General features: G+C 70.2%; 56 protein-coding genes (2 of these 56 only partly in view). 14 read left to right on the top strand and 42 right to left on the bottom strand.

What is annotated here, in order from left to right:
• The 5 genes in view from ACIREI_RS33745 to ACIREI_RS33725 are tightly spaced (at most 5 nt apart) and all read right to left on the bottom strand, a layout consistent with a single transcriptional unit that may run on beyond the window.
• Nucleotides 1-18, bottom strand: partial view of a glycosyltransferase family 2 protein gene (locus ACIREI_RS33745; RefSeq protein WP_403341496.1) — the 5' portion only. The gene continues 855 nt to the left of window position 1, outside the view; 18 of the gene's 873 nt are visible here — the first part of the coding sequence; its start codon is at nucleotides 16-18; its stop codon lies beyond the left edge, outside the window.
• 5 nt (nucleotides 19-23) lie between these two features.
• Nucleotides 24-803: a CDP-alcohol phosphatidyltransferase family protein gene (locus ACIREI_RS33740; RefSeq protein WP_403341091.1), complete on the bottom strand. Its 780-nt coding sequence runs from the start codon at nucleotides 801-803 to the stop codon at nucleotides 24-26.
• Nucleotides 781-1842 (bottom strand): iron-containing alcohol dehydrogenase family protein, encoded by a 1062-nt coding sequence (locus ACIREI_RS33735; protein ID WP_403341088.1) that lies wholly within the window; start codon nucleotides 1840-1842, stop codon nucleotides 781-783. The genes ACIREI_RS33740 and ACIREI_RS33735 overlap by 23 nt, the downstream gene beginning before the upstream one ends.
• The gene (locus ACIREI_RS33730; protein WP_403341085.1) at nucleotides 1830-2582 is read right to left on the bottom strand and encodes a sugar phosphate nucleotidyltransferase; all 753 of its coding nucleotides are present in this window, start codon (nucleotides 2580-2582) and stop codon (nucleotides 1830-1832) included. Before ACIREI_RS33730 ends, ACIREI_RS33735 begins: the two co-directional genes overlap by 13 nt.
• Nucleotides 2579-4372 carry a DUF5941 domain-containing protein gene (locus ACIREI_RS33725; RefSeq protein ID WP_403341082.1) on the bottom strand — a complete coding sequence of 598 codons (1794 nt, stop codon included), beginning with the start codon at nucleotides 4370-4372 and terminating at the stop codon, nucleotides 2579-2581. Before ACIREI_RS33725 ends, ACIREI_RS33730 begins: the two co-directional genes overlap by 4 nt.
• A gap of 279 nt (nucleotides 4373-4651) precedes the next feature.
• Between ACIREI_RS33725 and galE the strand changes: the two genes are divergently transcribed.
• The 3 genes from galE (at nucleotide 4652) to idi (ending at nucleotide 7515) form a co-directional block, all read left to right on the top strand.
• Nucleotides 4652-5635, top strand: a complete 984-nt coding sequence (gene galE, locus ACIREI_RS33720; RefSeq protein ID WP_403341079.1) for a UDP-glucose 4-epimerase GalE — start codon at nucleotides 4652-4654, stop codon at nucleotides 5633-5635.
• Between the two features lie 157 nt (nucleotides 5636-5792).
• A complete protein-coding gene (locus tag ACIREI_RS33715; RefSeq protein WP_403341076.1) occupies nucleotides 5793-6734 on the top strand; it encodes a cation diffusion facilitator family transporter in 942 nt (313 codons plus the stop codon).
• A gap of 187 nt (nucleotides 6735-6921) precedes the next feature.
• Nucleotides 6922-7515 carry an isopentenyl-diphosphate Delta-isomerase gene (idi, locus tag ACIREI_RS33710; protein WP_128436812.1) on the top strand — a complete coding sequence of 198 codons (594 nt, stop codon included), beginning with the start codon at nucleotides 6922-6924 and terminating at the stop codon, nucleotides 7513-7515.
• A gap of 18 nt (nucleotides 7516-7533) precedes the next feature.
• On the opposite strand, the gene ACIREI_RS33705 is transcribed toward idi, so the two are convergent.
• Nucleotides 7534-8043: an ATP-binding protein gene (locus ACIREI_RS33705; protein ID WP_403341493.1), complete on the bottom strand. Its 510-nt coding sequence runs from the start codon at nucleotides 8041-8043 to the stop codon at nucleotides 7534-7536.
• Between the two features lie 248 nt (nucleotides 8044-8291).
• Between ACIREI_RS33705 and ACIREI_RS33700 the strand changes: the two genes are divergently transcribed.
• Nucleotides 8292-9041, top strand: a complete 750-nt coding sequence (locus ACIREI_RS33700) for an enoyl-CoA hydratase/isomerase family protein (RefSeq protein ID WP_403341073.1) — start codon at nucleotides 8292-8294, stop codon at nucleotides 9039-9041.
• Here the strand turns inward: ACIREI_RS33700 and ACIREI_RS33695 are convergent.
• Together ACIREI_RS33695 and ACIREI_RS33690 are read right to left on the bottom strand one after the other, a co-directional pair.
• Nucleotides 9028-9663 (bottom strand): DJ-1/PfpI family protein, encoded by a 636-nt coding sequence (locus ACIREI_RS33695; protein WP_403341070.1) that lies wholly within the window; start codon nucleotides 9661-9663, stop codon nucleotides 9028-9030. The genes ACIREI_RS33700 and ACIREI_RS33695 overlap by 14 nt on opposite strands.
• Nucleotides 9664-9695: 32 nt before the next feature.
• Nucleotides 9696-10655 carry a GlxA family transcriptional regulator gene (locus ACIREI_RS33690; RefSeq protein ID WP_403341067.1) on the bottom strand — a complete coding sequence of 320 codons (960 nt, stop codon included), beginning with the start codon at nucleotides 10653-10655 and terminating at the stop codon, nucleotides 9696-9698.
• Nucleotides 10656-10770: 115 nt separating this feature from the next.
• Here ACIREI_RS33690 and ACIREI_RS33685 point away from each other — a divergent pair, with 115 nt between their 5' ends.
• From ACIREI_RS33685 to ACIREI_RS33670, 4 genes are all read left to right on the top strand, one after another.
• Nucleotides 10771-11640, top strand: a complete 870-nt coding sequence (locus tag ACIREI_RS33685) for a hypothetical protein (protein WP_403341065.1) — start codon at nucleotides 10771-10773, stop codon at nucleotides 11638-11640.
• Between the two features lie 148 nt (nucleotides 11641-11788).
• Nucleotides 11789-11920 carry an LPFR motif small protein gene (locus ACIREI_RS33680; protein WP_252100478.1) on the top strand — a complete coding sequence of 44 codons (132 nt, stop codon included), beginning with the start codon at nucleotides 11789-11791 and terminating at the stop codon, nucleotides 11918-11920.
• A 104-nt stretch (nucleotides 11921-12024) separates the two neighbouring features.
• A complete protein-coding gene (locus ACIREI_RS33675; RefSeq protein WP_403341062.1) occupies nucleotides 12025-14394 on the top strand; it encodes a Tex family protein in 2370 nt (789 codons plus the stop codon).
• Nucleotides 14395-14683: 289 nt separating this feature from the next.
• Entirely contained in the window at nucleotides 14684-15865 is a 1182-nt protein-coding gene (locus tag ACIREI_RS33670) for a serine hydrolase domain-containing protein (protein WP_403341059.1), read from the top strand.
• A 26-nt stretch (nucleotides 15866-15891) separates the two neighbouring features.
• On the opposite strand, the gene ACIREI_RS33665 is transcribed toward ACIREI_RS33670, so the two are convergent.
• Both ACIREI_RS33665 and ACIREI_RS33660 read right to left on the bottom strand, forming a co-directional pair.
• Nucleotides 15892-17532, bottom strand: coding sequence for an ABC-F family ATP-binding cassette domain-containing protein (locus ACIREI_RS33665; protein ID WP_403341056.1), 1641 nt, complete (start codon nucleotides 17530-17532; stop codon nucleotides 15892-15894).
• A 123-nt stretch (nucleotides 17533-17655) separates the two neighbouring features.
• Nucleotides 17656-18678, bottom strand: a complete 1023-nt coding sequence (locus ACIREI_RS33660; RefSeq protein ID WP_403341053.1) for an oxidoreductase — start codon at nucleotides 18676-18678, stop codon at nucleotides 17656-17658.
• A 66-nt stretch (nucleotides 18679-18744) separates the two neighbouring features.
• Between ACIREI_RS33660 and ACIREI_RS33655 the strand changes: the two genes are divergently transcribed.
• Nucleotides 18745-19695, top strand: a complete 951-nt coding sequence (locus tag ACIREI_RS33655; protein ID WP_403341050.1) for an FAD-dependent oxidoreductase — start codon at nucleotides 18745-18747, stop codon at nucleotides 19693-19695.
• A 13-nt stretch (nucleotides 19696-19708) separates the two neighbouring features.
• Here ACIREI_RS33655 and ACIREI_RS33650 read toward each other — a convergent pair whose 3' ends face one another.
• The 3 genes from ACIREI_RS33650 to ACIREI_RS33640 form a co-directional block, all read right to left on the bottom strand.
• Nucleotides 19709-21412, bottom strand: a complete 1704-nt coding sequence (locus ACIREI_RS33650; RefSeq protein WP_403341047.1) for a BCCT family transporter — start codon at nucleotides 21410-21412, stop codon at nucleotides 19709-19711.
• Between the two features lie 88 nt (nucleotides 21413-21500).
• Nucleotides 21501-22760, bottom strand: a complete 1260-nt coding sequence (locus ACIREI_RS33645) for a M14 family metallocarboxypeptidase (RefSeq protein ID WP_403341044.1) — start codon at nucleotides 22758-22760, stop codon at nucleotides 21501-21503.
• The gene (locus ACIREI_RS33640; RefSeq protein WP_403341042.1) at nucleotides 22757-24715 is read right to left on the bottom strand and encodes a Xaa-Pro dipeptidyl-peptidase; all 1959 of its coding nucleotides are present in this window, start codon (nucleotides 24713-24715) and stop codon (nucleotides 22757-22759) included. Before ACIREI_RS33640 ends, ACIREI_RS33645 begins: the two co-directional genes overlap by 4 nt.
• Nucleotides 24716-24923: 208 nt before the next feature.
• On the opposite strand from ACIREI_RS33640, the gene ACIREI_RS33635 reads away from it, so the two are divergent.
• The gene (locus ACIREI_RS33635; protein ID WP_403341039.1) at nucleotides 24924-26459 is read left to right on the top strand and encodes a M1 family metallopeptidase; all 1536 of its coding nucleotides are present in this window, start codon (nucleotides 24924-24926) and stop codon (nucleotides 26457-26459) included.
• A gap of 57 nt (nucleotides 26460-26516) precedes the next feature.
• On the opposite strand, the gene ACIREI_RS33630 is transcribed toward ACIREI_RS33635, so the two are convergent.
• Together ACIREI_RS33630 and ACIREI_RS33625 are read right to left on the bottom strand one after the other, a co-directional pair.
• Nucleotides 26517-27428, bottom strand: a complete 912-nt coding sequence (locus tag ACIREI_RS33630; RefSeq protein WP_403341037.1) for an adenosine kinase — start codon at nucleotides 27426-27428, stop codon at nucleotides 26517-26519.
• Nucleotides 27425-27913 (bottom strand): macro domain-containing protein, encoded by a 489-nt coding sequence (locus tag ACIREI_RS33625; protein ID WP_403341034.1) that lies wholly within the window; start codon nucleotides 27911-27913, stop codon nucleotides 27425-27427. Before ACIREI_RS33625 ends, ACIREI_RS33630 begins: the two co-directional genes overlap by 4 nt.
• Before the next feature lie 648 nt (nucleotides 27914-28561).
• Between ACIREI_RS33625 and ACIREI_RS33620 the strand changes: the two genes are divergently transcribed.
• The gene (locus ACIREI_RS33620) at nucleotides 28562-28780 is read left to right on the top strand and encodes a helix-turn-helix domain-containing protein (RefSeq protein ID WP_403341031.1); all 219 of its coding nucleotides are present in this window, start codon (nucleotides 28562-28564) and stop codon (nucleotides 28778-28780) included.
• A gap of 405 nt (nucleotides 28781-29185) precedes the next feature.
• Here ACIREI_RS33620 and ACIREI_RS33615 read toward each other — a convergent pair whose 3' ends face one another.
• The 4 genes from ACIREI_RS33615 to ACIREI_RS33600 form a co-directional block, all read right to left on the bottom strand.
• Complete coding sequence (locus ACIREI_RS33615) at nucleotides 29186-29731, bottom strand: DUF6415 family natural product biosynthesis protein (protein ID WP_403341028.1); 546 nt, start codon at nucleotides 29729-29731, stop codon at nucleotides 29186-29188.
• A 1-nt stretch (nucleotide 29732) separates the two neighbouring features.
• Nucleotides 29733-29927, bottom strand: a complete 195-nt coding sequence (locus ACIREI_RS33610; protein WP_403341026.1) for a hypothetical protein — start codon at nucleotides 29925-29927, stop codon at nucleotides 29733-29735.
• Nucleotides 29928-30031: 104 nt separating this feature from the next.
• A complete protein-coding gene (locus ACIREI_RS33605; RefSeq protein WP_403341023.1) occupies nucleotides 30032-31213 on the bottom strand; it encodes a helix-turn-helix domain-containing protein in 1182 nt (393 codons plus the stop codon).
• 109 nt (nucleotides 31214-31322) lie between these two features.
• The gene (locus tag ACIREI_RS33600) at nucleotides 31323-31964 is read right to left on the bottom strand and encodes an HAD family hydrolase (protein WP_403341020.1); all 642 of its coding nucleotides are present in this window, start codon (nucleotides 31962-31964) and stop codon (nucleotides 31323-31325) included.
• Between the two features lie 56 nt (nucleotides 31965-32020).
• Between ACIREI_RS33600 and ACIREI_RS33595 the strand changes: the two genes are divergently transcribed.
• Nucleotides 32021-32200, top strand: coding sequence for a hypothetical protein (locus ACIREI_RS33595; protein WP_403341017.1), 180 nt, complete (start codon nucleotides 32021-32023; stop codon nucleotides 32198-32200).
• 159 nt (nucleotides 32201-32359) lie between these two features.
• Here the strand turns inward: ACIREI_RS33595 and ACIREI_RS33590 are convergent, their stop codons facing one another.
• Both ACIREI_RS33590 and ACIREI_RS33585 read right to left on the bottom strand, forming a co-directional pair.
• Complete coding sequence (locus ACIREI_RS33590) at nucleotides 32360-33004, bottom strand: collagen-like protein (RefSeq protein WP_403341015.1); 645 nt, start codon at nucleotides 33002-33004, stop codon at nucleotides 32360-32362.
• A complete protein-coding gene (locus ACIREI_RS33585; protein WP_403341012.1) occupies nucleotides 33001-33351 on the bottom strand; it encodes a hypothetical protein in 351 nt (116 codons plus the stop codon). Before ACIREI_RS33585 ends, ACIREI_RS33590 begins: the two co-directional genes overlap by 4 nt.
• Nucleotides 33352-33490: 139 nt before the next feature.
• Here ACIREI_RS33585 and ACIREI_RS33580 point away from each other — a divergent pair, with 139 nt between their 5' ends.
• Nucleotides 33491-33739 carry a winged helix-turn-helix transcriptional regulator gene (locus ACIREI_RS33580; RefSeq protein ID WP_403341009.1) on the top strand — a complete coding sequence of 83 codons (249 nt, stop codon included), beginning with the start codon at nucleotides 33491-33493 and terminating at the stop codon, nucleotides 33737-33739.
• A gap of 10 nt (nucleotides 33740-33749) precedes the next feature.
• Nucleotides 33750-34142 (top strand): WhiB family transcriptional regulator, encoded by a 393-nt coding sequence (locus ACIREI_RS33575; protein ID WP_403341006.1) that lies wholly within the window; start codon nucleotides 33750-33752, stop codon nucleotides 34140-34142.
• Here the strand turns inward: ACIREI_RS33575 and ACIREI_RS33570 are convergent.
• The 21 genes from ACIREI_RS33570 to ACIREI_RS33470 all read right to left on the bottom strand — a co-directional run.
• Nucleotides 34114-35160 (bottom strand): glycosyltransferase, encoded by a 1047-nt coding sequence (locus ACIREI_RS33570; RefSeq protein ID WP_403341003.1) that lies wholly within the window; start codon nucleotides 35158-35160, stop codon nucleotides 34114-34116. The genes ACIREI_RS33575 and ACIREI_RS33570 overlap by 29 nt on opposite strands.
• Nucleotides 35157-35363 carry a hypothetical protein gene (locus ACIREI_RS33565; protein WP_403341001.1) on the bottom strand — a complete coding sequence of 69 codons (207 nt, stop codon included), beginning with the start codon at nucleotides 35361-35363 and terminating at the stop codon, nucleotides 35157-35159. The genes ACIREI_RS33570 and ACIREI_RS33565 overlap by 4 nt, the downstream gene beginning before the upstream one ends.
• Nucleotides 35360-35695 carry a hypothetical protein gene (locus tag ACIREI_RS33560; protein ID WP_403340999.1) on the bottom strand — a complete coding sequence of 112 codons (336 nt, stop codon included), beginning with the start codon at nucleotides 35693-35695 and terminating at the stop codon, nucleotides 35360-35362. The genes ACIREI_RS33565 and ACIREI_RS33560 overlap by 4 nt, the downstream gene beginning before the upstream one ends.
• A 15-nt stretch (nucleotides 35696-35710) precedes the next feature.
• Nucleotides 35711-36577, bottom strand: a complete 867-nt coding sequence (locus ACIREI_RS33555) for an N-acetylmuramoyl-L-alanine amidase (protein ID WP_403340996.1) — start codon at nucleotides 36575-36577, stop codon at nucleotides 35711-35713.
• A 13-nt stretch (nucleotides 36578-36590) separates the two neighbouring features.
• Complete coding sequence (locus ACIREI_RS33550; protein WP_403340993.1) at nucleotides 36591-37124, bottom strand: hypothetical protein; 534 nt, start codon at nucleotides 37122-37124, stop codon at nucleotides 36591-36593.
• An 11-nt stretch (nucleotides 37125-37135) separates the two neighbouring features.
• A complete protein-coding gene (locus tag ACIREI_RS33545) occupies nucleotides 37136-37657 on the bottom strand; it encodes a hypothetical protein (protein WP_403340990.1) in 522 nt (173 codons plus the stop codon).
• A gap of 17 nt (nucleotides 37658-37674) precedes the next feature.
• Nucleotides 37675-38058, bottom strand: coding sequence for a hypothetical protein (locus ACIREI_RS33540; RefSeq protein WP_403340987.1), 384 nt, complete (start codon nucleotides 38056-38058; stop codon nucleotides 37675-37677).
• Nucleotides 38059-38100: 42 nt separating this feature from the next.
• A complete protein-coding gene (locus ACIREI_RS33535) occupies nucleotides 38101-38997 on the bottom strand; it encodes a hypothetical protein (protein ID WP_403340984.1) in 897 nt (298 codons plus the stop codon).
• Between the two features lie 4 nt (nucleotides 38998-39001).
• Entirely contained in the window at nucleotides 39002-40858 is a 1857-nt protein-coding gene (locus ACIREI_RS33530; RefSeq protein ID WP_403340982.1) for a glycoside hydrolase family 55 protein, read from the bottom strand.
• Nucleotides 40859-40860: 2 nt separating this feature from the next.
• Nucleotides 40861-42807 (bottom strand): hypothetical protein, encoded by a 1947-nt coding sequence (locus tag ACIREI_RS33525; RefSeq protein ID WP_403340980.1) that lies wholly within the window; start codon nucleotides 42805-42807, stop codon nucleotides 40861-40863.
• Entirely contained in the window at nucleotides 42807-47096 is a 4290-nt protein-coding gene (locus ACIREI_RS33520) for a hypothetical protein (RefSeq protein WP_403340976.1), read from the bottom strand. Before ACIREI_RS33520 ends, ACIREI_RS33525 begins: the two co-directional genes overlap by 1 nt.
• Nucleotides 47089-47304, bottom strand: coding sequence for a hypothetical protein (locus ACIREI_RS33515; protein WP_403340974.1), 216 nt, complete (start codon nucleotides 47302-47304; stop codon nucleotides 47089-47091). Before ACIREI_RS33515 ends, ACIREI_RS33520 begins: the two co-directional genes overlap by 8 nt.
• 17 nt (nucleotides 47305-47321) lie before the next feature.
• The gene (locus ACIREI_RS33510; RefSeq protein WP_403340971.1) at nucleotides 47322-47813 is read right to left on the bottom strand and encodes a hypothetical protein; all 492 of its coding nucleotides are present in this window, start codon (nucleotides 47811-47813) and stop codon (nucleotides 47322-47324) included.
• A 42-nt stretch (nucleotides 47814-47855) separates the two neighbouring features.
• Complete coding sequence (locus ACIREI_RS33505) at nucleotides 47856-48245, bottom strand: hypothetical protein (RefSeq protein ID WP_403340968.1); 390 nt, start codon at nucleotides 48243-48245, stop codon at nucleotides 47856-47858.
• 2 nt (nucleotides 48246-48247) lie between these two features.
• Nucleotides 48248-48745, bottom strand: coding sequence for a hypothetical protein (locus tag ACIREI_RS33500; protein ID WP_403340966.1), 498 nt, complete (start codon nucleotides 48743-48745; stop codon nucleotides 48248-48250).
• Nucleotides 48742-49572, bottom strand: coding sequence for a hypothetical protein (locus tag ACIREI_RS33495; RefSeq protein ID WP_403340963.1), 831 nt, complete (start codon nucleotides 49570-49572; stop codon nucleotides 48742-48744). The genes ACIREI_RS33500 and ACIREI_RS33495 overlap by 4 nt, the downstream gene beginning before the upstream one ends.
• A gap of 13 nt (nucleotides 49573-49585) precedes the next feature.
• The gene (locus tag ACIREI_RS33490) at nucleotides 49586-50269 is read right to left on the bottom strand and encodes a hypothetical protein (protein WP_403340960.1); all 684 of its coding nucleotides are present in this window, start codon (nucleotides 50267-50269) and stop codon (nucleotides 49586-49588) included.
• A gap of 65 nt (nucleotides 50270-50334) precedes the next feature.
• The gene (locus ACIREI_RS33485; protein ID WP_403340957.1) at nucleotides 50335-51012 is read right to left on the bottom strand and encodes a hypothetical protein; all 678 of its coding nucleotides are present in this window, start codon (nucleotides 51010-51012) and stop codon (nucleotides 50335-50337) included.
• 10 nt (nucleotides 51013-51022) lie between these two features.
• Complete coding sequence (locus ACIREI_RS33480) at nucleotides 51023-51901, bottom strand: hypothetical protein (protein WP_403340955.1); 879 nt, start codon at nucleotides 51899-51901, stop codon at nucleotides 51023-51025.
• A gap of 42 nt (nucleotides 51902-51943) precedes the next feature.
• Nucleotides 51944-53704 carry a major capsid protein gene (locus tag ACIREI_RS33475; protein ID WP_403340952.1) on the bottom strand — a complete coding sequence of 587 codons (1761 nt, stop codon included), beginning with the start codon at nucleotides 53702-53704 and terminating at the stop codon, nucleotides 51944-51946.
• Nucleotides 53705-53897: 193 nt separating this feature from the next.
• Nucleotides 53898-55294 carry the 3' end of a hypothetical protein gene (locus ACIREI_RS33470; protein ID WP_403340949.1) on the bottom strand. It continues 1513 nt past the right edge of the window, so 1397 of the gene's 2910 nt are visible here — the last part of the coding sequence; its start codon lies beyond the right edge, outside the window; it ends in the stop codon at nucleotides 53898-53900.

Here is a 55294-nt window from a genome sequence, read left to right as displayed (position 1 = left end):
CACCGCGCCGACCTTCATGCCGCTCACTTCAGCCTGCTCGAAGCGAGGATGGACACGAGGTGCAGCAGGGTCTGCAGCAGCGCGATGCCGGCCAGCACCGCGACGCCCAGCCGGGAGAAGAACAGGTCACCGCGGGCCTGGTCGGCGATCGCCAGCACCAGGATCAGCAGGGACGCCTCGATGCCGAGGATCAGGCGGTGGAACTTGAGGGCGGCGGCGGCCTTGCGGGCCAGTGCCATGCCGGAGGAGCGCATCTCGGAGGCGGCCTCCTTGACCGGTGCCAGCCCGTTCTGGTGCCGGGCGACGCCGACGAGGTCGGTCTCCGCCTTGATCAGGATGGCGCCGAGCGCGGCCAGCGTGCCGAGGAACGCCCACAGCCAGTCGATACGGCCGCTGCCCCACAGGTCGGCGGCGCGCAGGCCGAAGCCGACGAGCACCGCGGCATCGGTGAGGTAGGCGCCGACGCGGTCCATGTAGACCCCGCCGAGCGAGTACTGCTTCCTCCAGCGCGCGATCTCGCCGTCGACGCAGTCCAGCAGCAGGTACAGCTGGACCATGACCACGCCGAGCACCGCCCCCGGGATCCCCGGCACCAGGAGTGCCGGGGCCGCGAGGACACCACAGACGGTCATCAGGTACGTGAGCTGGTTGGGCGTGACCCTGGTGTTCACCAGGTAGCGGTCGACCCGCAGGGACACCTCACGCATGTAGAGGCGTCCCATCCAGTGCTCACCGCTGCGCCGGTCCTTCACCCCCGGGGGGTGAACGACGGGGCGGAGTTCAGCTACCGATGGCCTTGACATAGTCGGCGTAGATGTCCTTGATCTGGTCGGTGGTCAGGTCGAGGTGTTCGAGGATCGTGTAGCGGCCGGGCCGGGTCTGCGGAGCGAACTCCACGGCACGGACGAACTCGTCGTCCGTGAAGCCGATCTCCTCCGGAAGCACCGGCAGCCCGTGCCGCCGCAGCACCTCGGCCATGTAGGCCGACTCCTCGTGGGCTCCGCGCAGGTACATCGCGAAGGCCGCGCCCAGTCCGCACTGCTCGCCGTGGGCGGCCGCGCGCTTGGGGAAGAGCAGGTCGAAGGCGTGGTTGATCTCGTGGCACGCCCCGGAGGACGGGCGGGAGTCGCCCGACACCGACATGGCGATACCGCTGAGCACCAGCGCTTCGGCGAGTACCTGGAGGAAGTCGGTGTCTCCTATGCCGCCGGGGTGCCTGAGCACCGCCTCGCCCGCCTGGCGGGCGATCGCGGCGGCGAGGCCGTCGATCTTCTCGCCGTTGACGCGGTTGGCGAGCTCCCAGTCGGCGATCGCGGAGATGTTGGAGATCGCGTCACCGATCCCGGCGCGCACGAAACGGGCGGGGGCCTCGTGGATGACGTCCAGGTCGATGACGACCGCGATCGGGTTCGGCACGCCGTACGAGCCGCGGCCGGCGTCGTTGTCGAGGGTGGCGACCGGCGAGCACAGGCCGTCGTGCGCGAGGTTCGTCGGTACGGCGACCAGGGGCAGGCCGACGCGGGCCGCGGCGAACTTGGCGCAGTCGATGATCTTGCCGCCGCCGAGCCCGACGACCGCGTCGTAGTGGCCGGCCTTTATGTCGCCGGCCAGCCGGACCGCGTCGTCGAGGGTGCCGCCGCCGACCTCGTACCAGCTGGCGCCGGGCAGGGCCGGAGCGAGTCGCTCCCTGAGCCGGGCGCCGGAGCCGTTGCTGACCGCGACGGCCAGCTTGCCGGAGTGCGAGATGCGCTCGTCGGCGAGCACACAGCCCAGGTCGTCGAGGGCACCCGGCCGGATGTCCACGACGACCGGCGAGGGAATGAGCCGGGTCAGTACTGGCACGCGATCTCCCGTCCGCGGGCGAGATCGTCGTGATTGTCGATCTCCACCCACTTGACGTCGCCGATCGGCGCCACGTCGATGCGGAAGCCGCGGTTCACGAGCTCCTGGTAGCCGTGCTCGTAGAACTGCTGCGGGTCGGTCTCCCACACGGTCTTCAGGGCGTCGGCCAGCTCGGGGGCGGCGTCGCCCTCGATGAGGGTGACGCCGATGTACTCGCCGGTGGCCTCGGCGGGGTCCATCAGCTTGGTGATCTTCGTCATGCCCTTCTCGGGGTCGACGACGACCTTCATCTCCTCGTCGGCCAGGTCCTTGACCGTGTCCAGGGCGAGGATGATCTTCTTGCCGTCACCGCGGGCGGCGAGCAGCGTCTTCTCGACGGAGACCGGGTGGACGGTGTCGCCGTTGGCGAGGATCACGCCGTCCTTGAGGGCGTCACGGCCGCACCACAGGGAGTAGGCGTTGTTCCACTCCTCGGCCTTGTCGTTGTCGATGAGGGTGAGCTTGAGGCCGTACTTCGCCTCCAGCGCTTCCTTGCGCGCGTACACGGCCTCCTTGCGGTAGCCGACGATGATCGCGACCTCGGTCAGACCGATCTCGGCGAAGTTGCCGAGGGTGAGGTCGAGAACCGTTGGTTCGCCCTCTATGCCCGCGGGCCCCACCGGCACCAGAGCCTTGGGAAGGCTGTCGGTGTAGGGGCGCAGACGCCGTCCGGCGCCGGCCGCCAGCACGAGGCCGATCATGCGGGTTCTCCTTCATCGTGTACGGCGGGCGCCCCGGAGGACACCCAGAAGCGGATGCTCTCGACGAGCACCACCAGGGCCACGACCACGGCGAGAGCCGTGAGCGCGACCGTGAACTGCGAGGCGGAGAGCACCGCGGCGAGGACGGTGACGAGCAGCGTCCGTCCTTCGTGCCCCCCGATGGCGCGCACCAGCCAGGCCGGGGGCGCTCCGGCGTTGCCGCGGATGCGGTACACCGTGTCGTAGTGATGGTAGGCGACGGCCGCCACCAGGCCGAAAGCCGCAGGAAGGGCTCCGTTCACCTCTGATTTGGCGGCGAGGATGAGGACGGTGCCGTACTCGGCGGCCCGGAACAGCGGCGGGACCATCCAGTCGAGGGAGCCCTTGAGGGGCCGGGAGACGGCCTCGGCGGACAGCAGGACGTAGACGACAGCGCACACGACGACCGGCCAGCCGGGGCCGTCGATCCACGCCGCGAGCGGGGGCAGCACGGCACCGACGACGGCCCACAGGACCACCGGGATGCGCAGCCCGGTCGGCAGCACGCGTGCGAGGGGCTGCGCGAGCGGGCCCGAGTCGGCGAGATCCGCGAGCGCCTTCGCCGCCCGGTCGGTCCGCCGCGCCTTCCGGGTCAGCGAGCGCAGCACGCGTCCCGCCGTGGTGTACGTCGCCGCGAAGGCGCACCCGATGAGCAGCGCGTAGAAGGTGATGCGCGGAGTGGTGACCGCCGTCAGCACCGCGATCATCGCCCAGCGCTCGCCGATCGGCAGGACGATCATCCGGCGCACCCACACCGTCCAGCCGACGCTGTCGAGCTTGTCGGAGAGGGCGGCCGTGGGGCTGGTGTTGGCGGTGGCGTCGTGGTTGGCCTCGTTGAAGGAGAAGTCGACGACGTGCCGGCAGGTCTGCAGGACCATGGCGCCCAGGGCGAGCGCCCAGACGTCGTCGCCGCCGCGGGCCGCGCCGAGGGCGAGGCCGGCGTAGTAGGCGTACTCCTTGGCCCGGTCGAAGGTGGCGTCCAGCCAGGCGCCGAGCGTGGAGTACTGCAGGGAGTAGCGGGCGAGCTGGCCGTCGGTGCAGTCCAGCACGAACGAGAAGATCAGCAGGAGGCCGGCGGCGATGAACCCGCCCCGGGTGCCGGTGGCCGCGCAGCCCGCCGCGACGAGCGCGGTGATCAGGGAGGCGGTGGTGACCTGGTTGGGGGTCAGGCCCCGGCGGGCGCACCAGCGGGCGAGGTAGCGGGAGTACGGGCTGATGCAGAAGGTGGTGAAGAACCCGTCGCGGGACTTCACGGCCGACTTCAGGCGTACGGCCTCGTCGTCGACGTTCGCGACGGCCTGCCGTGCCTCGTTGCGGGCCTGCGGGTCGGCCGGGACGGCGGCGATCAGGCTGCCGAGCTCCGGGCGGTGGACGTCGGTGCCTTCGACGTCGAGGGCGGTGACGATGCGGTCGGCGAGGCTGTCGACGGCCACCGCAGTGCCGCCGCCCGCGGAATTCTCCCGGGCCACGGCCCGGGTCAGGGCCTGGCGGCCGGCGGGCTGGGCCGTGACGGCGCCCGGGATCGCGGCGAGCGGGAAGCGGGGGTCGGTCAGGCCGAGGCGCAGCGCGTGCAGGTGGCCGACGAAGCGGGCGTCGACGACGGCGACCCGCTGGTCACCGGGCACCTGGGCGAGGAGCGTCTCGGCGTCGGCCGGGTCGGCGGCGACCCGGACGTCGTAGCCGAGGGACCGCAGATCGCCCTCGATCGACGATCCGGGGACCGGCTGACCGGTGAGGATGGCGGTCGACAACCGAAACTCACTCCCTGGGTGCCGGCGTGTCCGCGCCGGTCATGTACGTGGGTGGCGGCGCCCGTTGGCGGTGGCCGGGCGGCGTGTCGGCAGAGGCTATCGGATGATGGGAAGCCTGCGTTCACCGGCCGTTTGGCGAAGCGATCAACGTGGTTCGCCCAGAGCCCTGCCGCGATCATCATCAGGGATCGCGGGGGCCGCCCACAAACTCGTGCTCACAGACCGGGGCATCGAGGACATTGTGTGCCTCGCCTGTTCCTCCACATAGGGTGGGCGACCATGACATGGCTGATCACAGGCGGAGCCGGCTACATCGGAGCACATGTGGCGCGGGCCATGACCCATGCCGGGGAGCGTGTCCTCGTACTGGACGATCTCTCGGCCGGGTTTCCCCAGCGGCTCCCGTCGGACGTCGCGCTCGTCGAGGGCTCCTCGCTCGACGGCGACCTGCTGAAGCGGGTACTGGCCGAGCACGCGGTGACGGGTGTGGTGCATCTCGCCGCGCGCAAGCAGGTCGGGGAGTCCGTGGCGCAGCCGACGCGCTACTACCGGGAGAACGTGGGCGGTCTCGCCACGCTCCTGGAGGCGGTCGCCGAGGCAGGGGTAAAACGATTCGTCTTCTCGTCGTCCGCCGCCGTCTACGGCAACCCCGATGTGGATCTCATCACGGAGGACACCGCGTGCGCGCCGGTGAACCCGTACGGCGAGACCAAGCTCGCCGGTGAGTGGCTGGTGCGGGCGACGGGCCGGGCGCACGGCATCGCGACCGTATGCCTGCGCTATTTCAACGTCGCGGGCGCCGCCTCGCCCGAGCTGGCGGACACGGGCGTCTTCAACATCGTCCCCATGGTCTTCGACCGGCTCACCCGCGACGAGGCCCCGCGGATCTTCGGCGACGACTATCCGACGCCCGACGGCACCTGTGTCCGCGACTACATCCATGTCGCCGACCTCGCCGAGGCACACCTGGCGGCGGTCCGGCGGCTCACCGCCACGGACGTGAGCGGCGATCTGACGGTCAACATCGGTCGCGGCGAGGGCGTCTCCGTGCGCGAGCTGATCACCGTCATCGGTGAGGTCACCGGCGACGCGCGCCCCGCCGTCGTGGAGGCCCGGCGCCCCGGGGACGCGCCGCGCGCCGTCGCCTCGGCCGCGCTGGCCGCCGAGGAACTCGACTGGAGGGCTCGGCGCGGGGTACGCGAGATGGTCGAGTCGGCGTGGCAGGGGTGGCTGCTGCATCACGGCGGCCCGTCGAGGGGCTGATCGTGCAGGGCCCTGACCTGCGGATCGTTTCCGCAGGTCAGGGCACATGACAACGGTGTTCAGTGCCGCGTTGCCCGATACCCCCCACCCGTAGTTCACTGTGATCCCGGACGGAAGTTCCGATCGTCGGACGGACCACAGAAGGGCGGCTTTTCTCATGGGGGCTGGGCACGATCACGGGCATGCGCACGCGCACGCGCCCACGACCGGCACGGCGGCGGCCGCCTATCGCGGAAGGCTGCGCGTCGCGCTGTCGATCACGCTCGGCGTCATGGTGGTCGAGATCGTCGGCGGTGTGCTCGCGGACTCGCTGGCCCTGATCGCGGACGCGGCGCACATGGCGACCGACGCGCTCGGCCTCGGCATGGCCCTGCTCGCCATCCACTTCGCGAACCGCCCGCCGAGCGACAAGCGCACCTTCGGCTACGCCCGTTCGGAGATCCTCGCCGCCCTCGCCAACTGCCTGCTGCTCCTCGGCGTCGGCGGCTATGTGCTGTACGAGGCGATCCAACGGTTCTTCACGCCCGCGGCCACCGAGGGCGGCCTGATGATCGTCTTCGGCGCCATCGGCCTGGTCGCGAACATGATCTCCCTGACGCTGCTGATGCGCGGCCAGAAGGAGAGCCTGAACGTGCGCGGCGCCTTCCTGGAGGTGGCCGCGGACGCGCTGGGCTCGCTGGCGGTGCTGATCTCGGCGGCGGTGATCCTGGCCACCGGCTGGCAGACCGCCGACCCGATCGCCTCGCTCGTCATCGGCCTGATGATCGTGCCGCGCACCTTCAAGCTGCTGCGCGAGACCCTCGACGTCCTGCTGGAGTCGGCGCCCAAGGACGTCGACATGGCGGAGGTACGGGCCCACATACTCGCCCTGGACGGTGTCGAGGACGTCCACGACCTGCACGCCTGGACGATCACGTCCGGCATGCCGGTGCTGTCGGCCCATGTGGTGGTGCGCTCCGACGTACTGAACGCGATCGGCCACGAGAAGATGCTGCACGAGCTCCAGGGCTGCCTCGGCGACCACTTCGACGTGGAGCACTGCACCTTCCAGCTGGAGCCGGTCGGGCACGCGGAGCACGAGGCCCGGCTCTGCCACTGAAACAGACGCACGGTCCGATAAAACGCCAGTACGGACGGAATGCAGCGATCCGGTGGTCGGTCGCGTCCTCATGCTCACAGCGTCCCCGCAGACGGTTCCGGGCTCGCCGCGCCGGGCACGATCAACTGCCGGGAGTGCCGGATTCGTACGGCACACTTGGGGCGCAAGACCGATGCGAAGGATGGGTATGCCGATCACACCTGCGACCGCGACGCACAGTCCGTCGAACGGCGCCGCAGACGCGATTTTGCTGGAACTGGTCGACGAGAACGGTGTGACGATCGGCACCGCGGAGAAGCTCGCCGCCCATCAGCCGCCGGGGCAGCTGCACCGCGCCTTCTCCGTGTTCCTCTTCGACGAGCGCGGTCGGCTGCTGCTCCAGCAGCGGGCGCTCGGCAAGTACCACTCCCCCGGCGTGTGGTCCAACACCTGCTGCGGTCACCCCTACCCGGGCGAGGCACCCTTCGCCGCCGCGGCCCGGCGCACGCACGAGGAGCTCGGCGTCTCGCCGTCGCTGCTCGCGGAGGCGGGCACGGTCCGCTACAACCACCCGGACCCGGACTCGGGGCTCGTGGAGCAGGAGTACAACCACCTCTTCGTCGGCCTGGTGCAGTCCCCGCTGCGGCCGGATGCGGAGGAGGTCGGCGCGACGGCCTTCGTGACCTCCGCGGAACTGGCGGAGCGCCACGCCAAGGACACCTTCTCGTCCTGGTTCATGACGGTGCTCGACGCGGCCCGCCCCGCGATCAGAGAGCTGACGGGCCCTTCGGCCGACTGGTGACGAGGCGGGGGCAGCCCCTCAGGGCACGCGCAGGGGTTTGAGCGGGACGGCGGCCCAGATCACCTTGCCGCCGCTCGCCGTGTGCTCGACGTCGCACACGCCGCCCGCCTCCCGCGTGACCTCGCGCACCAGGAGCAGCCCGCGGCCGCCGGTCCGGCCGTGGTCGGCCTCCAGGGCGGTCGGGCGGTAGGGGTGGTTGTCCTCGACGGACACCCGCAGCCACTCGGCGCCGACGGCGACCTCCACGGCGAGCATCGGCGACAGCAGCGCCGCGTGCCGTACGGCGTTCGTGACCAGCTCCGAAACGATCAGCAGCACTCCCTGGGCCAGGTCGTCCGGGACCGGCACGCCCTGCCGGTACAGCAGATCCCGTACGGCATGCCGGGCCTGCGGGACCGAGGCGTCGACGGCGGGAGCGGTGAACCGCCAGACGCCCTCGTACGGCAGTGGATTCGGCGGCTGCTGACCGAGGGGCTCGGCCGCGCCGCCTGCTGGGCGTGGGCCGGACCCGCGCCCGTGGTTCTCCATCGTCCGGTCGCCACCCTCGCGCTCGATTGTCACCACACGTCGAGTGTTGGTAACGCGCAGGTCCGGACCGTGGAACTGAACACAAGTCAGCAGGTATCGAACGTTTCTGACCGTTGGCGTATGACACCGTCAGATGTGGGACCGCTCCTGTCCCGCTCGTGCCGACTTGGCGAACTATTCGGGTTGTACGGGTTTGGCGGGCACCCTTCTTGATCGGCCGTTCGGTGCGGGCGGATAGCATCCGGGCCATGGAGCCCCAGCTGCTGCACAGCGTCGCCGACTCGGTCGCCACCGTCGTCATCCACCATCCGGCCAAGCGCAACGCGATGACGGCAGCGATGTGGCGCGCGCTGCCGCCGCTGCTCGGCACGCTGGCCACCGATCCGGCCGTACGGGCGCTGGTGCTGACCGGTGAGGGCGGGACGTTCTGCGCGGGCGCCGACATCTCGACGCTCCAGGGATCCCCGCAGGAGGCGCAGGGGCTGGCGGTGGCCGCCGAGGAGGCGCTGGCCGCCTTCCCGAAGCCGACGCTGGCCGCGGTCCGGGGGCACTGTGTGGGTGGCGGTTCGCAGCTGGCTGCGGCGTGTGATCTGCGGTTCGCCGAGGAGGGGTCGCTGTTCGGGGTGACGCCGGCGAAGCTCGGGATCGTGTATCCGGCTTCCTCCACGCGGCGGTTGGTGTCGCTGGTGGGGCCCGCGACCACCAAGTACCTGTTGTTCTCGGGCGAGTTGATCGACGCGGAGCGGGCGCTGCGTACGGGGTTCGTGGACGAGGTTCTGCCGGAGGGCGAACTCGGCAAGCGGGTCGTGGAGTTCACCCGGGTCCTGGCGTCGCGTTCGCAGCTGACGCAGGCCGCGGCGAAGGAGTTCGCGGACGGGCGCGCCGACCGGGACGGTCACTGGGCGGAGCAGGCGCACGCGAGCGGCGACACCGCGGAGGGCGTCGCCGCGTTCCTGGAGCGCAGGCAGCCGCGCTTCACCTGGACTACGTCAGGCTGAAGCGGCTGTTCGTGCGGAACTCCTCGACGAGGTGGGCGGGCGCCTTCTGCGGGGAGCCGGCGTCGTAGGGCGGCTGCGGGTCGTACTCGATCAACAGCTGTGTCGCCTGGGCGTGTTCGTCGCCGGTGATCTTCCCGGCCAGGGTCAGGCCCATGTCGATACCGGCGGAGACCCCGGCCGCGGTGATGTACTTGCCGTCGGGCACCACCCGCTCGCCCGTGGGCTCGGCGCCGTACTGCGGCAGGAAGTCCAGGGCGAGCCAGTGGGAGGTGGCGCGGCGGCCCTCCAGGAGGCCGGCGGCGGCGAGCAGCAGGGAGCCCGTGCAGACGGACGTGGTCCAGGTGCTGGTGGCGTCGGCGGCCCTGAGCCACTCCAAGAAGGCCTTGTTCTCGATCTCGACGGGGGTCCCGGACCCGCCCGGCACCACGACGACATCGGGGTGCGGCACGTCGGCCAGGGCCTTGTCGGCCGTGATCGCGAGGAATCCCGTGTCGGCGCGCACGGGCCCCGCCTGCGCGGCGACGAAGTCGATCTGCGCGCCGGGGAGGCGGCTCAACACCTCGTAGGGCCCCACGATGTCGAGCGCGGTGAAACGGTCGTAGAGGACCAAGGCGATCTGCATGTGTATCCCTTTCCTGGGGGCTTGATCCGGTTTCACCGGACGGTGGCGGGGCGGAACCTGCGGCGGTACTCGGCCGGGGCCGTCCCGAGGCTCTTGACGAAGGCGCGCCGCATGGCCTCGGGCGTGCCGTAGCCGCAGGCGCGGGAGATCTCCTCGACGCCGTCGCCCGTGTCCTCCAGGAGGCGGCGGGCGTGTTCGAGGCGGACCCGGTCGACGTACCGGCCGGGGGTCGTACCGGTCTCGCTCTGGAAGGCGCGGGCGAAGTGACGCGGGGAGAGGCTCGCCCGGGCGGCCAGCGCCTCGACCGTCAGATCGGCGTCGGGGTGCTCGGCGATCCAGCGCTGGACCTCCCTGAGGGGCTCGCGCTGTGCGGTCTGGGCGGCGAGCTGAGCGCTGAACTGGGCCTGGTTTCCGGGCCGGCGCAGGAAGACGACCAGGTGGCGGGCGAGCGCGAGGGCCACGTCGCGGCCCATGTCCTCCTCGACCAGGGCCAGGGCGAGGTCGATGCCCGAGGTGACGCCCGCGGAGGTGGCGACATGCCCGTCGCGTATGTAGATCGGGTCCGGGTCGACCTCGACGGCCGGGTGGTCGCGGGCGAGCTTGTCGCAGTACGCCCAGTGGGTCGTGGCACGGCGCCCGTCCAGCAGGCCCGCCCCGGCGAGCAGAAGCGCGCCGGTACAGACGGAGACCAGACGCTCGGCACGCGGGCCGTACTCGCGCAGCCAGTCGGTGAGGCCCGGTCGAGGGCTGCGCGTGCCTTCGCCGCCCGGGACGACGAGGGTGTGCGGGTCGGGGGCTTCGGCGAGGGAGTCGTCCGGTACGACGGTCAGGCCGCTGGAGGCGCGGACGGGACCGCCGTCCAGGGAGGCCGTACGGATGCGATACGTGCCCGGTGCGCTCTTCTCGGCCCCGGTGAAGACCTCCAACGGTCCGGTGACGTCGAGGCTCTGCACGCCGTCGAAGAGTACGAAGAGAACGGTTCGCCGCGTCATGCCGTCGATTCTTCGCGGGGCCGGGAATGGCCACAAGGACGCGTTCCCCACCTTTTCTGCCATGGTCCTTCACGCCTCGCCATGGACGTACCAAGCGGTTGGTAACCTCCGGGTCATGACTACTGCCGCCCTCGAGCCCCGCGCCGGCCGCCGCTGCCACAACGTGCTCAACTCCCTGCACGCGACCTCGTACTTCGCTCCCGAGCTGGGCAAGGAACTGGCCGCACTCGGGGTCACGCATCCCAGGGCCGTGAACTTCGCGGTACGGGCCGCGGCGCTTGGTCCGGTCGGCGCGGGTGCGGTGACGGCGGCGTTCTACAACTACCGGCACGAGCTGGTCGCCCGGCACGTCCCCGCGGTCTGGGCGATCGCCTCACCCGAGGACGTGCTGGCGGCACGCGCGCGTGCGGTCGACGCCCTGCTGCGGCGGCTGCTCGGCGAGGAGGCGGTGGCGTCCGCGGAGATGGCCGAGGCCGCGCGCCTCGCGCTCCGGGCGGCCGAGGCCTGTTCGCGCAGCGCACGGCCGCTGTACTCGGCGCACGCGGATCTGCCGGTCCCCGAGGAGCCGCACCTGGCGTACTTCCACGCCGCCACGCTGCTGCGCGAGCACCGCGGTGACGGGCATCTCGCCGTACTGATGTCCGTGGGCCTCGACGGTCTTGAGGCGGTGGTGACCCACACCGCGACCGGCAAGGGCATGTCGCCGAAGTGGGTGTTCTCCACCCGTGGCTGGTCCCAGGAGGACTGGGACGCGGCCTGCGGCCGACTGCGCGAGCGGGGTCTGCTGGCGGACTCGGGCGACCTCACGCCGGAGGGCGTCGCCCTGCGTGAGGAGATCGAGGCCGCAACGGACCGTCTGGACCGGGCGCCGTACGAGCACCTCGGCGCGGAGGGGGTCGCACGGCTGACGGAGCTCGGTGCGGGCTTCGCGCGGGCCGCGGTGGCGGCGGGGGCGTTCCCGGCGGATCTGCTCGGCAGGGGCTGAGGCGTTCCAGGCGGCCCGGGCACGGACGGGACTCCTTGAGGGGCCTCCTTGGGGGACTTCTTGATCGGGTCCGCGCTGCATGGCGGGCCCGAGTCGCGGTACCCGGCCCTCGACCGGCCGTCGTGGCCGGAGAGGAAAGGGGAAACAAGTGTTCCGTGCAATCGCAGACGTGTTGCGGCAGATCGGCGGTGCGATCGCCACCGTCGTGACGCTGCCGTTCCGTGCCCTGGCCCGGCTCTTCGGCGGTGCGTCGAGCAGTACGCGAAGCCGCAGGGCCTGACTCCCGCCCCGCCACGACCGGCCGGGGTACCGCCCTGATCCCCGGTTGTCGGTGCCACCTGCCACAATTGCCGCGCAACCTCAGTCAGAAGGCGGGACGGGATCGTGACGACACCCCTCGTAGGGTCCATCGAAGGCAGGATCGCCGCGGAGCTCGGCGTACGAGAGCGGCAGGTGAAGGCTGCCGTGGAGCTGCTCGACGGCGGTTCGACGGTGCCTTTCATCGCCCGCTACCGCAAGGAAGCGACCGAGATGCTCGACGACGCGCAGCTGCGCACGATCGAGGAGCGGCTGCGCTACCTGCGGGAGCTGGAGGAGCGGCGGACGGCGATTCTGGACTCGGTGCGCGAGCAGGGCAAGCTGACCGAGGAGCTGGAGGCACAGATCCGCGGTGCCGAGACCAAGGCGCGGCTCGAGGACATCTATCTGCCGTTCAAGCCCAAGCGCAGGACCAAGGCGCAGATCGCGCGTGAGGCCGGGCTGGAGCCCCTCGCCGAGGGACTGCTCGGCGACCCGACGGTCGACCCCGTCGCCGCCGCCGCGGCCTTCGTCGACGCCGACAAGGGCGTGGCCGATCCGCAGGCGGCCCTGGAGGGCGCCCGGGCGATCCTCACCGAGCGGTTCTCGGAGGACGCCGACCTGATCGGCGAGCTGCGTGAGCGCATGTGGGTGCGCGGGCGGCTGGCGGCCAAGGTGCGCGACGGCAAGGAGGAGGCGGGCGCGAAGTTCGCCGACTACTTCGACTTCGCCGAGCCGTTCACCGAGCTGCCCTCGCACCGCATCCTGGCGATGCTGCGCGGCGAGAAGGAGGAGGTCCTCGACCTCGTCCTGGAGCCGGAGGAGCCTACGGAGGGTCCCTCGTCGTACGAGGGGATCGTCGCCGCCAAGTTCCAGATCGCCGACCGTGGGCGCCCCGCCGACAAGTGGCTGAAGGACACGGTCCGTTGGGCCTGGCGGACCCGGATCCTCGTCCATCTCGGCATCGACCTGCGGCTGCGGCTGCGCACGGCCGCCGAGGACGAGGCGGTGGGCGTCTTCGCGGCCAACCTCCGCGACCTGCTGCTCGCCGCCCCGGCCGGCACGCGCGCGACGCTGGGCCTGGACCCCGGCTTCCGTACGGGTGTGAAGGTCGCGGTGGTCGACGCGACCGGCAAGGTCGTCGCGACGGACGTCATCTACCCGCACGTCCCGGCGAACAGATGGGACGAGGCGATCGCGAAGCTGGCGCGGCTGGCGAAGGAGCACGCGGTCGAGCTGGTCGCGATCGGCAACGGCACGGCCTCCCGCGAGACCGACAAGCTCGCCGGTGAACTCATCACCAAGCACCCCGAGTTGAAGCTCACCAAGGTGATGGTGTCGGAGGCGGGCGCCTCGGTGTACTCGGCCTCGGCGTTCGCCTCGCAGGAGCTGCCCGACATGGACGTGTCGCTGCGCGGCGCGGTGTCGATCGCCCGCCGTCTGCAGGATCCGCTGGCCGAGCTGGTGAAGATCGACCCGAAGTCGATCGGCGTCGGCCAGTACCAGCACGACCTGTCCGAGGTGAAGCTGTCGCGCTCGCTGGACGCGGTGGTGGAGGACTGTGTGAACGGCGTGGGCGTGGACGTCAACACGGCGTCGGCCCCGCTGCTCGCCAGGGTCTCCGGCATCACTTCCGGACTGGCGGAGAACATCGTGGCGCACCGGGACGCGAACGGCCCCTTCAAGTCGCGCACCCAGCTGAAGGGCGTGGCGCGGCTCGGCCCGAAGGCGTACGAGCAGTGCGCGGGCTTCCTGCGCATCCGCGGCGGCGACGACCCGCTGGACGCCTCCAGCGTGCACCCCGAGGCGTACCCCGTCGTCCGGCGCATGGTGAAGACCTCCGGCCAGGAGGTGGCCTCGCTCATCGGCAACACGGGCGTGCTGCGGTCGCTGAAGCCGACCGACTTCGTGGACGAGACGTTCGGTCTGCCGACCGTGACGGACATCCTCAAGGAGCTGGAGAAGCCCGGTCGCGACCCGCGGCCCGCCTTCAAGACGGCCACCTTCAAGGAGGGCGTCGAGAAGATCTCCGACCTGTCGTCCGGGATGGTCCTGGAGGGCGTCGTGACGAACGTGGCGGCCTTCGGGGCGTTCATCGACGTCGGTGTCCACCAGGACGGTCTCGCGCATGTCTCCGCGCTGTCGAAGACGTTCGTCAAGGACCCGCGGGACGTGGTGAAGCCCGGTGACATCGTCAAGGTGAAGGTCCTCGACGTCGACATCCCGCGCAAGCGGATCTCCCTGACGCTGCGGCTCGACGACGAGGCGGCCCCGCAGGGGCAGCAGCAGGGCGGCGGCGAGCGCCGGCAGCGGGGCGGGCGGCCGCCTCAGCAGCGGCAGGGACGCGGCGGCGGTGGCGGCGGTGGCTCGCGCCAGGCGCCGCCCCCGGCCAACAGCGCGATGGCCGACGCGCTGCGCCGCGCGGGTCTGGTCGACCCGAAGAAGGGCAAGCGCTGAATCGACACGCGGGCCCGGACTCTCCGGTACGACACGGAGGGTCCGGGCAGGTTCACTCCTGGGGCAACGATTGCGGGCCCGCGGCCGAGCGGTCGGTACGGCTGCCGTACTTCCGGGGCCGTACTGGGGCACTGCCGGATCCGTTGCGTCTCCGGCGGCAGCAGCGGCCCGGGGAAGCCGCAGAGCGCGGCCTGTTGGGCCAAGTGCAGTAGCACGAGCGGCTGCCCGGATCCGGGCGGGCGAAGCTGAACGCCCGGATCCGCATGCCCGCCGCCGCTCAGGAGCGCCGATGCCCACCCCACCACGCCGCCGTACCCCGTTCGGGCCCCGTATCGGGGCGGTCTGCGTCTTCGCCGCCTGTCTGGCGCTGCTGTCCCCGGTGGGCGCGGAAGCCGCCGCACGGCCCGGACCGCACCCCGACCACACCCTTCAGCAGCAGCTGGAGGAGCTGGTCCGCGCGCCGGGCGGCCCACCCGGCGTCATCGCCGTCCTCCACGACGGCAGGCGCGGCCGGGTCCTCCGGGCCGGCGTCGCCGACCTGGAGAGCCGCCGAAGGCCCGACCCGTACGACCACATGCGGATCGCCAGTGCGGCCAAGGCGTTCAGCGGCGCGGTGGCGCTGTCCCTCGTCGACCGTCGCTACCTGCGTCTGGACGACACCCTGCGCGAGCGGCTGCCCCGGCTGCCGCGCGCCTGGGGGTCCGTGACGCTGCGCCAGCTGCTGAACCACACCAGCGGACTGCCCGACTTCGCGCAGGCCCCGGCGTTCCAGGCGACCCTCAGAGCCAACCCCCGCCACCGCTTCGACTCCCGCAGGCTGCTCGACTACGTCGCCGACCGGCCGCTGCTCTTCCGGCCCGGCTCCCGGTACCAGTACTCCAACTCCGACAACATCGCCGTCGCCCTGATGGCGGAGGCGGCGACCGGTGTCCGGTACGAGCGGCTGCTGGAGCAGTTGGTGTACCGACCGCTGGGCCTGACCCGTACGAGCCTGCCGCAGGGCTACCGGATGCCGAGGCCCTATCTGCACGGCTACGACGTGAGCCCGCCCGCGCCGCCGGAGGACGTCAGCGAAGTGCTGAGCATGTCCGCGGTCTGGGCGTCGGGCGGCATCGTGTCGACGCCCGTCGACATGACCCGCTTCATCCGCGGCTACGCCGGCGGCCGGCTGTACGGCCGTGCTGTCGTGAGGGAGCAGAGGCGCTGGATTCCGGGGGCGGCGTCCGAGCCCGCCGGGCCCGGGCGCAACGCCGCGGGACTCGCCATCTTCCGGTACACGACCCGGTGTGGCGTGGTGCTCGGGCACACCGGCAACACCCTCGGTTACACGCAGCTGATCGCCGCCACCCCGGACGGGCGCCGGTCGCTGACCTTCTCCGTCACGACCCAGATCAACCAGGCCCTGAAGCCCGCTCTGCTGCAGAGAATGCGCGTCGTGCAGGAGAACTTCGTCTGTGCACTGCTGCGCTGACCGGCGGCGGAGACCGCGGGCGCGCCCTAGCGTTCGGTCACCTTGCCGTCGGCGACCTCAAGACGGCGGGTGACGTGGACCGCGTCGAGCATGCGCCGGTCGTGGGTGACCAGGAGCAGCGTGCCCTCGTAGGCGTCCAGGGCGGACTCCAGTTGCTCGATGGCCGGCAGGTCGAGGTGGTTGGTGGGCTCGTCCAGGACCAGGAGGTTGACGCCCTTGCCCTGCAGGAGGGCGAGGGCGGCGCGGGTGCGCTCGCCCGGGGAGAGGGTGGCGGCGGAGCGCAGGACGTGGTCGGCCTTCAGACCGAACTTGGCCAGGAGGGTGCGGACTTCCGCGGGTTCCGTGTCGGGAACCGCCGCGCAGAAGGCGTCCAGCAGGGACTCCTCGCCGTGGAAGAGCTTGCGGGCCTGGTCGACCTCGCCGATCAGGACTCCTGAGCCGAGCGTGGCCTGTCCCGCGGTCAGGGGGACGCGGCCCAGCAGGGCGCCCAGCAGGGTCGACTTGCCCGCGCCGTTGGCGCCGGTGACCGCCACGCGGTCGGCCCAGTCGATCTGCAGGGAGACCGGGCCGAGGGTGAAGTCGCCGCGTCGTACCTCGGCGTCCCGCAGGGCCGCGACGACCGCGCCGGAGCGCGGGGCCGAGGCGATCTCCATGCGCAGTTCCCACTCCTTGCGCGGCTCCTCGACGACCTCCAGGCGCTCGATCATGCGCTGGGTCTGGCGGGCCTTGGCGGCCTGCTTCTCGCTGGCCTCGCTGCGGAACTTGCGGCCGATCTTGTCGTTGTCGTTGCTCGCCTTGCGGCGGGCGTTCTTGACGCCCTTGTCCATCCAGGAGCGCTGCATCTGCGCCCGGTCCTGGAGGGCGGCGCGCTTGTCGGCGTACTCCTCGTAGTCGTCGCGGGCGTGCCGGCGGGCCACGTCGCGTTCCTCCAGGTAGGCCTCGTAGCCGCCGCCGTAGAGGTTGATCTGCCGCTGGGCGAGGTCGAGTTCGAGGACCTTGGTGACGGTGCGGGTGAGGAACTCGCGGTCGTGGCTGACGACCACCGTGCCGGCGCGCAGGCCGCCGACGAAGCGTTCCAGGCGCTCCAGGCCGTCGAGGTCGAGGTCGTTGGTCGGCTCGTCGAGGAGGAAGACGTCATAGCGCGACAGCAGCAGCGAGGCCAGTCCGGCGCGGGCCGCCTGCCCGCCCGACAGGGACGTCATCGGCTGGTCCAGGTCCACGGCCAGGCCCAGCGAGTCGGCGACCTCCTCGGCCCGCTCGTCGAGGTCGGCGCCGCCCAGGTCCAGCCAGCGCTCCAGGCTCGTCGCGTACGCGTCGTCCGCGCCGGGCGCTTCGTCGACCAGGGCCTGCGTCGCCTCGTCCATCGCCCGCTGGGCCTCGGCGACTCCGGTGCGCCGGGCCAGGAACTCCCGCACGGTCTCGCCCGGGCGCCGCTCGGGCTCCTGCGGGAGGTGACCGACGGTCGCGGTCGGCGGGGACAGCCGCAGCTCGCCCTCCTCCGGCGCCAGCAGCCCGGCGAGCAGGCGCAGCAGCGTGGACTTGCCCGCGCCGTTGGCCCCGACCAGGCCGATCACATCTCCGGGCGCGACGACGAGGTCGAGCCCGCTGAACAGCGAGCGGTCGCCGTGGCCGGCGGCGAGGTTCTTGGCGACGAGGGTGGCGGTCACAGGGAGCGATCCTAATGGCCACGCCGCCTTGCACGCGTCGGCGTTTTACCGGCGCGCAATATCGCCACCGCAGACACGCGACGGCATATCGCGGCACCCCGCGGGGCGGCACCTGGCTGAGCGCTACCGCGCAACCGACTCAACCAGCACACCCCCCGACGTCCGCGCCACCAAGAACGACTCCCCCTTCACCGCCTTCGCATCCAGCGCGATGCGATGCCGACCAGCTTCCAGGATGCCGTCGAACACCTCGTGGACGTGGGTGCGGTACAGCCGGTCGAGGCGGTACGCGGTGAGGCGGACCCGGCAGGGTGAGGTGACCTCGACGCCCGCCTCGCCGTCGGTGGCCACCAGGCGGGTCAGGCGGCGCTGTTCGGCCGGGCTGCGGTCCAGGGCGTGTTCGATCTGCGCGACCAGCAGCGGCACGATCGGCGCGAGCCCGTCGACGTACGCCACGTCGACTCCCGCGTCCGCGAAGGCGCGGCGTACGGCGGCGCGCTGCTCCGCGCCGATCGCCCGGCCGAAGGCGACGGCGCCGTAGGCGCGCAGCTCGTCGGCGGGGACGCCGCCGACGTCATGGGTGATGTCGGCGCCGACGCCGATGGTGCGCAGGGCGGCGGCGAGCTTGGCCAGGAGGGCGACGCGGGCGCCGATGAGGAGCACCCGGCGGCGCGGCGCCTCGGAGTCGCCGTCGAGCAGGGAGCCGAGCGCCGCGCGGTATTCGGCGCCGTGGAAGCGGAAGGGTCCGATGCCGTGGTAGCCGTTGAGCTCCAGGTCGGCGTGTTCGTCGGTCTGCCAGGCGAAGTCCCGCCAGACGTAGTCCTCGCCGTCCTGGTCGATGAGCGCGGTGACGGCGCCGCAGGCGAGGTCCTCGCAGTCCGGGCAGCCGTAGATCACATACCGGCCGCCTGGAAGCGGGGCGTCCGCCTCCAGGAGCAGGCTGCGGACCTGGGCGGTGAAGATGGCGGGCGGGACGTCGGAGGCGAGCGGGGAGACGGCGTCGAGGTCGGAGAGCTGGAACAGCAGCGGGCGTCCGTCGACGATGAAGTCCACGAAGTCCCGGTGCACCTGGTAGTCACCGTTGGCGAGGACTCCACCGGCACGCATCGCCGGTGCCAGGCCGAAGGTCGCGTACTCGGCAGACATGGTGTGAGTATCCCCACGGAAGGACCGATATGAGCGCGGCATGACATATTCCGCTAACGTCCCGGCATGGGGAGCGAACAGGTGGACGATGTCGTGGTGGTCGGCGGCGGTGTCATCGGGCTGACCACGGCCCTCGTCCTGGCCGAACGCGGCGCACGTGTGCGTGTCTGGACGCGGGACCCCGTCGAGGCGACCACCTCGGCGGTTGCGGGGGCGCTTTGGTGGCCGTACCGGATCGAGCCGCGCGCGCTCGCGCGGGCGTGGGCCTTGCGCTCCCTGGATGTGTACGAGGAGCTCGCGGCGCGGAGCGAGCTGACCGGCGTACGCATGGTCGAAGGGGTACTGGGCGAGGCGAGCCTGGACGAGGCGGACGCGTGGGCCACGGCCCGGCTGCCGGGGCTGCGCGCGACGACGGCCGAGGAGTACGCCGGTTCGGGGCTGTGGGCGCGGCTGCCGGTGATCGACATGGCGACTTTTCTGCCGTGGCTGCGGGACCGGTTCCTGAAGGCGGGCGGCGCGATCGAGACGCGGTCGGTGTCCGGCTTCGCGGAGGTCGAGGCGCCGGTCGTGGTCAACTGCACGGGGCTCGGCGCCCGCGAGCTGGTGCCGGACACGTCCGTGCGTCCCGTGCGCGGACAGCTGGTCGTCGTGGAGAACCCAGGTATCCGCACCTGGCTGACCTCGACCGACGCCGACGGGGAGATGGCGTACTTCTTCCCGCAGCCCGGGCGGCTCCTCCTGGGCGGTACCGCGGTCGAGGACGACTGGTCACCGGAGCCGGATCCGGGGGTGGCCGAGGCGATCGTACGGCGGTGTGCGGCGCTGCGGCCGGAGCTGGCGGGGGTGCGGGTGCTGGGGCACCGGGTGGGGCTGCGGCCGGTGCGGGACGCCGTACGGCTGGAGCGTGAACCGCTGCCGGACGGGCGGGTGCTGGTGCACAACTACGGGCATGGCGGGGCGGGTGTGACGGTGGCGTGGGGGTGCGCTCAGGAGGCGGCCGGGCTCGCCTCCTCCTGAGCGCGCGCACCGGTCAGCCGTGGTCGTGTCCCAGGGGGTCGCCCTCGGTGTCCGTGCCGGCGCCCGGGCCGACCCTGATCTCGAAGTCGCCGTCGTACCTCTTGTGGCCCTCGATCACGGCGAGTTCGACGGCCTCGGAGCCCATCTCGCCGCGCACGATGACCGGGTCCTTGCGCAGATCGCGCATGAGGGCGACGCACATGCCGATCATCACGAGGACGAAGGGCGCGGCGGCCAGGATCGTGAGGTTCTGCAGGCCGGTGAGCGCGTCGCCCTGGCCGCTGCCGACGAGCAGCATGATGGCGGCGACGGCACCGGTGACCACGCCCCAGAACACGACGACGAAGCGGCCGGGTTCGAGAGCGCCCTTCTGGGAGAGCGTGCCCATCACGATGGAGGCGGCGTCGGCTCCCGAGACGAAGAAGATGCCGACCAGGATCATCACGAGCAGGCTGGTGACGGTGGCGATGGGGAACTCCTGGAGGAGGCCGAAGAGTTGACCCTCGGGGGTGTCCTCGCCGCCGAGCCCGCCCCCCTCCTTCAGCTTCATCCCCGTGCCGCCGAAGATCGCGAACCAGACGAGGCTGACGGTGCTGGGCACGAGGATGACGCCGCCGACGAACTGCCGGATGGTACGGCCGCGGCTGATCCGGGCGATGAACATGCCGACGAAGGGCGTCCAGGAGATCCACCAGGCCCAGTAGAAGACGGTCCAGCTGCCCAGCCAGTCCGCGACGCCCTCGCCGCCGCTGGCCTCGGTGCGGCCGGCGAGCTGGGGCAGGTCGCCGAGGTAGGCGAAGATCGACGTGGGCAGCAGGTCGAGCACGATGATCGTGGGGCCCGCGATGAACACGAAGAGCGCGAGGATCAGGGCCAGCACCATGTTGGTGTTGGACAGCCACTGGATGCCCCGCTCGATGCCGGAGACGGCCGAGAGCACGAAGGCCAGGGTCAGCACGGCGATGATCGAGACGAGCAGGCCGGTGCCCACGTCGTCCATCCAGTCCAGCTCCTGGAAGCCGGAGCCGATCTGGAGCGCGCCGAGGCCGAGTGAGGCCGCGGAGCCGAAGACCGTGGCGATGATCGCGAGGATGTCGATCACCCGTCCCCCGACGCCGTTCGCGTGCTTCTCCCCGATCAGCGGGGTGAAGACCGCGCTGATGGTCTGGCGCCGGCGTTTGCGGAAGGTGCTGTAGGCGATGCCGAGACCGACCACCGCGTAGATCGCCCAGGGGTGCAGCGTCCAGTGGAAGAGGGTGGTGGCCATCGCCGTCTCCATGCGTTCGCCGGAGTTGGCGGGGTTCGTGCCCGGAGGCGGGGCCGTGTAGTGCGAGAGCGGTTCGCTCACGCCGTAGAACATCAGGCCGATGCCCATGCCGGCGCTGAACATCATCGCCACCCAGGACACCGTCTTGAACTCGGGTTCCTCGCCCTCGGCGCCCAGGTGGATACGGCCGTAGCGGCTGATCGCGAGCCACAGCGCGAAGACGACGAAACACGAGGCGGCGAGCATGAAAGCCCAGCCGCCGTTGTGGAGCAGGCCGTTCAGCATCTTCGTGGACACGCTCTCCAGCGAGTCCGTGGCCGCCCAGCCCCAGATCACGAAGGCCACGGTGATGGCCGCGGTGACGCCGAACACCACTCGGTCCGTGCTGGGGTGGCCGGAAACGTCCGTGGGACCCTCCCGGCCACCTCTCTTCTTGAGATCCTCAGTCATCTGCGGCACCTTCCCCGGTGAACGGTGGATACGCCGGTTCCACGTCGTCTCCCAGGACCTACCACAGATCCCGTCGATCTCGGCCGTTTCAGCAGTCGGTGTCGGGCTCACCTGCCGTGAGGTGATAGGGGGCCCGCTCGTCGAGGAGCAGCGGGACGAGGGCGCGCAGGGACTGGCGCAGCGGGACGTAGGTGCCGCGGGTCTTCACTCCGTGCAGCGCCAGTTCGTCCTTGACCTGCGTGTACTGGTCGGTCGTGAGCCGGTACCCGCAGGGCGGGTCCTGGATCACCTCGGCAGGCTCGGGCGGGTCGTTGTCGGCGCCGCCGAGGTAGGCGGGTCCGGTGTCGGCGTAGCCGGCGAGCCGGGCCGTGTCGGTCGCCGCCTCGATCCGGCCACGGCGGGCGTCGGCGAACTCGAACAGGCCGTCCAGCGCCACGAGTTGGGAGCTCACCCGGCGCCGGTTGTTCAGCGCCTCATCGGCCTTCTCCTCCTCGGTGAGCGGGTCGACGCGGCTCTCGATGAGCAGGCCCACCGAGTGCTTGATGCCGGACATGTTCCGCAGGATGCGTTCCTGGCCGTCGCCGGCGACCTGCCGGATCGGCTCGCCCGTGACCGGGTCGGTCCAGATGCCGTAGGTGCCGGTCGAGTAGCCGGCGCCCGTGGCGGCAGGGCGTACGTACGACTGGGACAGGGCTTGGGCCTCGTCGTGGACGTGCCCGTCCGTGTTGAGGTTGCGCGGCCACAGGTCGAACAGGTCCTTGTCGTAGTACGGGGGTGTGGCGCCGTACTCGTGCAGGTCGTAGACCACGTCGGGGCGCTGGTCACGGATGACGGCGGCCATGGCGCGGCCCTCGGCGGTCTGCAGGGCGATGTGGTCGCGGTTGATGTCCACGCCGTCGCTGTTGCCGCGGGTGTCGGCGACCCGGCCGTCGGGGTTGGCGGTGGGCACGACCAGGAGGGTGGTGCGCTCCAGGAAGCGCCGGGTCTGCCGGTCCTTCGCGTACGCCAGGTCGCGGACGGTGGACAGACAGGCCTCGCGGCCGGACGGTTCGTCGCCGTGCTGGCTGCAGATGAGCAGCACCTTGTTCGGGGTGGGGCCGGTGCCGATGCGGACCAGTTGGAGCGGGCGGCCCTGTTTGGTCGTACCGATGCGGGCGATGGAGACCCGGTCGGCGGCCTTGTCGACGGCGGTGAGGAAGGCCTGCTCCTCGGATTCCCCGGTCCATCTGGCGCCGTTCGACTGCTCGAAGCCGGTGCGGGGCGGGGTGTCGGCGGCGTGGGCCGGTACGGCGACGAGGGATGCGGCGAGGGCCGTCGCGACGAGGGTGACGGTTCGGATGCGGGTCACTGGCCTCCCTCCGGGATGCGGTGGGTGCTGCGGGGTGCGGTGGTCACGCCGTCGAGCGGCGCGGTCTCGGGAGCTGCGGACACGGAGCCCGCCGTGGCACGGGCGAACGCGGGTGCGCCGCCGACCAGCGGGACGCGGGCCTTCGTACGGGAGAGGTCGAGCGTGAGGGTCGGCGTGGTCGACGGAGGATCGATCAGGTCCTTGTCCGTGCCCGCGATGATCAGGGCGAGGCGGTGGCCCGCCGGGACCACGTGGTCGGTGGCTGCCAGGTCGAGGGTGATGGTGTAAGGCTTGCCCGGCGTCAGCGGTACGCCCTGCAGATCGGAGGCGTAGTTCCCCAGGTCGGCCCAGCCCCGGCTGACGACCGTGTAGTCGACGTCGGCGGTCTTGGCCTTCGTCTCCTTGAAGCAGGCGCTGTCGCCGGTGGTGCTGACGCCCCAGCAGGTGCGGTCGGTGAGCGTGGTGATGCCCTCGCCGCTGGTCGCGTAGTCGCGGATGGTGTCGGGGCCCAGGTCGACCAGGACGGCGGAGAGGTGGGCCGTCGAGGTGGTCGGGGTCGCGGTGACGGTGACCTCGGAGGAGCCGGACAGGCGCAGGTCGCGGGTGAGCGGCTTGGTCACGAAGCCCGCCTTGTCGGGGGTGGGCGTGTCGATGTGTGCGGCCCAGTCGGTCTCGCTGTGCCGCGGGTCGTCGGTGAAGGTCTCGGTGCCGTTGCCCTTGCCGAGGCCGAGGGTGCCGACGCCGGCCTGGGTGCCCTTGGCAGGGCGCAGGGTGGTGGTGTCGGTGCCGCGCGGCGGCCAGACCTTGGAGGTGACCCACTGGTCGGGGTGACGCTCGATGTCTGCCATCGGCTCGCGGTCGATGCCGTTGTCGTAGCCGAGGAGTTCGTGGTCGAACCAGCGGTGCAGGGTCTCCACCCATGCGGCGCGGCGGAAGTCGAAGGGGTCGACGTGGCCGGTCTGGGAGAGCCAGATCTTGCGCTCGACGCCGTTCTCGGCGAGGGCGTCCCACCACTGGCCGACGTGCTTCATGCGGACGTTGAGGTCCTGCATGCCGTGGATCAGGAATACGCTCGCCCTGACCTTGTGCGCGTCCTTCACGTAGTCGCGCTCGGTCCACAGCGGCGTCCAGTCGCCGGTGCGCGGGGCCCCGTCGACGAGCGTCTGCTGGACAGCGCCGCACTTGGCGCGGGCGTCGGGGCTGTTCACGTAGTCGGAGAGCCAGTCGGGGCCGGAGTCGTACAGCGGGGCGCCCTGCTGGAAGTAGTAGTCGTACCAGGAGGAGATGGCGCTGATCGGGACGATGGTCCTCAGGCCCTCGACCCCGGTGGCGGCGACGCCGTTGGCTATGGTGCCGTCCCAGCTCTTGCCGATCATGCCGGTGCGGCCGTTGGTCCAGTTCGCCTTGGCCTTGGTGGTGCCGGTGCGGGTGGTGTACCCCTTGGCGCGGCCGTTCAGCCAGTCGACGACGGCCTTCGCGGAGAGGATGTCGGAGCGGCCGCCGACGTCCACGCAGCCGTCGGAGCGGTTGGTGCCGGCGAGGTCGACGCCGACGAAGGCGTAGCCGCGGGGCACGAAGTAGTTGTCGTAGAACAGCGGCATCTGGACGACGTCGCCGTTCGCGTCGTACGTCTTCTTCTGGCCCTCGTTGCCTCGCCCGCAGCAGGAGTAGTACGGGCTGGCGTCCATGATGACGGGGATCTTGCGGCCCTGCTGGGCCGTTTCGCGGGGCCGGACGATGTCGACGGCGACTCGGTCGGTCTTTCCGTCGCGGTCGTGGTCGAGTCCGGTGTCCACCCATACGGCCTCGCGGATGGCGTTCTCGTACGAGTAGACGGGTCTGCTCTCCCGGGGGGCGGCGTGTGCCGCGGCGGGAGTCAGGAACGTGGCCGTGAGGGCGGCGGTGGCCACCGCCGCGAGCGGTCTCCAGATCGTGAAGCGCGTGCGTATCGGCATGCGCGGACGGTACATCGGCCAACTCCCGCGCAGAAGGGGGTGACTGATGACCCATGAGCTCCCGGGTGGCCGATAAACGCCCGTGGGGCGGGTCGGCTCATGTCGGCCGAATGGCGATCGTGTGACAGCAGTGGTCATGGACACATCGGGGACACAGGTGGTGAATAAGCTGCGGACAGACTTCGGGCCCCTACGACTTGGAGCTTTCGTGCACCGCAGAATCATGGCGCCGGGCGCACTCGCAGCCGCCTCTTTGATGCTGGTGATCCCGGCGTCGGCCGCGAGCCACTCCCCCGGCGCTCCGGGCATCGGCGACCCCTACTACCCGGCCTACGGCAACGGCGGATACGACGTCTCCCACTACGACCTGCGGCTGAAGTACCAGCCGGCCACGGACGAGTTGGAGGGTACGGCGACCCTGCTGGCCAAGACCACGCAGGACCTGTCCCGCTTCAACATGGACTTTCTGCTGGACGTCAGCGAGGTCCGGGTCAACGGCGCGAAGGCGTCGTTCGCGACGTCGGGCGAGCACGAGTTGGAGATCACGCCGAGGACTCCGCTGGCCAAGGGCACGGACGTCACGGTGGTCGTGCGCTACCGAGGGGTGCCGTCGTCGAAGAAGGCGTACGGCTTCACCAGTTGGCACCGCACCCCGGACGGCGGTGTCGGGGCGAACGAGCCCGAGGCCGCCTGGTGGTGGTTCCCGAGCAACGACCACCCGCTCGACAAGGCGACGTACGACGTCTCGGTGCTGGTCCCGGACGGCACCCAGGCCATCTCCAACGGCACGCTGCAGTCGACGAGTTCACGGCTGGGCTGGACCCGCTACAACTGGCGCTCGAACAAGCCTCAGGCGACGTATCTCGCCACGCTCGCGGTCGGCAGGTTCGACGTGACCACGGGGACGAGCGAGAGCGGTATTCCGGTCATCAACGCCTACAGCAAGGACCTGGGCGACCACTACGGCGCCGCGCGGGCGAGTATCGAGCGCACCGGGGAGATCGCCGACTGGCTGACCGGGTACTTCGGGCCGTACCCCTACAACGCGCTCGGCGGGTATGTGCCGAACACGGACACCGGGTACGCGCTGGAGACGCAGACCCGGCCGTTCTACAGCCCGGCGAACTTCGCGAACGGGACGAACACCTCCGTCGTCGTCCATGAGCTCGCCCACCAGTGGTACGGCGACCTGGTGTCCGTCAAGGACTGGAAGGACATCTGGATCAACGAGGGCTTCGCGCGGTACGCGCAGTGGTTGTGGTCGGAGCACGAGGGTGAGGGGACGGCGCAGGAGATCGCCGACTACGTGTATGCCTCGCGTGCGGCCGGCGATGCCTTCTGGAAGGTGCGGCCCGGTGACCCCGGGCCGGAGAACCAGTTCCACATCGCGGTCTACGACCGGGGCGCGCTGGCGCTGCAGGCGCTGCGCAACGAGATCGGGGACGACGCGTTCTTCGCCATCCTCAAGGGCTGGACGCAGAAGTACGCCTACGGCAACGCCTCGGTGGCCGACTTCCAGCGGTACGCCGAGGAGGTGTCCGGGAAGCCGCTGGCGGCGCTCTTCGACACGTGGCTGTTCCAGCCGTCGAAGCCGGACGCTCCGGCGGCGCGCAGTGCGTCCATCGCCAGGTCTGCCGAGGCCCCGGTGCAGCCGAAGTCCTGGAAGAAGATCGCGGCTACGAACGGGGTGCACGACCACGGGCACGACCACGACCACGGGCACGAGGGCGAGGGCGAGCACTGACGGCCTAGGGACCTCGGGGCCCAGGGGCACACGAGGCCTAGAGGGGCCAGAGGGTCCCTAGACGGCCTCGAACGAGGCCGCGCGATCGAGGAGTTCACCCCGGCCTATGGTGTCCGTCTGCGTCGACGGCACCGTGCAGGCGTGGGCGCCGGCCACCGCGCCGTACAGAGCGCATCGGTGCGGTGGCTCGCCGGACAGCATGCCGTAGAGGTAGGCGGCCGCGAAGGCGTCGCCGGCTCCGTTGGAATCGACCACCGGCGCCGGCGGGGCCACGGTGGGAACGTGCGTGAGCACGCCGTCGGTCAGGAGGTACGCGCCCTCGGCTCCGGCGGTGGCGATGATCACCTCGGCCCTCCCCCGCTCGGCGATGCGGCGCATGGTCCGCTCCGGGTCCGTCAGGGCGGCCGCGGAGAGGAACACCACGTCGGCCGTGTACGCGAACGGCTCGTGGTACGGATTCTCGCCGTCCCAGTTGTGGAGGTCGGTGGAGAGGGTGACGCCGGCCTCGCGGAGGGCGGGCAGGGCGTGGGCGCAGGGGTGTGTGATCGACACATGCGCGTGCCGGGCGGCCCCCGCGAGGGCCCGCAGCGTGTCTTCGGGGAACCGGTCGTCCGCGTGTGCCCTGCTGGTGTCGTACAGGGACAGCCGCCGTCCGTCCGGCCCGACCAGGTTGACGGCGCGCTTGGTGCCGGCGGGCTGCGGGATCGCGGTCAGGGGGATGCCGTGTTCGCGATGCAGGGTTCGGACGAGGTCGCCCTCGGGGTCGTCGCCGAGGAAGTCGAGGTGGTGGGTGCGCAGGCCCAGGCCGCTCAGCGCGGCGGCCACGAAATCGCCGGTCTGACCGGCGCGGGCGCGGATCCCACTGTCGATCATGTAGCTGTCGGCGTACGGGAGGGGCAGCTCGGGGACGTACACGATGGTGTCCACGCCGGCACCCCCCAGCACGAGGACGTCGATGTCGCGACTCAACTTGCGCTCCCCCCATGGTCGTAGACGGTGACGGCGATCCCCTTTCGCACCAGCCGCTCGGTGATCAACGGCTCGACACGGGACCACTTGCCGCCGGCCAACCCGCACCCTATCCGGGGCATGTGCACCGACGCGCCAAGCTCCGTGGCCTTGTCGGCCAGCCTCCCCAGCGCCGCGTCGATCGCCTCGTACCGGACCGGGACACCCTTGCTGCCCGTGCGTATCCCCCGTTGCCCGATCAGGTTCGCCACCCATACATACGGCTCGACCTGCACGAACTGGGCGGCGCCCAACCCGAAGTCGTTCGACGCGCGGTCGCGGTGCCAAGCCCGGTAGGCAGCCTCCGGCTGTGGCCAGCGGTGCGACACCGCCAGGACGAAGCCCTTTCCCCATCCCCCGATGTCGTTGCAGACATGGGCGATCACCTTGACGCCCTTCACCGACGGAACGGTGGCGTCACCCCGGACATACGTGATCTCCGACATGACCAAGGGTCTCTGGGTGTTGGCTGGTCAGCGGGGTTTCCTGGGTTGATGCGGTGAGTGAGTTCCCCCTAGTCCGTCTTGGCTCGTCTTAGTTCGCCTCAGCTCGCAAGATCCATCTCCCATCCGTCTCCCATGGGAAACAGAAGACCCCCCGACGCTCACGCAGTCAGGGGGTCCACTGTCCGGGGGACCAGGGTGGGGCCGCCACCCGGGGAGGATGACCGCCGCCCCACCCTGGCCACCCTGCCTAACGGGTGAACCGTGAACATGTCACGGTCACAGGTGTCACTCGATTGGGCGAGCTTGAGCACGGAACGATCGGAAAAGGGCAGAGACCGCCCGCCCATCGCCGAGGGGGTGCTCGCGACGGACGGGCGGCCGTACCGGCTGCAGGCACGGGCCTGCGGCCGGGCAGGTGAGGGGGGTGGCCGTCCGGGCGCCACTCAGGGGCGCCGTAATTCGAACTCACATGCGGGTGGCATATGCGTATCCGATCACACGTTGATGCGATCTCGCTACACGCTGTCGAGTTTTAGTTGATCGCGGCCTGCATATATCTGTCTAGTTCCCAGGTCGGGGAGATTTACCACAGCTGGTAAAGACTTTCCTTCAAGATCGTTCCAGCGTGGGCGGGTGCCCCTCGACCCCATGCCCGACTGGGTAGCCCCCCGCCGCCGGGCCATCGGGGAACACATCCGCACGACCCGCCGCGCCGCACGCCTCTCCCAGATACAGCTCGGGGAACGCGTCGGCCGCGACCACAAGACGATCCACCGCTGGGAGTCCGCGGTCACCGATCCGAGCCTCACTGACCTGCTCCTCCTGGCTGACGCTCTCGGCGTGCCTCTCGCAGAACTCGTGCAGTGACCCGCCGCCGGCGACAGGGGGACGATCGACGGCGGGCCACCGGGCCGCCTCGGGGGACTTAGCGGCCGTTCATCCCGTCACCGGCGCGATCGGCGCCGCACCGGTGACGGGGGTCTACCACCACTCGGTGCGCGCGTAGACGTCCTTATGCCCACCTGAGGGATGCGGCGGCCAGGTGCAACGGCCGGGCCCGTTCGGGTTCCGCGCCCAGCAATAGCCAGCCGCGCGGCCGGCGGCCAGCGACGCCTGGTCCTGGGCCGCCGAGGCGGCGGCAGTACGGTGCTGGGTCGGCGTATTCACGGGGTCCTCCTGTCGGGGTGGGTAGAGATCTATGGCCAGCCGGGGGAGGCTGGAGGGCGCGGACGTCCGGGGCAGCACTAAGTGAGGCAGCAGCGTGCGCAGCTCTCAGCGCTGGCGCTGCAGGGAGTGGCCGCGCCGGGCTTGCTGGTACTCGGCCGCCAGGCGGTCGCTTTCCTCGCAGGGAAGGTTCGAGTTCGCTCCGTGCTCGTCGACCGTCGCGCAGGTGGGGCATGTCAGGTGGTGGTCGCTCATGCGCTGGAACGCCACCTCCTTCGCCGCCTTCTCGCGGAGGCCGAGGTGCTCGTAGTGGTCGCACAGGGCGTTCAGGGCGCGGGCCAGGCGGCGGGCGTGCCCGAGGGGGCCGCCGCTCCTGTGGCTGGGCTTGGCTTCCAGCCTGCTGCGGGCTTCCCACACGCACCCGAGGACTGTGGCGCGTTGAGCGGTGCCCGGGGTGAGCTTCCTGCCGCCCTGCTCCACCTTCGGGGCCAGCAGTGCGATGTGCTCGCGCATCTGGAGGGTGAGCGTGTCGACTTCGGCGTCACCCGGGGGCAGCGCCTCGGACACCGCATCTGGTTCAAGGAGCCGGTTCACGGGTTCGCGCATGGTGGCGATGTCTACGGGCAGCGTGGACGGGTCGTGTGTCGGTGCCATCTCACGCCACCGCCTTCGTCTGGCATCCGCAGCTGACGATCGTCCACTCACGGCCGTCGTCGCCGACCGTGACCGTGCCAGCGGGTGTCAGGTCCTTGGCGACAGCGCCGCAGCCCCAGCATGCTCGGCCGTGCAGTCGTGCGATGCTCACCGGCCCGTCCACGCGGACCGGCGAGGCGATGCTGGTGTCGCTCATGCCCGTTCCTATCTGCCTGTTTGTGCGGACAGACAGATCATGGGCCGCAGCAAGGGCCACAAGGGACACAGCTTGTGTCCCCTTGTGTCCCCTGGCCGGGTGGGTCAGATGGCGCCGACCCACTCAGCAAATGCGGTAAGGGTCTCGGCGTCTGCTCGCTTCAGACGGCGCAGGGTCGCGGCGGTGTCACGCGCCCAGGGGTGCTCGCGGGTGTGCTGCGGGGCGATCAGCCGGGCAACCTTCAGGGACTCAAAGGAGTCGTCGGCCAGCCCTGCCCAGAGCTGAGCACGCGCCAGTTCGATCCAGAACCCGGACTGCCGTTCCGCAGGCAGGTCAGATGGTGGTGTCCACTCGCGGGCCACGTCGAGGGCGCGGGAGACGTGGTCGCTGCCCAAGCTGACTGCCACCGACACTTCATGGGCGCGGACCGAGTCCGGGCCGAATGCCGTCCCCAGGTATTTGCCCTCGGGGATTCGGTCGCCGAGGCGGCGCGCCTCGTCGAGGTGGAGGTCTGCCGCGTCTCCATCCCCTGCCCGGCCGGCGATGACCGCCGCCCGCATGTGCAGCGCGCCAAGAGATGCGATCGCTTCCCGGCCTCTGGGGCTGGGACTCGCATCGATCGCGTTTTGGAGGGCTCGCAGTCCAGCTGTGTGGGCGCGGGCAGCGAAGAACGTCTCCGTGCGTACGTAGGCGGCGGTCGCTTCGGTGAGGGGGTCTTCGGACTGCAGGGCGGCCCATCGCATCAGCTCGACCAGCCGGGCGGACAGGTCGTGATGGCCGTACTTGAAGGCGGTGGCGTCCGCGGTGCGGGCGGTGGAGGCCAGGAGTTGGGCGGCCCGGTGGCGTTGGGCTCCCGTGCTGTGGTGCAGGGTGCGCAGAGTCTGGTCGAGCAGGGTGGGGATGTGTTTGGCGATGAGTGCGTACTGGGCGCCGAGGCGCCAGTTGACTGCCTCGTGGACGGCGCTGTGGAGCTCGTCGAGAGGTACAGCGGGTGGGTCTGTGGGGATGTCGTAGGCGGCGATCGCCGCGCTGATGGAGGGGATCGCGGCGTGCACGCGGCTCTCGGTGCGGGTGTTGCCGCTGACGATGTGGCTGGGGTCTACGGCGAGGGCGGCGGCGATGGAGTCGAGGGCGTCGTCGCTCGGTGTCCTGGCTCCACGCTCGATGGCTTTGATCGTGGAAAGGGAGAGGAAGGCGGCGCAGGCGAGCTCGGCCTGCGTGAGCCGGCGGGCACGCCGGATGGTGGCGATGCTTTTACCGACATCGCGGGTGCTGGAGGCGGGCATACTGGTTCCCCGTTCGGTGCGTCCACTCCGAACCGTACCCGCGCCGTGACAGCACTGGTACGCGAACGGCCCCGCCTGCATCTCGCAGGTGGGGCCGTGTCGTTGACGCTCAGTCTGCGACGATCGCGGTGAGCTGGGTGAGGCTGTCGATCCGCCAGTCCGCGGCGGCCGCGACCTCCGGATCGTCGGCCCACAGATGGCCCCACGGGCCGCGGCGGATGTGTGCCGCGCGCAGGCCTGCTGCCTTCGCTGGGAACACGTCGTTGGCCGGATGGTCGCCCACGTACAGGGTCCGGCTGGGCTCGGTCTGCGCCACACCCAGCACTCGCTGGAAGAACTCCGGCTGTGGTTTGGCCACCCCCCACTCTCCCGAGGTGACGACCAGGTCCGCGGGGAGGTCGAGGCGGCGCAGCAACTTGCTGGCGCGGGCGGTCTGGTTTCCGGCGATGACGATGCGGACACCGGCTTCTCGCAGCGCTGAGAGGGCGGGGCGGACGTCGTCGTACAGGTCCGTCTCGTCCAGGCGCTCGCCCCGGCCTGCGGCCTCCATCGCGGCGCGTTCAGCGGCGACGTCGATGTCGGGCCGGACGAGGCGTAGGGCGTCGGCGTTGTCGCGTCCTTGGGCGACGACGGCGCCGACGAGGGCGGACACGGTGTGGCGGGGGATGGTGAGCCAGTCTGCCCATGTGGCCCAGTAGCGGTCGTCTCGGGTGATGGTTTCGCCGATGTCGAACACGATGCTTTCGATCACTCAGAAAAGCCTACGGGGCATGCGTGTTTCGGGGACCTGGTCGATACGCTGAGGGCATGTCCCCCAACTCTCTGGCCCCTGGGCCCGTGCGGCCTGCTGCGGTCGTGAATGAGGACATTCGTGCCTTGTGGCCGCATCCGACGGTGCGGCTTACGGATGAGCAGCGAGCGGAGTATGAGCGGCTCGTCGCGGAGTGGGCGGCGGCCGTACGGAGCGAGGTCGTCGAGGCCGCGTGATGCCGCGACCGCTCACCCCAGGAGGGCTCAGCGCTTACGTCGCGGGCCCAGGTGTTGGCGTCCGCATGGGCATACGGGGCGACGCCGCCTCGCGCGGTCCGACCGATGGTGGACGCGCAGCCGGTAAAGCAGGGTCGAGAGCATCCAGGAACTGTAGCGTCACGCGTACTGGCGGCGCTGCGGATCCAACGCCCCGGCGCCCAACACCCCACCATCCGACGGCTTCGGGCTCGGCTCCGGCTCGACCGGATCGCAGGTGTAGCGCGGGTTGTCCGGGTCGAAGTCGCTGACACGGCGGCACGTGTACTCCGTCCCCTTGTACGTCCACGTCCAGCTCGCAGGCGGCTGGCCCGGCGCCCCGTCCCGCCCGTCGACGCCGTCCTTCCCGTCCTGGCCCGGGACGCCGGTCGCGTCCTGGCCGGGAGTCCCCGGCGGTCCGGTCACCGTGGCGCCTGGAGGGCCGGACGGGCCCGGGCTCGGTGTGATCGTCGGTGCGGGCTTCCCCGGTTCGCCTTGCTCGCCCTTCTCCCCTTGCTTGCCCTGAGGTCCGGGCGGCCCTGTCACTGATGCGCCCGGCTCGCCGCGCGATCCCGGAGGTCCGGCCACCGGCGTCGCCCCCAGTCCCTCCACCTGCCGGGCTAGGGCGTCCCGCGCCGCGGACTCCGCCCGCAGCTCCCGGGACATGTCCACCACCAGCACAGCAAGAGCAGCCAGCAGCCCGAGGGCGAGCACGCCCGTCACCGCGCCGAGCCACTCCGCGCGCGGCAGCTTCATTCGCTGGCGTCTCTTGTGCGTGGTCGTCATTTCGCCACCACCGCCCACACTGCGATTGCTGCCGAGAGCAGGCCCATCAGGATCGGCACGATCATTTGGTAGAGGCGGGCTTGCCGTTCTCGTTCGCGCCGGTCTCGTTCGTCGCGCTGGTATTGCTCGAACGCGTTCTGCAGGCCGGCATTTGCGTCCCGTTCCTTTTGGAGTTCCTGGCCGAGCGCGTTGATGCGTTGGTCGGTGTAGGCGGACTGGAGGGCGTACACCTCGGTGCTCACGACTTTGTCGAGGCGGGAGTTGATGCCCTGCCCCATGGCCTGGATCTCCTGACGGAGGGCGTTGACGGTGCGCCCGAGTTCGCCTACGGACAGGTCGTCGGGCACTCTCGCCTCCGATCGCCAGGTCATCTCGAACGGCAGTGTGCACTGATGTATGGCGAGTTCGTTCCGGTCGCAACTGTCACAGCATCACCGCTGCATAATGAATTTCAGCCGCCCGGCCAACTGAATGCGAGGCGCTCACATGCAGCAGCAGACCGTACGCCGCCCCGGACGCCCGAGAGACCCCAACGTCATCGCCCGCGACGAGGCCATCTTCCAGCTCATCGCCGACGGGCACGCCACCCGCGCTGAACTCGCCGCACGCACCGGACTCGACCGGGCGCTTGTACAACTCGCCTGCCAGCGCCTGCACAGGGCGGGCCGGATCCGGCAGTGCCTCGCGAACGGGGCGGTGTCCTGGTCCGTCGCCGACGGCACGCCCTGCTCCTGAGGCGGCGTCCGTGAGCATCGTCGAGTACTTCTCCGCCGAAGACGTCGCGTGGCAGAACAATGCCCCCTGTGCCACCGCTGACTTCGACTTCATTCCCGACACCGAAACCGACGAGGAGGCAGCGACCGCCGAGGAGCGCTGGTGCCGTACCTGCCCGGCCCGCACCCGCTGCCTGGCGTGGGCGATGCTCCACCGCGCCGAGGGGTACTGGGGCGGCACGACCACCTACCAGCGTGACCAGCTGCGGCGTGTTCGCACGCGGGCGAAGTGCCCGATCTGCCAGGCGACCGAGCTGGTGTACGCGGATCCGCACGAGCTGTGCCTCGCCTGCGGGGTCTCCTGGATCCGGGACGTGCGTGAGGAGCCGATCGCCGCTACGCCGCTACCGCAGACCGCCGCGTAGCCTGCTGCTCCTCGTACGCTCGCGTCCAGGCGTCCATCCACCGCCAGCTGTGGTCGCGCAGCCGCAGCTGCGCGGCGACCGCACGCCCCTTCTCCGACAACTCCTGCCGCAGCGCCGCAGACTCGCGCAGCCGCTTCAGCTCCCGGTACCACGTACGCGGCCGGTCAGCGAGAACGCCCGCGCCCAGCTCGTGCAGGCGCCGGTACTCGGCCCGCGGTGACGCCACCCACGGCACCCCGCACGCCGACATTTCCAGCGGCTTCAGCCACGACTTCGCCGCGTTGAACTTCGTGTCCGCGAGCGGCGCCATACCCACGCCGATCGACGCGACCGCAGTCGGCCACTCGTTAATCGGTACCGCCCCGCCCGGAGGGTCCGCCGCCAGTCCGAACGCCCGGCCAGCGCCCGTCGAGACGCCGCGCATGACGAACTCGGCGCCCTCGTCGACGAGCCGGGCGATCGCGCCGCCGACCGACTCCGGGTCGTTGGGGTGGGAGTGGAACGAGCCGGGCCAGCCCACCGTGTCCGAGTCCGTACGAGGCAGCCCGTAGTACATGTCGGGCAGGTAGTTGGGCAGCACTGCGCCTCGGCCGTGCCGGGCGTACACGTCCAGCAGCGCGGGCGTGGACACCGTGACGAGCGAGGCGTTGCGGCAGGCGAGGGCGAGGTTGTGCCAGGAGTGGAGTCCGGCGCCGGGCCGGTGGACGGCCCACGCCGGGTTCGATGGGTGGATGGAGGAGAGGTCGTCGTCCACGTCGATGACGACGGTGATGCCCTTGGCGCGCATGACGCCGACGGCCTGGGCCATGTAGGCGTGGGTGACGCGCTGCATGACGACGACGTCGGCGTCGACGAGGACGTCCTTGACGGTGTCGCCGTCCATGACGACACGGACGCGGCGGTCGCGGGCGCCGACGACTTCGACGTCGTGCCCGGCTGCGGCGAGGTGCTGGCCGGGCCAGATCATCCTGAACGAGCCGCAGCCGTAGGAGTCGGAGGGGTAGACGACGACCCTCACGCGCCAGTCTCCTTGCGGGCCGTGCGGGCTTGGCGTGGCGCCTTCTCCAGGGCCTCGACGCGGGCGGTGAGTTCCTCCACCTGCTGGCGCAGCTGCGCGAGTTCCGTGTCGGCGGCGGCCGGCGTGGCGTCGGGGTCGGCGCCGGTGAGAGCTGCTGCCTCCTCGCGGGCGAGGCGGCGGATGCGGGCATCGAGGGCGCTCACGCTACGGCTCCCTTCGGGGATACCTGGCCCCGGGTGATGAACATGAGGACAGCGAGGACAGCGCCGTTGACGGCGGCCGTGGTGGTGGGCGCCACTTCGTAGCCGAACGCGGCCACGGCCGAGGCGAGGGTGGCGACGAGGGTGGTGAATGCCTGGACGGCGATCGGCCGGGTGAGGGCTGCCGCGATGGCGCCGAGGATCGCGGAGACGCCAGCGACAGCCCAGCCCGCCTCCTCCGCGGTGAGGCCCACGTTGAATGTGACGATGAGGCCGAGTACGGCTGACAGGGTGTTCATCCAGAGAGCGGGCTCGCGCCCGAGGATGGTCTTCATGGGGCAGTTCTCCTCTTACTGGGCGAGTCGTGCGGCGAGCAAGTCGGCGACCTTGGCGGCGAGGGCGTCCAGGTCGACGCCGCCGACGGCGAGGCTGTCGACCTTGGTCTGAAGCGCAGCCACGGACGTCTCCAGTCCCCGTACGAGGCGCCGCGTCTCGCGGCCCACGACGTTCGGGGAGTGAACGGCGTACGCGAACGACCACTTCGTGTTGCCCTCGTGCCAGTCGGCGTTCTCGTCGGGCGGGGCAACCGCGTTGATGATGTCAGCCGCGAAAATCTTGTCGCGGACCTTGTCGGCGATCTTGTCCATCTCGGCCTCAGTCAGGGCCACGTCTTCCTCCTCGGGGGTCTGGCCGGTGGCCCGGGCGACAATGCCCGGGAACACGACCTCTCGGAACTGCTTGATGCGGGCGGCGCCGGGGCAGGCGGTGCCGTTCGTCGACCACTGCGGGAACATCGAGTGGTAGCCGAAGCCCCAGTCGCTGTGGCTGCGGCAGATCCGCAGCGGGATGCCGTGCCGCTGGTGCAGCCACACGCCGAGCTTGATGAGCTCCTCGACCTGCGCGTCCGTCCACGGGTCGGAGGCCTTCGTGTTGGAGGCCGTCTCGATGGACACTGCCCCGGTGCCGTCCGCACGTCGGTTGGCGCCGGCGTTGGCGTCCGCGCGGGTCTCGGTGCCGATGTACTGGCCGAGGGAGCCGTCGTAGTCCAGGCCGAAGTGCGACTCCAGCGAGGTGCTGTCGCGCCAGTAGGCGTAGATGCGCCGCTCGTCCCACGGGGCGACCACCGAGTGGACGATGAGCTGCGTCGGCCGGATCGCGGGCTGTGCGTCGGACTCGGGCTGCAGTTCCATCTTGCTCGCGTTGGGATACCAGGCCATGGTGCACGCTCCTTCAGAAGGGGACGACGACGATGCGGCGGGACAGGAACGTGCCGGTGCCAGACGCCACCCGGTATTTCGCGGTGAAAGTGTTCGCGCCGGGCGTCAGGTCGTCGTGCCAGGCCACCCCGGACGTGATGATCCCGGTGCCAGCTGTGCCGAACACGCCGATCCCTCGGTTGTCCGCCGCCGCGATCGTCGTGGCGCCGCTGACGTCGTAGGCCATGCGGGACGATCCGGCCCCCGTGTTCTCCATCGAGCCGTGAATGATGACCAGGGCGCACGGCCCTGTCTCGACGGTGACGGCGGGCCCCACGGTGGCCAGGTCGGTGAACGACGTGCCGGTGGTGGTCTCCGAGATGAGGACGCTCGCCGATTCGGACAGCCGCTCGGCGATCTCGTTGACGCCCGACACGGCGAAGTGCGAGCCGGCTGTGGTCGCCTTCGCCGGTGCGGTCTCATTGAGGTTGTCGCGGAGGAAGGTGTTGAACTGGGCCGCGGTGAACACGGAGCTCGCGACGGCTGTCATGGGGGCGGACCAGGCCATGTCACGGCTCCTTACAGCGGGAAGACGCTGAGTTCGCGGTAGCGGAAGCTGGCCGTGTTGGAGCCCGCGGCGTACTTCATGGTGAAGGTGTTGGTTCCGGGGGTCAGGCCGACGAAGGTGTGCATCTGTCCGGCGCGGTTGAGGTTGCCTGCGGTCATGCCGTCGGTGGAGAGCATCCACTGGTCGCTGGCTGCGACGGACGATGCGCCGGAGACCGCGACTGAGCATTTCGACAGGGCGTTGTCGGTGTTGTTGCTCATGTCGGCGGTGAAGAACACGAGGGCGGTCGGTCCGGTGGCCACGGAGATCGACGGGCCGGGGGTGGTCAGGTCCGTGTAGGTGGCGGACGTTGTGCTCTGGCTGGTGTCGACGCGGGCGGCGGAGGGGCTGCGCATCGTGATCGCGTTCACGCCGGTGGACACGGGGAACTGGCTGGCAGCGGTTGCCTTCGCCGGGGCGGTCTCGTTCAGGTTGTCCCGGACGAAGGTGTTGAACTGGGCCGCGGTGAACGTCGAGTTAGCGACTGCCGTCATCGGCGCGGACCAGGCCATCAGTGCATCGCCTCACCGAAGGTGGCGGGTACGCCGTGCTCGCGGTTCTCCTCGCGTAGTTCGTCCACGGTCTGCCCGTGGGGGGCACGGAACCGGAGCGCGGTGTCGTGGTTTTTCGGGAACCAGTTGCGAGTGTGCGGCACAGGCCGGAGGACGAGCACGCTCATGATCTCGTTCATGTTCAGCGGCCAGTCGATCGGTGCGACCATCTGGCAGTAGGAGCAGTGAAACTCGCTCTTCTGCACCACGCGCGGCGACGTGGGAATGCGGGGGTTGGCCCGCTCGAAAAGGTGCTCGACGCCGCCGCAGCCGCGGGGGCAGTCGGCCACCCAGTCGCCGCTGTACACCCATGCGCGGGCCTTGGCCTCGATCAGCTCCACCATGGGAGGGACGGTAGACACCTCCCAGAGAAGATCATTCCGGGGTCAGGTGCCGAACCTGCCGAAGTCGAAAGCGCCCTGCGTGGGGTGATCGAAGATGAACACGGCTTCCGGGTCGTCGGCGGCCGTCGGGTCAAACACGCCGTCGTCGAAGCCGCGGCCGGCCACGTCGAAGGTGAACGGGGTCGCGGCCACCGTCAGGCCGGTGCGCTCGCATCCGAGGGTGGCGTAGTGGACGCGCCGCTCGCAGCCGGAGGTGGCTTCCTCGTCGCTGGGCATGCGGGCGATGGTGTGGTCGATGCTCTCGATGTGGAAGTCGGCGGACAGGCCGAGTTCGCCGTGCTGGATGGTGATGAGGTCGGAGATGTGGCGGGTGAGGATCTGCAGGAGGTGGTCGCTGTCGGAGCTGACGAGCCGTAGTTCGACGGTGGGTCGGCGCTGCGCGTAGTGGGCGAGGACGAGCAGGGCGATGGCGTATGCGTCGTGCTGTCCGGCCCATGGAGCGTCGTCGGGGTAGGAGCGCTGCCCGTGGCGCTGGATGCTGACGGAGTCGTCGGCGGAGACCTTCACGTTGCGGACGGTGGGCACGGAACGGGCGCGCAGCTGCAGATGGCTGATGGTGACGGTGCCGCCGGCAGCGAGGACGTTGATGGTGGTCGACTGGCCGGAGCGGCGGGAGATGGTGGTGACGACGGTGCCCGGCCCGGTGAAGACGATGTCGGTACCGGGCACGAGGTCGAGGGCGTCTTGGAACGGGTCGGAGGCTTTGGCCTGGATCGTGGCGCTCTGGCCGAGGGCGAGGCTGATGGTGTCGTTGGACTCCCACACCACGGACAGTGCCGGGGCCGGGGAGCGTTCAGCGATGTCGAAGACGACGCCGTTGACGATGTCGCGCCAGCCGTGGCTGTAGCCGAACGGCGCAATGAAGGACAGTACGGGCATCAGGTCACCGGGCTCTCATGGCGTGGGCGCCGGTGCAGCGCAGGACGTTCGCGGCGGCTGCTGCGGACCACTGGCCGGTGATGACGAGATCCTGCGTGGACGTCGACGAGCGGGTGGCACCCGCGTTGGAGTCGGATACCGCGATGGGGTTGCTGGACAGGGCGGTGGCGATGCTGTCGGCGACGAGGAGGTTGCCGCGCCAGTTCGCGGCCGCGCCGACGCTGGTGAGCAGGACTTTGCCGTCGGCCCGCCACCCGGCGGCGGTGCCCGCTGTGCTGGGGCAGGTGATGACGACGGTGGCGAGGACATCGCCTGCTAGGCCGCCGACGCGTAGACGGAGCGTGATGGTGGGGACGGTGGTGACTGGCCAGTCGGCGTTGCCCCACGCGCAGATCTCGTAGACGGAGCCAGCGCTGGCGTCGCTGCCGGGCACGGTCAGGGTGTGGAGGACGGTCTCTGCGACGGTGTTGGTGACGGTCACGGTGGTGGTGAGGCCGAGCGCGCCGACGGGGATGGTGCCGTTGAGGCCGGAGCTGTTTTTGACGATGGCGCGGCTGGTGCCGCCGTAGGTGACGGCGCCGGTGGCGGGGGTGGCGGGTGCGGTGGCGGCGTTGGGTAGTAGCCAGCCCAGGGCGGCCGTTGACGGGCCGGTGCCGTAGACGAACGTCGGCGCCGTCTTGGAGCCGGTGGCTTCGTCGACGTTGAGGCGGCGGAGGATGGTGTTGTCGCCGTCGTCCTGCCAGCCGGTGGTGTTGCCGTGGACGTATCCGCCGTTGACCTGCACGTAGGCGGCGGTGGAGAAGCGGGCCCCGTACTGGGGGCTGTTGGTGCCGGTGGCGTCGTCATCCACACCTGTGTTGACGACCAGCCCATTGATGACGATCGGGTTGGCGCAGCCCTGGACGCGCAGCCCGGCGAAGCCTCCGCCTCCGGCGTTGCCGTTGCGGCCGTCCCGGTTGCAGGTGATCCCGGCGAGGACGAAGGGCGGGCTACCGGTGCCTGTACTGCTGCCGAGGTGGATGCCGTCCTGGCCGTTGCGGTCGGTGAGGAACCCGGTGACGGTCAAGTTCCCGACCTGGGTTCCACCGCCGATGTTCAGGCCGTGGCCGGTGTTGAACAGGGCCTGGCAGGAGTCGAAGGTGAGCGACCCGAAGGGGCCCATCAGCCAGCCGTCGCCGCCGTTGGCTGCGGCGATGCAGTTGCGGATGTAGCCGTCCGTCATCGACATGGAGAAGCCGTAGCCGCCGTTGTTGTAGGCGACGACGGAGTCCATGAACCAGTCGTGGGGCGGCTGCGTTCCGTCGCCGACGTTGGTGTGGATCCCGTTGTGGCTGAACTGCTTGATGGACACCCGGGCGATGACCACATCCAGCACGTGGCCTTGGGCGTGGATGCCGGACACGGAGCCGCCGTTGATGGCTGAGCCGTCGATGTCGATGTCGAAGACGCGGACGTTGCCCTCGACACCCGGCGCCCCGGTGATGTCGTCACCGAGAATGCTGATCGCGCACTCCCCGGCGAACGTGAACATGGGCCGGATACTGCACAGGGGGGTGGTGAACCGGTTCGGCCACGCGATGCTGTGCGCGCCCTGCAAGGTGACCCCAGTTTTGAGGACCAGGCTGTCGCTGATCCGGTACACGCCCTTGGGGAAGTAGACGATGCCGCCGCCGGCCACCGCCGCGGCGTCGATGGCCGACTGGATCGCCGCCCGGTCGTCCGTGACGCCGTTGCCTGTCGCCCCGTACTCCTGCCGGACGTTGAGGGATACCTGCGACAGCCTGCTGTCGAGATCCGCCAGTGCGGCGTTGAGCGGCACGTCCCAGCGGCGTGTGCCGAACGTGATCGGTGTGAATGCCACGCCTACTCTCCTCCTCCGAAGCCGCCCTCGCCGTAACCGCCGGTGCCGTATCCGTAGACGGGGCTGCACTCTCCGACTGCTTCGGCGCTGAACGTGGCCTGACTGGTGAGCGACTCGGCACGCAGCAGCCGGTGGTGTCGGTCGCGGAAGATGAAGGTGCCGTCGGGGCCGACATAGGCGATGGACGGCGGCCCTTCCGAGGCGAGCAGTTCGGCGACGGCGGTGAGCGCGTCAGCTTCCTCCAGCCACCACCACGGCACGAACGTGGCGCCGAGGTCGAGGTCGCGGGGGCCGGTCCAGCCGACCGCGTCGAGGATGACGCCCATCAGGGTTCCGGTGCGCTGTGAGGCGTACAGCTCGGTTGAGATCTTGACGCCTTGCAGGAGGGACAGCAGGTCCAGGGCGGTGATGTCGACGGTGCGGTCGCCGCGGTCGGGGTGCACCTGCAAGTCGTCGATGCGGCCGACGAACAGCGGGTACATGGTGTCCTGGAAGACCGTCTCGACTTTGACCGGGGCGGCTGGGGACATGTCGTCGGCGATCGGCGAGTCAGGGTTCTCTGGGCTGTAGATCCGCTGGGCGTTGCACAGGGTCATCGACAGGGAGCCGACGCGGGGTGGGGCGAGCTGGCGGGCCTGGTCGCGGCCGTAGGCGAAGTTGACGGGGCCGCGCTGCATGACGTCGTTGGTGACGTCGTCCTGGTCGTCGTCGAAGTCGCCGTCGCCGTTCCAGTCGACGAAGATGGTGTAGCGCTCGGGCAGCGTGGGCCTGATGTTGAAGTTGTCGAAGTAGGCGTAGTCGTCCGAGGGCGGCCCGCCAGTGACGAGCGGCGTGCAGTGCGCGAGAAGCTGCACTTGAAGGTTGTTCTCGGCGGTCCAGGCGGGTGCGGTGGCGGAGTGCTGGGTGGTCCATTCCCGGCCGTCGGGGCTGGTCTCCCACAGCAGTGTGCCTGTGTCCTCGCGCACGCCCAGCCACGAGTGCGCTGCAGGATCGTACGCCAGCGTGGCCGCGTTGGGGTCCGTGAAGTCCACGTGCGTGGCCATCAGCAGCAGGTTGGTGACGGCGTCGACCTCGAAGACGATCTGGGTGCCGGGCACGTCGGACAGGATGAGGAGTTGGGCGTACGACTCCGAGTGGCCTGGGCCTTCCGGCGGCGTCACCTGGGCGCGGGCGTGGGAGCCCTGCAGCCGATAGATCTCACCCGAGGCGTAGGCGGCAAAGCCCTCATCGCAGGGCACGCGAGCTTGGCCGTCCGGCTGGTCGGGGAGCGTGCCGCCTGGGCCGCTGTTGTAGTTGCTGGGCCACTTGGTGGTGTTCACGGTCGGCGCGTCGAAGTCGTCCACCAGGTCGGCGAACACGGCCGAGCTGGGGATGACGTTGAAGTTGTCGAACTCGGCGAAGTCCGCCACGCCGCTGTCGCGGTGGGTGATGAGCTGGATTTCCAGGTCCGCATCGCCCACCCATGCAGGTGAGGCCGTCGTCCGGCGAGCGGTCCAGGTCAGGCCGTCCGGGCTCGTCGACCAGACCAGCGTGCCGCCCGCTTCCTCGATGCGCAGCCAGCGGTGCGCCACCGCGTCGTAGGCCAGGGTGGTCGCGCCCGGGTCGAAGAAGCCGGTGCGGACCGCCATGGTGAGCAGCCCGGTGACCGCGTTCACCTCGAAGATGACGTCGGTGCCGGACGTCGATGACGTAATGAGCAGCTGCGCCCACGCCTCGCTCGCCGCACCGCCGGCCGCCGGCGGGAACACCTGCACCCAGGCGTGGGAGTCGGCGAGGGTGTACGTGTTGTCGCTGGTGAAGGCGGAGAAGCCGGTGTCGCAGGCGACGCGGGCGCGGCCGCCGGTCTCGGTGGGCAGTCCGCCCGGGCCGGTGTTGTAGTTGGAGGGCCATTTGACGGTGTCGATGACGCCGTCGTTGAAGGTGTCGCGGAGTTCCTCGGTCAGCGGCATCAGGCGGCCCCTCGCAGGGTGCGCGGCAGCCGGTTCGTGCGCGAGAGGTTGTCGAGGGCGCGGGCGAGCCAGTCCTCAACTTGGCGCTGGCTGCCGAGGACTCCGTTGTTCTGGACGATGACGGTGAGGTTCGAGCTGGTGTCGCGCGGCCTCGGTGTGGCGCCCGTGCGCATCGTTCCGACGGCTGGCACCCGGGCACCCCGGGTTACACGTCCGGCTACCTGCTCCATGGCTCTGTCGATGTGCGGCAGTCCGCGCACGACGCCGAGGGCGAGACCGCGAGCCGTGTTGATGCCGTCGGGGATCAGTTTGCGGGCCGGGCTGCTGATGCCGAGCGCCTTGCGGATCGCCGCCTGCATGCCCTTGGCGATGTCGAGCATGAGCTTTTCGATCTGCTTCTGTTGGGCCTTCAATCCGGTGAGGAAGCCGTCGCCGGCCTTCTTCCCGGAGTCGTAGAGCAGGTCCGCGCCGACTTTGCCGAGCTTGCTCGACTCCTTGTCGATGTCGGACTGCAGCTTGTTGTACTGCTTGATGGTGGCGGAGTCTGCTCCGGCCAGGGACGCGGCGAAGGCGCCTCCCTGCTCGGGGCCCATCTCGAGGATCTGCCGAAGGAGGTTCTTGTTCAGCCCCTTCTTCTGCAGCTTCTGCACGTTCGCTGTGAAGGCCTTGATCTGCTTGAGGGAGGCCTGCATCTCGCCCTTGACGAACTTCGGGGAGTACGCGTCCTCTTGCACGATGGAGGCGAGGCTGCCGGTGGCGCGGGCTTTGCTGGCGGTGTCGGTGGCGAACTTGTTGGCGTCGGCGATCTTCTTGGCGATCGAGTCTCGTTGCTTCGCCAGTGACAGCAGCTTGGCTGTCTGCTTGTTGACCATGGCGACGAGCTGGTTGTCCTTGCGGCCGGTGAAGGCCGCCCAGATGTCCTTGGCCAGGTCCGCGGACACTGCCTTGATCTTTGCTTGGGATCCGGTGAGGCCCTTGATGAACCCGGCGCCGACGTCCTTCGCGAGCGCGGCTGTCTTCTTCGACGGCGATGCGATCTGGAGTTCCTCGCGGATACCCGCGACGACGGCGGCCGCCATCGCCCGGGCGGCAGCGACGACGGCACCCACCGAGCCCGTCATCCCGGAAGCCAGCCCCGCCCCGGCATCCGCGCCGGCCCCGGCCATCCCGCCGGCCGCCAGCTTCGGCACCGGCAGCTGCATCGCGTTGAGCGCGTCGAACAGCCGCACCCCGTAGTGGCGTACGGCGGCGCCGCGCACGACGTACTCGGTGTCCGAGACGCGGGCGCTGGCGCCCGAGCCGAGCATGGCGAAGACGCTGTCCGAGGTGGGCGTTCCCGGCCCCTGCACCTGACCGCCCGCCGGGAACGCCTGGACGGGGCCTCCGGAGGCGTAGCGGCGGACCCGGCCGCCGCGGGCGTAGTCCCGGTGGGCGGGCGCCACTGCGCTTTTGGTGCCGACCGTGGTGAAGCGGGTGACGTGGTTGACGGTGAGCGTGGTCGACTTGGAGCGGGGCAGGTTGTTGATCTGCGTCTGGGCGGAGGAGATCTTCCGCCGCCAGTCGTCGATGTTCGCGGTGAGTGTGGCCTTCTTGGTACCCCGGGCGTTCTTCAGCTGCTGTTCGGCCTGAGCGACCTTCGCCCGCCACACCTCGATGTCCGCAGTCAGCTTCGCCTGCTTCGTCGACTTCGCGCCCAGCAGCCGCCGCTCAGCCTCCGCGACCTTCACTTTCCAGTCGGCGATGTCCGCAGTTAGTTTGGCCCGTTTCTCTCCCTTGGCGGTCTTGAGCTGCTTGTCCGCCTCGGTGATCTTTGTCTTCCAGTCGGTGATGTCCGCCTTCAGTAGGGCGGTCTTGTTCGGTGTCTTCAGGATCGTGGTTGCGAGCTTCTCCGCCTCGGCGCGCGTGAGACCCATCTGGACGGCGTTCTGCACCAGCTGCTGGCGGCCGCGTTCGTAGATGGAGTTGACCGCTCCCCACGACTGGCCGCTCTCCCGCGCGGCGGACGCCGCCTCGTCGGTCTTCGCGGCGAGGTCGGTGAGGGCCTGCGCGGCGGCGCGCTGCTTGTCCGTGTTGAGAGTGAGCTGGCCGCCCTGCATGTCGAGGACGCCCGCGTTCTCCTGCGCCGCCTTGGACGCCGCGTCGACGGCCGCTTCGAACGCGATCATGCCGCCGAGGCCCTGGCGGTTGACGTTGTTCAGCGCCTCGATCGCCTGCCGCAGTCCATCCGCGCTGGCTTTCTGCTCGGCGAGTTTCGCGGACGTCTGCTGGGCCTGCTGCCCGAACAGGCCCATCGCCTCCGCCGCGAGCTGCTGTTCGAACTTGGCGTCCTCGATGGCCGCCTTGTAATCGTCCAGCTCCTTCGTGAACTGCTTGGTGTCGCGGCCGCCCTTGCCGTACTCCGCGGTCAGCCTTTTCAGCGCGGCCGCCGCGAGGTCGGCCTGCCCGTTCTTGACGAGGCCCGCCAGCGCCTCATCGATCGCGTTGAGATTTTCCTTCGCGTCTTTCACCGGGGTGCTGTCCCAGTTGGCGAGGCCGCCGAGACTCACGACGAACTGCTGCACCTTCTCGGCATTCGACGGATTGGTCAGGCCGTTGACCGAGTCGTGTAGCCCACTGAGGTCCTTACCGAACGCCCTGGCGGCCTCCCCGGTCACCTTGCCCTCGGCACCCAGCCGCTTCAAGGAAGTCGTCAGCTTGTCGACATCTGGCGGCGCCGCCTTGCTGCCCTGCGAAAGCTCCGACAGGGCAATCACCAGCAGGCCGATGCCGGTGCCAGCAACGGCGAGCTTCGCTGCGCGGGACAGGGTGCCGAACGCGGCGGCCAGCGCGGGCAGCGTGCCCGTTGCGCCCGCAGCCGCGGCCTGCATACCGACGATGGCCGCTGAGAACGCTGTCACGCCGGCCGAGAGGGCAGCAGCCCCGGCTGCCGCAAGCCGTACGGCCTTCAGGGCGAGCGCCAGCTGCAGCATGGCGGTGATCACGCCGGGTGGGAGCGCCGCTACGAGCCCGGCGAGCGCGTTGACCACCGTCAGCAGGCCGGGGCCTACGTTGGCCGCTGCCTGGAGGATGTTCGACAGGGCCTGCGACAGATTCGACAGGGTCTCGCGCACCAGCGGCCCGTTGGCGCGGACGTACTCCATGAACTCGGACGCGCCGCCCGACACGTTGCCGGTGTTGAGGGTCCGCGTGAACCGGATCAGCGCGTCGTTCGCCTGCGACATGGCGCCCGTTGCGAACTCGGCGAAGCGACGCATGAACGCGTCGAACGCGCCCGACTGAACCCCGCCGGCTGCGATGGTGACGAACCGGTTGAGTTGCTGGCCCGCGCCCTGGACCACCGGGGTCAGCTTGGGAAATAGGGCGCCGAAGAGGGCGAAGGAACGGGTTGCTGCCGGCATGGTGCTGGAGGCGAGACTGTCAGACCACTGCCGGTATTGGTCTTTCAGCGTCGACAGGGCGGCGGCTGCCGTACGGGTCGGCTGCGGCATGTCCTGGACGGTGCGCTGATAGGCGATCTGCGCCTTCGCGGCCTCCGCCGAGGCGGCACCGTGTTCCTCGACGGCGTCCTTGTACTTCTTCTCGGCGTCGGAGGCCTCGGACAGCTTGGCGATCTGCCCGCCTACGGCGGCGCCGAACACGGCGACGGCCACGCCTGCCGCCGTCAGTCCGGCTGCGATCGGTGCGGCCTGCGCCGCGATCGGGATCAGCGCCGGCGCCAGGACCAGCGCCGCCGACTTGAGGGCGCTGAGAGCCCGGCTGGAGTCGTTGGATGACAGCGTGACCGTGCCGAGCCGCGCGCGCAGTGCGGTCATGCCGTCGCCGGTGCGGCGGATGGCGCCGTCCAGGTCGTCCATGTCGCCGCGCAGGGTGCGCGCGGCCGTGCCGAGGAGACCGAGTGCTGCTGCGGCGGCGGTGGCCCGGGTGGTGAGGGTGGCCAGGGTGCGGGATGTACCGCGGGTGGCGTCCTGCAGACCGCGCAGCGCGGAGGTGGTGGCCGCGATGTCCGTGGCGTCGGTGTCGAGGCTCGCGCTGATCTGGATGGGGCCGAGGCGTTGCAGTTCGCGTACCGCGGCCCGTACGGAGGCGGAGCCGGCCGCGGTCTGGTCGTCGATGTTGACGGCGACGGCCGCGCCGCTCAGCCGGCCCAGTTCCGCGCCGGCCTGGGCGATGCGCCGCTGGAGTTGACGCAGCGGACCCTCGGCCTGGCGGGCCATGCGGCGGATGGACTGCACCGCCGCCGTGGTGGGCATGTCGACGCGGATCCGGGCGGTCCCGATCAGGTCAGCCATTCAGGCTCACCCCCATCGAGGCGAGGAACGACTGGCTGGCGTCCTCTGGCCCGTGCCACCACCAAGGCGCGCCCGGCTCGGCCTTCTGCTCCATGGCGCGGCGTTCACGGCCGGGGAGCGCCCATGCCGAGACACCGAGGTCGGCGTCGAAGCGGGCTCGTGCCTGTTCCTCGGTCTGTCCGTCGTGGACGATCAGCCGCTGGAGCATCTCGGCGTAGATCGCGTTCAGGAAGCGGTCGGCTGGGAGGTCACCGAGGTCGATGCCTCGGGCGGCGTACTCTCCGTCGAGTTGGTGCCAGATTCCGGGCTGGCAGGCCCATCCGATGAGTCCGGCGACGGCTGTGTAGGGCGCATGCCGTACTCCTCCAGCAGCCACAGGACGACGTCGGACATCTGGTCGTCGTCGATCGGGCGTTCCTTGTCCTTCAGGCGGGCGGCGAACCGCTGCCAGGACTCGGGGAGGAGGGCGAGTTCGAGGGCCTGCTTGAGCAGGTCGTGCTGCTGCTGGTAGGTCTCGGTGTCGCCGGTGTTGTTGTAGAGGGTGACGAACTCGGCGAACACGTCGCCGGGCAGCGCGGGTGCGGCTTCGAAGGTGTCGCCCTCGATGGTGAAGGGGAGCCGCTTGCGCTTGCGGCTGAAGTCCTTGGCCGCAGCCGGCGGTGGAGGGGCGGCAGCGAAGGCGGCGATGCCGTTCGGCGGGGTGAGGGTCTCGGTCATGGGTGGGACGGTAGGTTCGCCCCGCGCATGATCATTCCGGAGTTACAGGGCCGCCGGGAGTGCCTTGTTCAGGAAGTCGTTCGGCTTCTGGCCGGCCACTGATTTGGCGAACACGATGCGCCCGTTCAACACGAACCGGAGTGCCTGAGCTCGCACGGGTGTGATCCTGCGGGCGTTCGGCCCGTACAGGCCGGTGCCGTTGATGACGTAGCCGACCGCCGGGTGCCGGACGATGATGTCCGCCGACGGGCCTGCGCTGCTGCGCTGCACGATGGGAGGGGCGATGCGCTCGCTCATGCTGCCTGGCGCGAACTGCCGGGCCTGGGCGGCGGTACGGTCGGCGCGTTGCTGGCAGTCCCGTCCGACCATCCCGGCGGGCGAGTTGAGCATGCGGTCTACGGCTGCCCAGTCGATGCGCAGAGTGGCGGCCATGGTCAGTTCCTCAGCAGGGAGACAAGGGCGCGGAGTTCGGATCCGACGCAGCCGCCCTGCGGGCCTTGGGTGACTTGGGGGCGGACGAGGAAGTCGCTGATGTCGCGGGCGTCGTTCATCTCGCACAGCCTGACCGAGACGGCGCGCAGGGTCTCGTAGGCGTCGCGGGCCACGCTGCGAGCGGAGGCGTCCAGCGCCTCGGTGGTGGGATAGAGGCTCTGCCCCTCGGCGTTGGGGGCGCAGCGGATGACCTGCACGACGAGTTCGGCGACCTCGTACGGGGCGTCGCAGGTACCGAGCCGGGTGGACTGCGGGGCGGGGAAGTCCTCGCTGGGGTAGACCTGCGCGACGGACACGGCGAGCATGCCGCAGTCGCAGGCATCCCAGGCGATGGCGCCGGGGACGACGCCGTGCCGCTCGGGTGTGTCGGTGAGCGCCTCGTACACCGCGGCTTCGAGGGTGGCCGCGACGGTGTACCACTTCAGCTCGCCTGTGATCATGTTCCGGCCCTCCGGACGGTCGGCTGATCCACCCGGTACACCCGCGAGCGCTGCCGCAGCCCGTACGGGTTCCATGTCGCGATGAACGCATCGACGAGATACAGGCCCGTGCGGCCCTTCTTGAACAGCTCGCCCACGTCCGGGTAGGAGATTGTCACGCCCTGCCGGACGAGCTGCTGCACGCCTGCGGGGAGGCGGCAGTCCTCACCATCGGCTGCCTTCGCGAACTGGCACGCCAACTCACCCATGGCCAGCGCTGCGCCCTCGGGCAGCGGCTCCCCGAACCGGGCTGTCACGGACCACGTGCCCGGCCCGGAGTCCTCTGCTAGGTCGTTGCATCGCGGCCAGCGCTGGCCGTCGGTCCGGACGAGGATCCGGTTGTTGTCGAGGCGGTACGCGGAGGATGCCAGCACGACGCCGTCGATGACGACCTCGGTGATGTCGTAGACCGGCGCCGGGAGCCGCACCTCGGACACCTCCCCGCACGAACAGCCCGAAGTGCAGGAGCCGCACGTGAGGTTGAACCACAGGCCCCCGATCAGGGCGGGCTGCGGCCAGTACAGTGCGGTCCACGGCGGCCCGAAGTCGTCGTAGAAGCGGCCGTCGCTGCAGTCGTCGCGGCACGGGCGGAGGGTGACTTCGCACAGGCCGAACCGCATCCCGGTCAGGGCGTACAGGGTCTCGGTCGCTGTCGATACGGCGATCCCGGTGACGGCCGGGTTGAGGGTGGACAGTTCGCATGTCCACTGAACGGGCCAGTCGTCGCACGGGCCGCGCATGCCGCCGCTGCCTGTCGGCGTGCTCAGGATCGGGTTGATGACGGGCATGGTGCACCTCCCTTCACGGCGTGGAGTTGTCGGTGATCAGGCCGAGGGTGGCGAGCGCTTCGGCGAGGGAGACGCCGGCCGAGCCGTCAGCCCACGAGCCGCTCACGGACTGGCGCCCGACCGGGGTGGCCCCGAAGAAGCCGGCCGTGTTCGCGTTGCCGTCCAGCCGGTGCAGTGGGTTGCCGCTGCCGTCGCGTACCTCCAGGCGCGAATTGAGGACCAGCAGCGGTGCGGTGAAGTTCCCGCCGGCCAGGAACGCGGTGCCTTGCTCAATGGCTTGCACGCGGGTGAGTAGGTCGTTCACGAACCCGTCGATGGCCTGGACGTCACCGGTGAGCGCGGTGACGGTGACGATCGTCGCGAACGTTGCGCCCGCGTAGGCCCGGTCGCCGTGCGGGTCGCTGGCCGCTGCGTGGGTTGCGATGTCCTGCTGGGTGGCGCCCTGCGCGGCTGCGCCTACGGCGATCTCGAAGGCTTCGCTGTCGATGTGGACCCAGTAGCGGCCTTCTTCGGCCCAGAACTCCAGGCGCCCCGTGCCGCTCGTGCTCACCGGGTTCGCGAGCGGCGTCGTACCGCCCGCGTCGGCATACAGCGTGGCCAGGGTGTTCGCGTTGTGGACGAACACCCTGGCGGGGACGCTCGCCGCCAACTCCCCGGAGGGGAACCAGAACAGCTCGCTGTACTGCGCCAGCGCCATCTGTCCCCTCCTGGGGTCGTGCGAGCCCGGTCGGTAGTTAGGCGACCGGGCTCGTGAACTGCGTACTACGCGGCCAGTGTCGTCGGGTCGCAGGCGATCGTCGGCGGCTCGGTCGTGGTGACGTTCCAGAACCAGTGCTCGTCGAGTTCCAGCTCGTATCCGGCGGGCAGGTAGTCGCCGCCCACCAGGTCCAGCCACTGCGTGGCCGGGGCGCGGGTCTCGCTGGTGGTCTCAAGCGTCGAGCGGCCGTTCTCAATCGTGTAGCTGCCGAGTTGGGTCGCACCGACGTTGGGCCACGCGTTGTAGATGTAGCGCTGCTGCCCGGACGCATCGCAGGCCCCGGCTCCGGCGACTTCCTGCCAGACCTCCAGCGAGTAGCGGCGCTCGGGGTTGCCCTCTACGACAGCGAACCCGGTACCGGTCGTCGGGGTGCCGGTGGTCAGCTCACGGGCGGAGATCATGAGCGCGGCCGTCGACGTGTTGATCTCGCAGAACTGCGAGGTCAGGTTCAGCCTCTTGAGTGTGGGGTCATCCTTTTGGTTCACGCACGGCGTGCCGTCGGCCGTCCGCTCGAAGAACTCGACGCCGTCCTCGTACTGCGGCTCCATCTGCACCTGGACGAAGCCCTTGGTCACGGACACCTGTCCGCCCGTGCCGGTGATTGGGACACCGCACGCGTCGAGTTCGATGATCCGCATGTGCGTGCCCTTGATCGGGGTGGCGCACGTGGAGTGGGTAGCCATGATCTTTCTCCTACTCGGTGGGCACGCCCAGGACGATGTGCGCGGCCAAAAGGCAGCACTCGAAGCCGATCAGGTAAGTCCGCTCGGCCTGCATGCGGAGGGTGTTGGTGGCCCGGTTCAGGGAGTCACGGACCTGCGTGAAGTACACGTTGCTGCGGTAGCCGAAGGCGGCGCCGGTGGCGTAGATCCACGTCGTGCCGTCGGCCGGCGCAGCCCCGTCCGGGCCGGTGCCGGGATAGCCGCCCCCGGCGACGATGAGGTTGCCGTTCGGCGTGACGAGCCGGCCGCCATCGTCAAGGCGCGCGAGCTTCCACGCGGCCAGAGTCGGCAGCGCCGTACGGGGGACGTGGATCAGGCCCTGGCCCTTGTAGCAGTTGGCGAGTTCCTGCTCCAGCGCGCCGAGCGCGGCCGCCACGTCGGCGCCGGTCACGACTGGGGAAGCCGTGGTCTGCAAGACCACCTCACCGTCGAGGACCTCCGTATCGGCGGCGAGGTGCGGGAACACGACGGCCTGGTCGGCGGCGACGCCGGTCCAGAACGCGTTCTCCAGCTGGTGCTGCTCGACGCGATCCAGGGCGTCCTGTGCGATGGACTGCGCGTCGCCGAGGCCGATCGGCGTGCACTGGAACTCGGCGACCACGGTGAACGGCGTTGCCCCGCGAGACTCCTGTGTGACGTTGGGTGTCTTGGCGGGAGGTTCCGGCGGGGCGCCGGTGCCGGTGACGGACAGGCACTCGTCGTAGGTGGTGTCACCGGTCGGGCAGCGCTCGATCCAGGTGACGCCGTTCTGCCAGTGCGGGCCGTCTGTGCCGGGGGTCTGGATGGTGTCCCACAGCCCGTGCGGCAGGGGGGTGAACACCGCGGGCAGGTCGATGAGTTGGCGTGCCATCGGCGCTCACCACCCTTCCTCAGTTCGTGTCACGGGACTGGGTCAGACCCGGACGGTGCCCGTGTGCAGGGCGCTGGTGGAGCCGTTGACGTTGAAGCCGACCCGGTAGCGGCGGGACTCGTGGCCGACGCGGGCCACCAGGTGCGCCTCCTCGGACCAGGCCGCGGTGTGGTCGTTCGTCTCGTTCAGCACGGAGTCGCGGACCACGCCGAGGTCGAGGCTCATCCCGTTGCCGTGGACGAACGTGCCGGCCGGGTACATCAGGAAGTCCACCGTGGTCGGCCACGCGGTCATCGCGGTGGAGTGGCCGAACTGGCCGGAGCCGCGGACCTGCCAGTCGTCGACCCACTGGGGGCGGACGTTGCGCTCCAGGAAGTAGCCGTCGATCTCGGCGTTGGACACGGCGAGGAGTTCGACTCCGGCCTTCCAGGCGAGGTCGGCGCGGATGACCTCTCGCACCCACTGCGGGAGGACGACTTCCAGGACGTCGTCGAGGCACATGCCGTAGCGCTCGCGGGTGTCGACGGCGGCCAGTGCTGCGGCGTTGAAGATGCGGGGTGCGGCCGCGTCGGTGACGGCGCCGCCGCTGATGCTGATCGCCGCGGTGGACAGGTTGAGCATCTGGGCGATGAGGCGGGCGTTGACGGCGTGGTCGTGCGCGGCCATCAGCAGCCGGATCATGTTCTGCGTGGCTTCGGGATAGGCGTCGTTCGCCAAGTTGCCTGCGGTCAGGCAGATGCCGTAGACCTCCAGGCGGGCCTCGTCGAACTCGGGGCACGGCACGCGCACGCACGGCTTCGTCGGGGATCCGGTGGCGGCGGCGATGTCGTCGGCCTCGGTCCACAGCCACGGCACGGAGGTGACGCTGAGTTCCTCGGCGAACGGGGCGAAGGCGACGGAGTCGACGGCGTCCGCGAGGCTCGGGGAGACGGGGAACTGGACGCCGCCGCGGGTGACTCCGAACGTCGGCAGGTCGATCAGCCCGGACGAGCAGGCGATGTTGAAGAAGTCGTAGCGGATCTCCGACGGCGCGCACCAGCCGCCAGCCGCGACGAGGGCCTCGGCGTCGCCTTCGCGGCGGGTGAGGAAGCGGAAGAGTTCCTCGACCTGGGCGGGGGTGGTGCGGTCGTCGACGGTGTGGGAGAACTCGTTGCGGATGCTCGCGACGGTCTGGTAGTTCGGGTTGCCGCGGGTGACCGGCATGGACTTGGCCTTGCGGGACACCACGTCGACGACGGAGTCGAAGGTGGCGAGTTCGCCGCCGTGGGCGACGCCGGGGATGTCGACGGATGCGGTGATGGCGAGCCGCTGCTGGGGCACCTTCGGCTGGGGTGCGTGGCGGGCGGTCTCGGCGAGGGAGGCGGTTGCCCGGCGGGCGATCTCCTCGGGGCGGACGGTGCCGCCCTTGCGGTCCATCATGAACGCGGACAGTGCTGCGGTGACGCCCTGCGCGGTGGCCTGTGCGATGGCTTCGGGGTCGACCTGTGTGGCCTGTTCGGCGGCGGCCTGCGCGGCGGGTGCGCCGTGGACGCGGGCCTGGAGTTGGGAGAGCTGGTCGGCGACGCGGGCCTGCTGGCGCTGTGTCTCCTGCTCGGCGCGGACTTCGCGGACGCGGAGCTCAGCGCGGATGCTGTCGAGGTCGTCGGTGAGACGCATCGCGTAGGCGAGCGTGTCGGGGTCGACGTTGTCGAGGGCGTTGACGCGCTCGAACTCGGCGACGGCTCGCGTTTCGAGGTCGGCAAGGTCTGCGTCGGACGCGAGGGTGAGATCGGACGGGGCACTGAAGAGCTCTTCGGCTGCCACGTGGTCCTCCGTTGCGAAGAGGGGTTGTGCGCCCGTCGAGTTGGCGCCCTTTCGCGGGAGGTTAGCGCAATAGCATACGGACCGGCAAACGTCAAATACGTTCACCGGTCCGATATACCTAAAGGTCAGAGGCTCGGAGGGGGCGGCGGCGGGGGCGCCGGACGCCGCCTCTTATTGCAGCTGCACACGTTGCTCACCTCCCTCCAGGGTGTACGCGGCGCGACAGCATCCGCATCACGATCCGCACCGCCTCACGCTCCAGCTCGGCCTGCGAGCGGCCCCACGCCACCACCGGACGACCAGCCGCCACCAGCGCCTGCGGTTCACCCGACGCGACCCGCGCCCGCATCTTGGGCACAGGGAAACCGGGAACATTGACGGCCAAGAGCCCCACCAGCCGCAGCTGGCCGCCGATCCGCCGCCAGTCCCCGCTGACCTGGCCCGCGGCCTGCAGCTCGTACACCTTCAACGGATCCGCGCCCGGCCTGATCGCACCCGCGACCCAGATGCCGTTCGCGTCGTTGCCCACCGCCACGTCCGCGACCGCGGCGCCGGTGTTGTCGTAGTGCTCGGCCGCCGGAGACGCCCCATAGTGCAGCGGTGCATGCCCCGTGCCCACCGTGATCTGGCCGACCGCCACCCGTGAGCCGTCCGCGCACACGACCTCACCAGTGCGGTAGTACGGGTGGGCGTCCTCGTGCGGCGGCTGCACACATACCTCGTCCTGCCCGATGTGGCACGACCCCCACTGCGCGGCGTGCCCGTAGATCCGGCCGTCGTCCGTCACCGTGATCGGTGTCGGCAGTGACAGCCCGGGGTCGGCGAACCAGGCGGCCGGCGGCCTCCACGGCTCGGCGCCGGCGGCCACGACGTGCAGAGCACGGGGCTTCGGCGCCGGCTCGTCCTCCTCGGGTGCGGAGAGTGCTTCCACCTCGGCTTCGGTGACCGGCACCCCGCCGGCCACGACGGCACCCTGCGCATCGAGGAGAGCAATGTAGGCCTCAGCGAACGCGGGGATGTCGACGAGGGTCGCGGCGCGGATCCGGCCGCCGTGGAAGACGACTTTTTCGGGCTGCGCGAACAGCATCTCGAACAGGTCGTCCTCGTCGCCCTCTCCGGTGCCGGCGTTGACGTCGTCGGGGAAGACGTACTCGACGTCTGCGTCGGCGATGGAGTCGGCGTCGATGCTGACGCCGCGGAGGAACTTCCCTTCGATCTTCGCGTGGACGCGGCGGCCGTCGTCGTCGGACAGGTCGAGGACTCCCGCGCCCATGATCTTGTCGCCGTCGCGCCAGATCCGGTCGATGCGGCCAACGTTGACAGCGATTGTGCGGGCATCGCCTCCGTGGGAGTCCTCCTTGTTCCACCTGAGGGGCACGGGGAGGTCTGCCCAGGTGAGGGCTTCGGGGGCGAACTCGCGGCCGTCGCCGGTGACGATGCCTTCGACGGCGAGGACGCCTTTCCACGGGGCGGTCTGCCCGCTGTAGTCGAGGTCGTCGTCGGGTTCCTCGTTGGCGCCGTCCTCTTCGGCGGCGAGAGCGGCCAGCTGCTTGTCGGCGTCGGCCTCGCTGGCGTGGCAGCCCATGAGTT

This window comes from Streptomyces sp. NPDC093591 (genome assembly GCF_044764885.1).
GTDB lineage: Bacteria > Actinomycetota > Actinomycetes > Streptomycetales > Streptomycetaceae > Streptomyces.
The sequence above is the reverse complement of the archived record's forward strand: the minus strand, read 5'-3'. Positions and strand labels throughout refer to the sequence as shown.

Bases quoted from the DNA above. Each gene is read 5' to 3' on its own strand.
- ACIREI_RS33550 (WP_403340993.1), bottom strand. From the start codon at position 37,124: ATGGCCTGGTCCGCCCCCATGACAGCCGTCGCGAGCTCCGTGTTCACC.
- ACIREI_RS33555 (WP_403340996.1), bottom strand. From the start codon at position 36,577: ATGGCCTGGTATCCCAACGCGAGCAAGATGGAACTGCAGCCCGAGTCC.
- ACIREI_RS33715 (WP_403341076.1), top strand. From the start codon at position 5,793: ATGGGGGCTGGGCACGATCACGGGCATGCGCACGCGCACGCGCCCACG.
- ACIREI_RS33500 (WP_403340966.1), bottom strand. From the start codon at position 48,745: ATGATCACAGGCGAGCTGAAGTGGTACACCGTCGCGGCCACCCTCGAA.
- ACIREI_RS33590 (WP_403341015.1), bottom strand. From the start codon at position 33,004: ATGACGACCACGCACAAGAGACGCCAGCGAATGAAGCTGCCGCGCGCG.
- ACIREI_RS33650 (WP_403341047.1), bottom strand. From the start codon at position 21,412: ATGACTGAGGATCTCAAGAAGAGAGGTGGCCGGGAGGGTCCCACGGAC.
- ACIREI_RS33740 (WP_403341091.1), bottom strand. From the start codon at position 803: ATGTCAAGGCCATCGGTAGCTGAACTCCGCCCCGTCGTTCACCCCCCG.
- ACIREI_RS33730 (WP_403341085.1), bottom strand. From the start codon at position 2,582: ATGATCGGCCTCGTGCTGGCGGCCGGCGCCGGACGGCGTCTGCGCCCC.
- ACIREI_RS33660 (WP_403341053.1), bottom strand. From the start codon at position 18,678: ATGTCTGCCGAGTACGCGACCTTCGGCCTGGCACCGGCGATGCGTGCC.
- ACIREI_RS33580 (WP_403341009.1), top strand. From the start codon at position 33,491: ATGCAGCAGCAGACCGTACGCCGCCCCGGACGCCCGAGAGACCCCAAC.
- ACIREI_RS33535 (WP_403340984.1), bottom strand. From the start codon at position 38,997: ATGCCCGTACTGTCCTTCATTGCGCCGTTCGGCTACAGCCACGGCTGG.
- ACIREI_RS33495 (WP_403340963.1), bottom strand. From the start codon at position 49,572: ATGCCCGTCATCAACCCGATCCTGAGCACGCCGACAGGCAGCGGCGGC.
- ACIREI_RS33480 (WP_403340955.1), bottom strand. From the start codon at position 51,901: ATGGCACGCCAACTCATCGACCTGCCCGCGGTGTTCACCCCCCTGCCG.
- ACIREI_RS33615 (WP_403341028.1), bottom strand. From the start codon at position 29,731: ATGGCACCGACACACGACCCGTCCACGCTGCCCGTAGACATCGCCACC.
- ACIREI_RS33700 (WP_403341073.1), top strand. From the start codon at position 8,292: ATGGAGCCCCAGCTGCTGCACAGCGTCGCCGACTCGGTCGCCACCGTC.
- ACIREI_RS33655 (WP_403341050.1), top strand. From the start codon at position 18,745: ATGGGGAGCGAACAGGTGGACGATGTCGTGGTGGTCGGCGGCGGTGTC.
- ACIREI_RS33610 (WP_403341026.1), bottom strand. From the start codon at position 29,927: ATGAGCGACACCAGCATCGCCTCGCCGGTCCGCGTGGACGGGCCGGTG.
- ACIREI_RS33545 (WP_403340990.1), bottom strand. From the start codon at position 37,657: ATGACGGCAGTCGCTAACTCGACGTTCACCGCGGCCCAGTTCAACACC.
- ACIREI_RS33625 (WP_403341034.1), bottom strand. From the start codon at position 27,913: ATGTCGGAGATCACGTATGTCCGGGGTGACGCCACCGTTCCGTCGGTG.
- idi (WP_128436812.1), top strand. From the start codon at position 6,922: ATGCCGATCACACCTGCGACCGCGACGCACAGTCCGTCGAACGGCGCC.
- ACIREI_RS33560 (WP_403340999.1), bottom strand. From the start codon at position 35,695: ATGAAGACCATCCTCGGGCGCGAGCCCGCTCTCTGGATGAACACCCTG.
- ACIREI_RS33525 (WP_403340980.1), bottom strand. From the start codon at position 42,807: ATGCCGCTGACCGAGGAACTCCGCGACACCTTCAACGACGGCGTCATC.
- ACIREI_RS33485 (WP_403340957.1), bottom strand. From the start codon at position 51,012: ATGGCTACCCACTCCACGTGCGCCACCCCGATCAAGGGCACGCACATG.
- galE (WP_403341079.1), top strand. From the start codon at position 4,652: ATGACATGGCTGATCACAGGCGGAGCCGGCTACATCGGAGCACATGTG.
- ACIREI_RS33695 (WP_403341070.1), bottom strand. From the start codon at position 9,663: ATGCAGATCGCCTTGGTCCTCTACGACCGTTTCACCGCGCTCGACATC.
- ACIREI_RS33515 (WP_403340974.1), bottom strand. From the start codon at position 47,304: ATGCTCCAGCGGCTGATCGTCCACGACGGACAGACCGAGGAACAGGCA.
- ACIREI_RS33595 (WP_403341017.1), top strand. From the start codon at position 32,021: ATGTCCCCCAACTCTCTGGCCCCTGGGCCCGTGCGGCCTGCTGCGGTC.
- ACIREI_RS33520 (WP_403340976.1), bottom strand. From the start codon at position 47,096: ATGGCTGACCTGATCGGGACCGCCCGGATCCGCGTCGACATGCCCACC.
- ACIREI_RS33640 (WP_403341042.1), bottom strand. From the start codon at position 24,715: ATGCCGATACGCACGCGCTTCACGATCTGGAGACCGCTCGCGGCGGTG.
- ACIREI_RS33505 (WP_403340968.1), bottom strand. From the start codon at position 48,245: ATGGCCGCCACTCTGCGCATCGACTGGGCAGCCGTAGACCGCATGCTC.
- ACIREI_RS33540 (WP_403340987.1), bottom strand. From the start codon at position 38,058: ATGGTGGAGCTGATCGAGGCCAAGGCCCGCGCATGGGTGTACAGCGGC.
- ACIREI_RS33490 (WP_403340960.1), bottom strand. From the start codon at position 50,269: ATGGCGCTGGCGCAGTACAGCGAGCTGTTCTGGTTCCCCTCCGGGGAG.
- ACIREI_RS33670 (WP_403341059.1), top strand. From the start codon at position 14,684: ATGCCCACCCCACCACGCCGCCGTACCCCGTTCGGGCCCCGTATCGGG.
- ACIREI_RS33620 (WP_403341031.1), top strand. From the start codon at position 28,562: ATGCCCGACTGGGTAGCCCCCCGCCGCCGGGCCATCGGGGAACACATC.
- ACIREI_RS33705 (WP_403341493.1), bottom strand. From the start codon at position 8,043: ATGGAGAACCACGGGCGCGGGTCCGGCCCACGCCCAGCAGGCGGCGCG.
- ACIREI_RS33605 (WP_403341023.1), bottom strand. From the start codon at position 31,213: ATGCCCGCCTCCAGCACCCGCGATGTCGGTAAAAGCATCGCCACCATC.
- ACIREI_RS33685 (WP_403341065.1), top strand. From the start codon at position 10,771: ATGACTACTGCCGCCCTCGAGCCCCGCGCCGGCCGCCGCTGCCACAAC.
- ACIREI_RS33510 (WP_403340971.1), bottom strand. From the start codon at position 47,813: ATGACCGAGACCCTCACCCCGCCGAACGGCATCGCCGCCTTCGCTGCC.
- ACIREI_RS33690 (WP_403341067.1), bottom strand. From the start codon at position 10,655: ATGACGCGGCGAACCGTTCTCTTCGTACTCTTCGACGGCGTGCAGAGC.